We start from the raw sequence: 53,751 nt of genomic DNA, 5'->3' as shown, positions 1-53,751 counted from the left end.
GGGGGGGGGGGGGGGGGGGGGGGGGGGGGGTCTGGCGGGCGGCCCCGGCCGGGGCCCCCCCCCCCCCCCCCCCGGGACGGGGCTTGTCGCTTTCCCAGCAGCGGGTTTACCCGCTCATCCTCGCCCGTTCATGCCCCATGCGCGAAAAGCCCCGCCGGACACATCGTCCGGTGGGGCTCGTCACTTCGGCACTTACACCATCACACCATCACACCCGTCACACCATCACGCCCGTCACATCGTTCCCATGGGCGCGAACTGGGCGAGGACCAGGTAGCTGATCGCCGCCATCAGCGCGGCGGCGGGAATCGTCAGCACCCACGCCCAGACGATGCGGCCGGCGATCCCCCAGCGCACCGCGGACAGGCGGTTGGTGGCACCCACGCCCACGATGGCGCCGGTGATGGTGTGCGTGGTGCTGACCGGGATGCCGAAGTTGGTGGCCAGCAGAATGCTCATGGCCCCGCCCGTCTCGGCGCTAAAGCCGCCCACCGGCTTGAGCCGGGTGATGCGCGTGCCCATGGTGTGCACGATGCGCCATCCCCCGAACAGCGTGCCGATGGACAGCGCCGAGTACGCGCACAGCTCGATCCAGAACGGAATGTGGTCCGTGGTGGGCACGTACAGCAGGTGCAGCCAACCCGTTTCCTGCGCGAACAGCGTGTTCACCGACACCAGCAGGCTTACGATGATGCCCATCGTCTTCTGGGCGTCGTTGGCGCCGTGCGAAAGCGAGAACAGTGCCGAGCTGGCCAGCTGCGCCACGCGAAAGAACCGGTCGGCCGGCCCCCGCGGCACGCGGTGGAAAAGCCATAGCACCAGCGTCATGAGCATGAAGCCCAGGAACATGCCGATGAGCGGCGAGAGCACGATGAAGGTGAGCGTCTGCACCCACTTGGTGCCCCACTCGATGGCGCCCGTCCCCGCCGCCGCCACCGCCGAGCCCGCGTAGCCACCGATCAGCGCGTGCGACGAGCTGCTGGGCAGCCCGTAGTACCAGGTGATCAGGTTCCAGATGATGGCGCCCAGCAGCCCGCCCAGGATCACGGTGGGGGTGACGATCTTCAGGTCGATCATCCCCGAGCCGATGGCCTTGGCCACCGCCGTGCCCACCAGGAACAGCGCCATGAAGTTGAAGAACGCGGCCCAGATCACCGCCGGCAGCGGCTTGAGCACGCGCGTGCCCACCACCGTGGCGATGGCGTTGGCCGAGTCGTGGAAGCCGTTGATGAAATCGAACGCGAAGGCGACCAGGACGATGATGACGACGTAGGTGATCACGGCCCGGTCACCCGTTCTTCAGGGCAATGCTTTCCAGCACGTTCGACACGTCGTCGCACAGGTCGATGGCATCCTCGAGCTTGTCGAACAGCTCCTTCCACTTGATCACCTCCAGCGGGTCCGGCGTCCCGGAGAACAGCGCCCCCACCGCCTGCGCGTAGATGGCGTCGCCCTCTTCCTCCAGCGCCTTGAGAGCCCGCGTATGCTCCAGCATGAGCTTGGGCTTCTTGAGCTGGTTTACCGCCTTTTCGATCTGGTTGGCGGCCCGCTTGAGCACGTCGGCCAGCTGCGCCGCGTGCGAGCCGGCGGTGGTGATGTGGAACATCTGCACCCGCCGCACGGTGCCGTCCAGCAGGTCGATCACGTCGTCCAGCCGCGAGGTGAGCAGGTGGATGTCCTCGCGGTCCAGCGGGGTGACGAAGCTGCGGTCGATGCGGGTGATCACGTTGTGCGTGATGCCGTCGGCCTGGTGCTCCAGGTCCTTCACCTTGGTCGCGATCTCGTCGAGCCGCGACGGATCGGCAAAGAGCTGCGCCACCAGGTCCGCGCTTTCGCACAGGATGCGGGCGACGTCGTTGAACATGGGGAAGAACTTCTCGTCACGCGGAATCAGGCCCACGTCGTCCTCCAAACATCTCGGTTAGGTAACGGAACGGGCACGGTGCGTCCGCGTTCCGTGTGCCCCGGGCGGCCCGCCGAACCCGCGTTGACGCGGCTTGCGGACGGTGTCCGACACCGTGGCCGCGGGATGTTACAATCGTTACGTCCACGTTACAAGGTTCGCGGTGGCAACTGTTACGGACGCGTTACACGCGCCCGGTAGGTTCGACGCGTTCCAGGCTTGTCCAACCTGTCCTGAAGCGTGAGACCGAGAGCTGATGAAACGAGCGTTTTCCGGTGGCATTTCCGCGCTGGCGGCGGCCCTGTTCCTGGCTGCCTGTGGCGGCGACAACGGCGGGGCCACCCCCGGCGAGATGGCCAAGCAGGCAAGCAACGGCGGCGGTGGCGACGGCCTTACCCTTACCGGCGCCGGGGCCACCTTTCCGTATCCCATCTACAGCAAGTGGTTCAGCGAGTACGGCAAGGCCAACCCGCTGCGCGTGAACTACCAGTCCATCGGCAGCGGCGGCGGCATTCGCCAGGTGACGGAGGGCACGGTTGACTTTGGCGCCAGCGACGCGCCCATGAACGACGAGGAGCTGGCCAAGGCGCCGGGGATGCTGCACATCCCCACCGTGCTGGGTTCCGTGGCCGTGACCTACAACGTTCCCGGCGTCACCCAGCCGCTGCGGCTGGACGGCGCGGCCCTGGCCGGCCTGTTCATGGGCCGCATCAGCAAGTGGAACGACCCGGCGATCGCCGCGCTCAACCCGGGCGTGAGCCTGCCGGACCAGGACGTGATCCCGGTCTACCGCACGGACGGCAGCGGCACGACGTACGTCTTTACCGACTACCTGGGCGCGGTGAGCCCGGAGTGGAAGCAGGGCGTGGGCGTGGGCAAGTCGGTGCGCTGGCCCGAGGGACTGGGCGCCAAGGGGAACGAGGGCGTTACGGGTGCCATCAAGCAGACGCCGGGATCCATTGGCTACGTGGAGCTTGCCTACGCCACGCAGAACCAGCTGCCGGCGGCGGCGCTGCGCAACGCGGGCGGTCAGTTCGTGCAGCCCACGGTGGAGAGCACGGCGGCGGCGGCGGAGAACCTGGGCGCGGCCATCACGCAGCACCCCGACTTTCGCCTGTCGCTGGTGAACCAGGCCGGCGCGGCCGCCTACCCCATCACCTCGTGGACGTACCTGCTGGTGCCGCCGCACGTGCAGGACTGCGCCAAGGCCAACGCCTTTGCCGGCCTGGTGCGCTGGACCCTGGCCGACGGCGACGCCTTTGCCCGCGACCTTCACTACGCGCCGCTGCCCGACGCCATTCAGCAGCAGGTGCTGGCGCAGCTGGGGAAGCTGACCTGCGGGCCGGACCGGCAGGCGGTGGGGCAGGGGTGAACGGGTGAACGGGTGAACGGGTGAACGGGTGAACGGGTGAACGGGGGGCGCGACCCTCGGGGGCCCTCTCCCCCGCCAGGCCTTTCGCTCGTTCCTCGCGACGGCTGGCGACCCCTCCCCCAACTTCGGGGAGGGGGGGCGACGGGGCGAGGACTTGCCGCAGCGGGATCGAAGTCTCCCCTCTCCGTGAGGAACGAACGGGGAGGGGCCGGGGGAGGGGCACCCCGCGGACGCAGTTCGATGCGTTCGAGGCACCGTGGCCCCGCGGCAACACCCACCTCCCCCGGCAGTTTCGGGGGAGGTGGGCGAGGTTTACGAGCCCGGAGGGGGCGCCCCGCGGACGCAGTGCGGGATCGTTCGAAGCACTCCGGGCCTGCGGCTGAAAGCTTTTCGAAGCGCTGGAAACTGACACTATCCATGGGAACGGATGCAACCCGTACCTGAGCAGGCGGGCACCCTGGCAACGGGGCCCCGCCCATTTCTGTCCCGGCTGCTGCCGGTGTACGCACAGGGCAACGTGGCGGACCGCACGTACGCGCTGGTGCTGGGCGCGTTCGGACTCTCCATCCCCGTGCTCTTCGCGTTCATCGTGCTGCGCGTGGGCGCGGCGGCCATGCCGGCGGTGCGCGAGTTTGGCGGCGGCTTTATCAGCAGCAGCGAGTGGGACCCGGTGGCGGGGCAGTACGGCGCGCTGCCGTTCATCTTCGGCACGCTGGCCAGCTCGCTGCTGGCGCTGCTGATCGCGGTGCCGCTGGCCATCGGCCTGGCCATCTTCCTTACCGAGCTGGCGCCGCGCTGGCTGGCGGCGCCCATCTCCTTCGGCACGGAGTTGCTGGCGGCCATCCCCAGCGTGGTGTACGGGCTGTGGGGGATCTTCGTCCTGGTTCCCTTTCTGCGCACCTGGGTGCAGACGCCGCTGGCGGATTCCATCGGCGACAAGGTGGGGCTTTTCCGCGGGCCGGCGTACGGCAGCAGCATCCTGGCCGGCGGGGTGATCCTGGCCATCATGATCGTCCCCTTCATCTCCGCGGTGAGCCGCGAAGTGCTGGCCGCCGTCCCCGTGACGCAGCGGGAGGGCGCGCTTGCCCTTGGCGCGACGCGGTGGGAGATGACGTGGCAGGTGGTGCTTCCCTACGCCTTTCCGGGAATCATCGGCGCCACGATCCTGGGGCTGGGGCGGGCGCTGGGGGAGACGATGGCGATCACCATGGTGATCGGGAACCGCGCCGAGGTGGCGACCTCGCTCTTTGCGCCCGGCGCCACGATGGCCAGCGTGCTGGCCAACGAGTTCAACGAGGCGTCGGCCGACCTGCACCTGGCGGCGCTGATGGAGATCGGGCTGCTGCTGTTCGGCATCACCATCCTGGTGAACACCGTCGCGCGCCTGCTGGTGTGGCGCGTGGGGCTGCGGGCGGGACGATGAGCGAGCACTCCATGGGCTCGCGCACCCAGGCCACGTCGTTGGGCGCGCTGAGCTTTCGCGACCGGCGCCGGCGCGTGGTGAGCCACGTGATGATCTACGGCACCGGCGTGGCGGCGGCGCTGACGGTGCTGCCGCTGCTGCTGATCTTTTTCCACCTGCTGCGCGCGGGGCTGGGCTCGCTGAACCCCGACTTCTTTACCAACGTTCCCGCGCCCGTGGGCGAAACGGGGGGCGGGGTGGGGAACGGCGTGCTGGGCACCTTTATCCTGGTGGCGCTGGCCGGGGCGATGGGGCTGCCGGTGGCCATCGGCGCGGGGATCTACCTGGCCGAGGCGGAGGGCGGCAAGCTGGCGACGGCCATCCGCTTTATCACCGACGTGATGAACGGCATCCCCTCCATCGTCATCGGCATCTTTGTCTGGGCGTGGATCGTGGTGTCCATCGGCTTCAGCGCGTTCGCGGGCGGGGTGGCGCTGGCCATCATGCTCATCCCCATGGTGACGCGAACCACGGAAGAGATGGTGCGCCTGGTGCCGCGCGAGCTGAAGGAAGGTGCGCTGGCGCTGGGCTTTACCCGCTGGCGGACGACGCTGGGCGTCGTCCTTCCCGCGGCGCGCAGCGGCATTCTGACCGGCGTCCTCGTCGCCCTGGCGCGCATCGCGGGGGAGACGGCGCCGCTGCTGTTCACGGCGTTCGGCAACCCGTTCTGGTCCAGCGACCTGGGCAAGCCGATCGCCGCGCTTCCCGTGCAGATCTTCAACTACGCGATCAGCCCGTACGAGGAGCAGCACCGGCAGGCGTGGGCCGCGTCGCTGCTGCTGATCGCGCTGGTGCTGGCCGTGAACCTGACCGCCCGCTTCCTCATCCGCAGTCCCTACAGGAACCGGTGATGCAGACCTATTCCCAGGCGCCGCAGCCCGGCGCTCCCGTGAACCCGCAGGGTGCCCCGATGCCGCAGCAGACCCCGGCGACACCGGCTCCGGCGGCGCAGTCCGCACCGGCCGCGCCCGCCCCGCCGCAGATCGCCATCCAGGCCGACGACTTTTCGTTCTGGTACGGGACGACGCGCGCGCTCAACGACATCACCCTGCAGATCCCCGAAAAGCGGGTAACGGCGTTCATCGGGCCGTCGGGGTGCGGAAAAAGCACCTTTCTGCGGTCCATCAACCGCATGAACGACCTGATCCCCGGCACCCGCCACGACGGCGACATCCGCCTCCGCGGAGACTCCGTCTACCGCGCCGGGCTGGACGTGGTGCAGCTTCGCAAGCGGGTGGGGATGGTGTTCCAGAAGAGCAACCCCTTCCCCAAGAGCATCTACGAGAACGTGGCGTACGGCGCGCGCGTGAACGGCCTGGCCCGCGGGCGGCGCGACCTGGACGACCTGGTAGAGCGGTCGCTGCGGCAGGCGGCGCTGTGGGACGAGGTGAGCGACCGGCTGGACCGCAGCGCGCTGGGGCTTTCGGGCGGGCAGCAGCAGCGGCTGTGCATCGCGCGCGCGCTGGCGGTGCAGCCTGAGGTGCTGCTGATGGACGAGCCCGCCAGCGCGCTGGACCCCATCGCCACGCAGAAGATCGAGGAGCTGATCTACGAGCTGAAGGACGAGTACACCATCGTGATCGTGACGCACAACATGCAGCAGGCGGCGCGCGTAAGCGACCACACCGCCTTCTTTTACCTGGGGCAGCTGGTGGAGATGGGACGCACCGACGAGATCTTTACCAACCCGCGCGAGGAGCGCACGGAAAGCTACATCACCGGGAGGTTTGGATGACGCCCGCCGCCGGAATGCGCCACTTTCACGAGGAGCTGGCGCGGCTCAAGACGCAGCTGCTGGAGATGTCGGGGCTGGCCGAGGAGCTGGTGGACCAGGCCATGCGCGCGCTGCGCGGCCGCGACGCCGAGATGGCCAGGGAGGTGGTGCGCCGCGACAACGACCTGGACGCCATGGAGATCGTCGTCGACGACATGTGCATCCACCTGCTGGCGCTGCAGCAGCCCATGGCGCGCGACCTTCGCCTGATCACCATGGCGATGAAGATCAGCAACGACCTGGAGCGGGTGGGCGACCACGCGGTGAACATCGCCGAGGCGGTGAGCCACCTGGCCGAGGCACCGGTGTACCTGGAGTTTCCGGAGATCGAGGAGATGGGGCGGCTGGCGACGGAGATGCTGTCGGACGCGCTGGACACCTTCGTTCGCGCGGACGCGGACGCGGCGCGCGAGGTGTGCCGCCGCGACGACCGCGTCGACAGCCTGCACGAGTCGCTGTTCCGCATCCTGCTGACGCACATGATGGAGGACCCGCGGCGCATCGGCGCGTCGATGTCGCTTTTCCTGGTGAGCCGCAACCTGGAGCGCATCGCCGACCTGGCGACCAACATCGCCGAGGACGTGGTGTTCCTGGTGGAGGGCCGCAACATCAAGCACGGCGCCCGCGACCTGGCCGAGGAGGCCCGCGCCAGCTGACACCGCGGGCGGAAACCCCGCGGTCGTATCGTAGAGGGCGGCTCCCGCGTGCGGGGAGCCGCCCTCCGTGCTTTCCCCCTGCCGCCGGCGTCATGCGCAACGCTCGCGGCAAGGTACCGTATGCTTAGACCAAATCCGGTAAAACACCTCACCTCAAGTGGGCTACAGGAAACAGAGGTCAGGGTACAGAGGAACAGAGAACAGCCAGAGGAACAGAGGAGGAATGCGGATCACCTCTGTTCCTCTGGCGGTTCCCGGTTCCTCTGTACCTTCCGATGTTGTTTTTCCGGATTCGGTACTATCACTATACCGGATCCTCCCGATGCACTCCCAACGGCATTCTCATGCAGAGGAAGCGGAGGAAGCAGAGAAGGCGGGGATTCCCGGTCATCTCTCCGCTTCCTTCGCCCACAGGTCTTGAGCGTTGACCGCTCCGGCTTCGTCTGCTTTGTAAGTCGCTCTGAAAGTGTGCATCGAAAAAGTGTAACCGATGCATTGCGCTGTTGCTCCGCGGCTTGGCCGAGCGGGGAACGGGGGCCGGCTTTGGTGCGTCGTTATCGTCTGCCGCAGCAACGTGATAGCGTGATGCCGACGTTGGCCTGGGCCGGTGGGCATTGGCTTGCACTTAAGCGGCGCGACGCCGCCTCCGCTCATATGGCCGGAGACCGACCGGCGCCGCTTTATCCGGATGGCAAACCTTCGCGGAAGCGAGCCCCCATGCAAGCAGCGCAGTTCTACCTGGTGTGCACCCTCAGCCCGGGCCTGGTGATCCAGGCCGGCGCGTCCGACGGGCTGCCGCCCACCCTTCAGCCGCAGGACTTCAGCAATCCGCTGCAGCTGTGGGTGATGCAGGCGCAGGTTTCGGGAGGATCCCAGGGGGTGGCGCTGGTGAACCCGGCCACGGGAAACTCGGCAACGTACCAGGGGCCGTTCGAAAGCCTGATCATGCAGCCGTACTCGCCCGGCTCGGGCGACTCCGACGCGTTCCTCCTTTTCCTGGGCGACGCCGCGGGGGATCTGCGCATCGCGCTGGCCAAGAACGCGACCTTCTCGTGGAACGACTACGGCGGCAACTTTCAGGTTGGCGACCCGATCTACCTGTGGAACGACGCCCTGGGCAACTCCGTCTGGACACTGCAGCTGGCGGGGGTGTCCAGTGACAAGGTGGCCATCCCCTCCATCGTGGGTGAGGCGGCCGCGGTGAGCTGAGGCCGGGCCAGCGAACGCACGCGGCGCCGCGGGGACCGGTGATCCTCGCGGCGCCGCTCGTTCTGATCGACTGCATCGCAGCGTTCGCGGAGATGCACTGTTCTCCCCGCGAACGCTCGTTTTGATGGCGGGCCGCCGTCCCGCCGCGCGCGACGTCCGTTCGGTGGACGGTGCAGGCCCGGCGGCTGTCGTGGCGGCGCGGCCTTTTCCGGCGTTGCGCGGAACGGGGGCGCGGGCCTAACTTGACGGTCTTTCCCGGCCCGCGCGGCCGGCTTACGCCGCAGCAAAACCAACGCACGCAACCAATGAAGATCGCAGTCGTGGGCACGGGCTACGTGGGCCTGGTAGCCGGGGCCTGCCTGGCGGAAACCGGCAACGACGTCATCTGCGCCGACATCGACCAGGGCAAGATCAGCCGCCTGCACGCGGGCGAGATCCCCATCTACGAGCCGGGGCTGGAGCCCATGGTGGAGCGCAACCTGCGCGAGGGCCGGCTTACGTTTACCACCGACGTGGCCGCCGCGGCCGCCGAGGCCGAGGTCATCTTCATCGCCGTGGGCACGCCCCCGGGCGAGGACGGCTCCGCGGACCTCAAGCACGTGCTGGCCGTGGCCGAAACCATCGGCAAGAGCATGCCGGACGACGGGCCGGAGAAGATCGTCATCACCAAGAGCACGGTGCCCGTGGGCACGGCGGCCAAGGTGAAGGACGCCATCCGCCGCCACACGTCGCGCGCCTTTCACGTGTGCTCCAACCCGGAGTTTCTCAAGGAAGGCGCGGCGCTGCAGGACTTCATGAAGCCCGACCGCGTGGTGGTGGGCGTGGAGAGCGAGCACGCGCGCCAGCGGCTGGGGGAGCTGTACGCCCCGTTCGTGCGCACGGGCAACCCCATTCTGTTCATGGACATCTCCAGCGCCGAGATCACCAAGTACGCGGCCAACGCCATGCTGGCCACCCGCATCAGCTTCATGAACACCATCGCGCAGCTGTGCGAGGCGGTGGGGGCCGACGTGGGGCTGGTGCGCCAGGGGATCGGCACGGACGAGCGGATCGGGCCCGGGTTCCTGTTCGCGGGGATCGGCTACGGCGGCAGCTGCTTTCCCAAGGACGTCAAGGCGCTGGTGCACACGCTGCAGGCCACGGGCGTGGACGCGGCGATCCTGGAAGGCGTGGAGAAGGTGAACGCCGACCAGAAGAAGGTGCTGCTGCGCCGTGCGGTGGAGCGCTTTGGCGACGACCTGTCGGGGCGCACCTTTGCCGTCTGGGGCCTTTCCTTCAAGCCCGAAACCGACGACATGCGCGAGGCGCCGTCGCTGGAGGTGGTGCGCGGGCTGGTGAAGCGCGGCGCCAGGGTGCGCGCGCACGACCCCGAGGCCCGCGACGAGGCGGCGCACTACTTTGCCGACCTGCTGGCGGAGGGGGCGCTGCAGCTGTGCGAGCACAACTACGACTGCCTGGAGGGCTCGGACGCGCTGCTCATCCTGACCGAGTGGCTGGCGTACCGCAACCCGGACTTCGACCGCATCCGCGAGTCGCTGGCGGAGCCGGTGATCCTGGACGGGCGCAACCTGTGGGATCCGGCTCGCATGGCCGGGCTGGGCTTCGAGTACACGTCCATCGGCCGCACCCCCGCCGCCGCCCCGGCCGAAGCGGGCGCCGCGGCGGACTGAGGGGGGCGGGCCCTCTCCCCCGCCAGGCCTTTTGCTCGTTCCTCGCAACGGCTGGCGACCCCTCCCCCAACTTCGGGGGAGGGGTTGCTGTGTCGGAAGGTGTGGTGCGTTGCGGACAGGGCGGCGGGCTACCAGCCTGGGCTGGTGGCGGCGCCGCGCTTCGGACGGGCCCTCTCCCCCGCCAGTCCTTTTGCTCGTTCCTCGCAACGGCTGGCGACCGCTCCCCCAACTTCGGGGGAGGGGTTGTTGTGTCGGAAGGTGTGGTGCGATGCGGACGGGGCGGCGGGTTACCAGCCTGGGCTGGTGGCGGGCGGCGCGCTTCGGACGGGCCCTCTCCCCCGCCAGGCCTTTTGCTCGTTCCTCGCGACGGGTGGCGACCCCTCCCCCAACTTCGGGGGAGGGGTTGTTGTGGCGGGCAGGTGGGGTGCGATGCGGACCGGGGCGGCGGGTTACCAGCCTGGGCTGGTGGCGGGCGGCGCGCTTCGGACGGACCCTCTCCCCCGCCAGGCTTTTTGCTCGTTCCTCGCAACGGCTGGCGACCCCTCCCCCAACTTCGGGGGAGGGGTGATGAGAGGGCGGCACGTTTTCCCGGACCTTTGGGTGCGGTCCGGCGGCAGCGGCTTCACGGCGCAGGAAAAACCAGGGACGCAAGGGAACTCGAGCCGTTCCCTTGCGTCTCTTCGTTCACATACCGCCCTCGGCGTGATCCGCGATTCGCCTGTTACAGCGGAGGTGGGCGGAGCGCGGTGCTACGTTGCGGGGGGCGGAGGGCGGGGGTAAGTTGGGCGGATTGATCCGGGGGGCAAATCCCCCGGCGCGCCGGCCTGTTCGCGCTCCAACGCCGCTTTACCCCAACGCCAGACGAATGCGTGTCCTGATCACCGGCGCCGCCGGATTTCTTGGTTCCCACCTGTGCGACCGCTTTCTCGCCGAGGGGCACCAGGTGGTGGGGATGGACAACTTCATCACCGGCCATCCGGACAACATCGCCCACCTGATCGGGCACGAGGGCTTTCGCTTCGTCCAGCACGACGTTACCGACTACATGTACGTCGAGGGGCCGCTGGACGGCGTGCTGCACTTTGCCAGCCCCGCCAGCCCCGTGGACTACCTGGAGCAGCCGATCCCCACCCTCAAGGTGGGCTCGCTGGGGACGCACAAGGCGCTGGGGCTGGCCAAGGCCAAGGGAGCGCGCCTGCTGCTGGCCAGCACCTCGGAGGTGTACGGCGACCCGCAGGTGCATCCGCAGCCGGAAACGTACTGGGGCCACGTGAACCCGGTGGGCCCCCGCGGCGTGTACGACGAGGCCAAGCGCTTTGCCGAGGCCATCACCATGGCGTACCACCGCTTTCACGGGGTGGAAACGCGCATCGTGCGCATCTTCAACACCTACGGGCCGCGAATGCGTCCGGGCGACGGGCGGGTGGTGAGCAACTTCATTGTGCAGGCGCTGCGTGGGGAGCCGATCTCCATCTACGGCGACGGCAGCCAGACCCGCAGCTTCTGCTACGTAAGCGACCTGGTGGACGGCATCTATCGCCTGTTCAACTCCGACCGCGTGGACCCCACCAACATCGGCAACCCGGTGGAGTTCACGGTGCGCGAGCTGGCGGAGCTGGTGCTGCGGATGACAGGGAGCCAGTCGGAGATCGCGGCACTGCCGCTGCCGCAGGACGATCCCAAGGTGCGCCAGCCGGACATCACCGTCGCCCGCTCGGTGCTGGGATGGGAGCCCCAGGTGCCGCTGGAGGAGGGGCTGCGCCGGACCATCCCGTACTTTGAGCAGATGCTGCGCGACCCGCGGCAGTCGGCCCGCACGCTGTGAGGCGCGCGTGAACGTGATGGTGACGGGCGGCGCCGGCTTCATTGGCGGGCACCTGTGCCGACGGCTGCTGGAGCGCGGCGACGCGGTGTGGGCGGTGGACAACTTTGACCCCTTTTACGATCCCGCGCTCAAGCGCGAGACGGTGCGCGAGCTGTCCGCGTTTCCGCAGTTCCGGCTGGTGGAGGCGGACGCCTGCGACCCCGGCGCCACGCAGGCGGCGCTGGCCGCGGCGGGCTGCGAGCGCCTGGACGCCATCGTGCACCTGGCGGCGCGGGCGGGGGTGCGGCCTTCCATCCAGGAGCCGCTGAGGTACGCGCGGGTGAACGTGGAGGGGACGGCCGCGGTGCTGGAGCTTTCGCGGGCGATGCGCAACGTGCCGGTGGTGTTCGGCTCAAGCAGCAGCGTGTACGGCAACTCGGCCCCGGTCCCGTTTCGCGAGGACGACCCGGTGGCGGAGCCGATCTCGCCGTACGCGGCTACCAAGCGCGCGGGCGAGCTGTTCTGCCACGCGCACCACGCGCTCTACGGCACCAGCATCGTCTGCCTGCGCTTCTTCACCGTCTACGGACCTCGGCAGCGGCCCGACCTGGCGATCCACAAGTTCGCCCGGCTGATGGCGGAGGGGCGGCCGATCCCCTTTTTTGGCGACGGTTCCGCGCAGCGCGACTACACCTACGTGGACGACATCGTCCAGGGGGTGGAGGGGGCGATCGACTACGCGCACCGCACGCCGGCCGCGTTCGAGATCGTGAACCTGGGGGAAAGCGACACCACGGCGCTGTCGCGGCTGGTGGAGCTGCTGGGCGCGGCGATGGGGGTGGAGCCGGTGCTGGACCGCCAGCCGGCGCAGCCGGGGGACGTGGACCGCACCTGCGCGGACGTGAGCAAGGCGCGCCGGCTGCTGGGGTACGCCCCCCGCACGCGGGTGGAGGAGGGCATTCCGCGCTTCGTGGAGTGGTTCCGGTCCGCCAGCCGCTGACGCACGTGCGCCTCCCCCCGCCGTCCCGCGGCCCCCGGACGAACGGTCCGGGCGCGCACCCGCGCCGCACGCACGCGACGCGGGGCATGCGTGCCTGCGCGCGCTCCCCGCATCATGCCCGTGCGCGGCAAGGGCTCGCGCGGGGCCGGACCTTCGCGGGCCCGCGGACGTCCGGCCCGATTCACCACCGCGCCAGGAGCCGCGACATCCGGATGGAAATCGACACGGTGGCGCGGGCGGCGTGGGGGTGAGCGTGCGTCGCGCCCGCCAGCCCGAGGGTCTGCAGCCCCCGCCCTCCGCACCCGTGCCGGCCGGGGCCGCGGCGGACCCGGCGCGCGTGGAGGTGGCGTTCGTGGGGAGTGTGGTCCCCACGGAGCTGGCGTGGACCACGCGCGCCTTTTCCCCCGCGGGGAACCGCTTTCAGCTGGGGCTGCTGGAGTTTCTTTCCCGCGGCGCGGGGATGGACGTGCACCCTTTCATTACCCTGCCCCAGGCCGCCTGGCCGCGCGACCCGTCCGTGCTGGTGCGCGGAGGCCGCGTGCCGCTGGAGGGGGTCGCGGCGCAGGCGCGGCTGGTGCCGTACCTGAACCTGCGCGGCCCCAAGGAAGCCACGGTCGCGGCCTCGCTGTTCGCGCACCTGGGCCGCTGGGCGCGGGGCTGGTCGGCCACGGCGCCGCGGGCGCTGCTGGTCTACAATGTCTTTTCTCCCCTGGCGCTGCCGGTGCTGGCCGTCGCGCGGGCGTGGGGGGTGCCGGCCGTGGCCATCGTCGCCGACCTGCCGTTCGGCTACCGGCTGCGCGGGGTGCGGGGGATGCTGGAGCGGCTGGACGTGCGCGCGCAGCTGGCGGTGCTCCGCCGCTTTGACGGGCTGGTGGTGCTTACCCCGCACGTGGCGCGGGAGTACGCGCCCGGCGTGCCCTGGATCCGGATGGAAGGCGGCATTCACCCGGCGGACGCGGGCGAGCCGCTGGCGTCCGGGGCCGGCACGCACGGGGAGCGCGCGGTGATGTACTCCGGGATGCTGAACGAGATGAACGGCATTCCCCTGCTGCTGGACGCGTTTGCGCGGCTGCGGGGGCCGGAGTGGCGGCTGTGGATTTACGGCGGCGGCCCGCTGGAGCGCACGGTGCGGGCGGCGGCGGCGCGCGACGAGCGCATTCTCTTTCGTCCCTGGGAGCAGGTGCCGGCGGAGGAGATGCGGCTGCGGCAGCGCGACGCGGCGGTGCTGGTGAACCCCCGCCCGTCGTCGCACCGGGCCAACCGCTACAGCTTTCCCAGCAAGCTGCTGGATTACCTGGTGAGCGGCACCCCCGTGGCCAGTACCGCGCCGCCGGGAATCCCCGCCGAGTACCATCCGCACCTGGAGCTGGCGCTGGACGAAACGCCCGACGGACTGGCGGACGCCATCCGCCGCGCGGCGGGGCACACGGACGCGGAGCGGATGGCGCGCGGCGTCCGCGCGCGGGAGTTCGTGCTGGGGGACAAGACGTGGGACCGGCAGGCGGTGCGCATCGGCGAGTTCGTGCGCTCCGTGGCCCGGCCGCGGCGGGCGGGGTAGCCGCGGGTCTGGCACCCGGTTCGCGGGCGTGCCGTTCGCCTCGACCGTGGAGGTTGCGGATGGTTTTCGGGATCGCGCATCAGGTGGTGCGATCGACACGCCCGGGTCCGCTTCCGCAGACCATCCACCGATCCGCATCCCTCTTCAAAAAAATGCGGATGGCCCCCTGCCGCATTCCATCTCCTTCGCGTTCCCGACACCCCACGCCGGCTCGTGCCTCGTCGACCGCCGCCCTGCCTCCCCTCGGGATGGATGAGCCTGATGGTGAGCTCTGGGAAGCGGCACGAGAAAACTCTGTTGACTCTGTTAACTCTGTGTGAGGCCCATTCTTTTCCGTTCCGGACCTCCGAACGCAGAGGCATCGGCACGAGAAAACTCCGTTGACTCCGTTGACTCCGTGTGAGGCCCATTCTTTTCCAGAATCCAGCATGAGCCATGGCCCGCGCGAGCACGGAAGCGCCGCGGAGCCCCTGGCGGCGCGGCTGCGTTTTCGCGTGGCGCCGGACTATCCCGGCTTCGACCGCACCCGGATGCTGTCGCTGGCGGTGGGCAACACCGGCAAGGTGTACGCGTTCGCGGAGGAGGACTGCCGCGAATGGTACCGCCGCTTTGTGGACGAAGTGCTTGCCGCCGTGGCCGAGCGCCGCTACCTCCCCGTCTACCGCATGGCCGACGGGGAGTATTCGTTTGTCCTGGGCCCCGCCGAAGAGCAGCTGCCCCTGCGCCGGCTGCGTCCGCGGCAGCTGGCCAGGCGCGTGCTGAACCGGGTGCTGGGGCGGCGCGGCGGCCATCGCAGCGGGTCGCACGGGTACGGGTGGGAGGTCTACACCCCCCGCGAGCGGCGCGCGCTGCTGGATGCCTACGCGGCGGACCTGCGCCTTGTGGCTGATCGCGGGTACCTGGCGCTGGCGATGGGGGACAGCGGGCTTTCCGACCCCTGGATGCCCGGGATCCTGGACTGGCTTGACGCGCGCGGCGTTCGCCTGCATGCGGGCAACTACCAGCACATGTACGCCGTGTACGCGCTGATGAACGGGCCCGACCGCGAGCGCCTGCTGCGCGGCCGGCGGGTGCTGGTGGTGAACCATGCCGACGCGGCGCGGCAGGCGGCGATCGGCGATGCGCTGGCTACGGCCGGGGCTGTGGGCGCGCGGTTCATCTCCATCTCCCGCGAGAAGGCGATGCTGGAGCGGCTGGACCCGCGTGCGCTGCGCGATCCCGTGGACCTGGTGCTGGTAGGCGCCGGCGTGGGCGCGGCCAACGTGCTGCGGCAGCTGGAGCCGCTGGGCGTGCCCGCGCTGGACGTGGGGTTCGCCCTGGACATCATGGCCCAGCCCGAGCTTCGCTGGCGCCGGCCGTTCTGCGTGCCGGACGACGAGTTCGACCCCGCGCGGGTGGAGTTCCTGTCCCCCGAAAAGCTGGCGCTGCTTGGGGCGCGGCGTCGCCGAGGTGATGATGCTCATCCCCGGGATCAGTCATCCTGAGGAAGGCGCCGCGCTGCATTCTGCTTGTACGAAGGACTCTAGCGGCGACCGATGGACCTTGCCGGCAGAGTCGAGGGGCTGGATGTTCGGCGTTGAGCGTGCCCCTCGCAAGCGGAGGGAAGGTCCTTCGGTCGCGCGCATGTCTTTGTGTGATTCCGGATTACACGCGGTGCGCTCCCCCAGGATGACATCACTCGCTTTTGTTGTCCGAGGTTGGGCACGCCCCTGGAGGCGCGGAGACACGGAAGAGCGCGGGTCAACGCTTCGCTCCGCGTCTTCGTGAGCCCTTCGTTTGCACGGCTCGTACGGCGGTTCTAGCTTTCGGGGCCATGCGCGGCGCGGAAATCCACGTCTCCCGCATCCCACGCCCCTCATCCACCACGTGAACCTCCCTCCCGGGCCGCACGCTCGCTCTCTTCACCGGATCGCTCCGCGCGCTTCGGTAAATCGTCGTATCCATCAACCCCCTATGAAGGCGCGTGGCTGAGACGCTGCGGGTGGCGCGGACGCCCAGCCGCCGCCGTGGGGCGATGGTGATGCTGGCGGGCGGGTACCTGGCGCTGGGGCTTACGGTGGTGCAGGGGCTGCTGCTGGTGCCGCTGTACCTGCGCTACCTGGGACCGGGGATGTACGGCGCGTGGCTGGCCTCCGGCGACGTGCTGGGATGGCTGTCGCTGCTGCACATGGGGATCACGAGCGTGGTGACGCAGCGCATGGCGGCCGCCCACGCACGCGGCGAGCGCGGCGCGCTGGGCGAGTACTACGCAACCGGCGTCGCCGTGCAGGCGGTGCTGATGGCGGTGCTGGTAGGGTTGGGGTTCGCCGTCGCCCCGTTGATCCCCGGCTGGCTGGGCATTCACGGCGACCCGGCGCGGACGCTGTCGCGGTGTTTTGCCGTCGCGGCGGCGGCCACGGGCGCCGGATACATGGCGGCGGTGGCGGGGAGCCTGCCGCTCGCGGTGCAGCGGATGACGTTCAACGCGGCGGCCACCCTGGGATCCGCCGTCGCGGGGCTGGTCACCACCCTCTGGCTGCTCCTTTCCGGCGCCGGGCTGTGGGCGCTGGTGTGGGGACTGGTGGCTCGCAACGGCCTGCTGCTGCTGGCGGTGTCGGTGGACGCGTGGAGGGTGCTGCGGCGCGAGGGAACGCGCATGCGGGTGCGCGTGCCGGTGCTGCGCGAGCTGGGGGGGCTGGGCCGCTCGACGCTGCTGTCGATGCTGGGGAGCACCGCGGTGGCGCGCTGCGACGCGCTGCTGGTGGCGGTGGTCTTTCGCCCGGAGGCCGCCACGGTGTACGTGCTGACGCGGCGCGCGGCGGAGATCCTTTCCATGTTCCTGGCGCGGGTGGGCGGGGCGGTGTACCCCGGCTTTGCGCACCTGGTGGGGAGCGGCAACCTGCCGCGGGCGCGCCAGGTGCTGGGCCAGGTGGACCGCGGCTACCTGGCGGTGGGAACGCTGGCGCTGGCGCTGTACATGGCCCTCAACCGCACCTTCATGGACATGTGGGTGGGGCCGGCGCAGTACGGCGGCCATCTTGTCACGGTGCTGCTGGGGCTGAACGTGCTGCTGGTGGGCCGCGCCAGCCTGGCGACGTACCTGCTGGGGAGCGCGGGAGAGATTCGCCGCGGCGCGTACCTGATCTTTGCCGAGGCGCTGGTGCGGATCGCGGCCACGCTGGCGCTGCTGCTGGCCTTTGGCATTCCCGGGGTGCCGGTCGCGGGGATCGCCACCACGGCGGTGTCGGCGCACCTGGCGCTGCGGTGGCTGCACCGCCGGCTGGGCGCGGAGGGCGGGACGCAGGGCTGGCGGGTGGATACCGGATGGGCGGCGTACGTCCTCCTCCTTGCCGGCGGCGCGCTGGCGGGGGCGGAGCGCTGGGGACGCACCTGGCCGCAGTTCGTGGCGTGGGCGACGCTGCTGGGCGTGTGCGGCGTGGGGGTGCTGGTGGCGCTGGACCCGGCGGTGCGCGCCTTCGCCCGCGGCCGCTGGGGCGCGATCCGCGCGGTGCGCCAGGCGCGGGAGAGCGCCCCGTGAGCGGCGGCGTCGCGGCGGCGGCCAGCGGGATGCGGGTGCTGCTGGCCGTCTTTCAGTGGAACCGCGCCGGCGGGCTGGAGGCGGTGACGTGGGAGGTTGCGCGCAGCCTGCGGGCGATGGGCGCCGCGGTGGATGTGTGGAGCGTGCGCCAGGACGGCGAGGTGGAGGTGGGTGGCATCGCCGCGCGGGGGCTGGCGCCGCCGCGTGGACGGCTGGCGCGCTCGCTGGACGGGCGGGTGCTGTGGCGGCGACGGCTGGCGGCGGAGGTGCGGCGGCAGGCCGGCCGCTTCGACCTGATCATCGCCGGGCATCCCTGGCTCCTCCCGTCCATCCTCGCCGGGGTGGAGGGCCGCGCGCCGCGTCCGCGCTGCTGGGCGTGGGCGTACGGGGTCGACGTCTGGGGGCAGCCGGGCCAGCGACTGGCGCCGCACCTGGCCCGCGCGGACCGGGTGATCGCCATCAGCCGCTTTACCCGCGACCAGGTGGCGCCCTTTGTCGCGCCGGAGCGGCTGGCGCTGGTGCCGCCGTCGGTGGACGTCGGCCTCTACACCCCCGGCCCCGCGCCCGCCGGCGCCGACCTGCTGATCGTGGGCCGGCTGGTTCCGGGGGAGGGATACAAGGGGCACGAGATCCTGTTTCGGGCCCTCCATCCGCTGGGCGAGCGCCTGGGCCGGCCGGCGACGCTGCGGGTGGTGGGCGATGGCGCCGCGCGCGGGGAGCTGGAGGCCCGGGCGGCGGCGCTGGGCGTGGCGGACCGGGTGGAGTTCGCGGGGCGGTTGCCCGAAGCGCAGCTGGTGGAGGCGTACCGGGGATGCGGGGTGTTCGCCATGCCCAGCCGGGTGGAGCGGCGGCCGCGCGGGCTGTGGACGGGCGAGGGGTTCGGGATCGTCTACGTGGAGGCGCAGGCGTGTGGCCGCCCGGTGATCGTCAGCCGCGACGGCGGCGCCCCCGATGCGGTGCGCCCCGGCGAAACGGGCCTGCTGGTGGATCCGCGCGACCCCCTCGCCGTCGCCGCCGCGGCCGCGGAGCTGCTGTCGGATCCGGGCAGGGCGGGGGCGATGGGCCGCGCCGGGCGGGCGTGGGTGGAAGCGAACTTCTCCCTCGACCGCTTCCGCGAGCACCTTGCCGATCTGGTAAGCGGCGGCTGATCACGCAATCCGGAGAACCATCTGTCACGCCGGAGATTCAGACATCCCACTCCTTCCTCTGTATCTCCGGCTTTCTCTGTTCCTCTGTACCCCATCCTCTGTTCCATCCCTTCCGTACACCTGAGGGCCGGGCCCCCGGGCAACGTCCGGGAACACCACGTGACGGAAAGAACCTTCCGCTCCGGATAAAGATTCTTCGGTCGGCGCCAGACCTTCCGCCGAGAGGAGAGCGTTGCGCGGCGCCTCCCTCAGAATGACAGCTTGGTCTGGTTTGGTATAAAGAAAAGACGCGGATGAGGTCATCATCCGCGTCTCGTTCCTCCACCGCGTGAACGGCCGTCGATCAGTCCGCGCGGCGGCCCAGGCGCGGGGCGGTGGCGGTAAAGCCCAGGCGCAGCTGGTGGTTGCGCGCGCGGATGCCCTCCTTGCGCTCGCGGAAGTTGAGGGCGTCGTTCTGAAAGAAGATGTTCCAGCGGTGCTCCAGCGCGTACTCGGCGTCCATCCGGATGCCGCCCACCGCCCACGCCGCGCGCGCCCCGCCAAACAGGCTTACGTCGTACGCCAGGTACCTGTTGAATCCGCCGGGCTGGTCGTAGTAGGCGTCCTGCGCCCAGCGCACGCGCTGCAGAAAGAGCCCCGCCCGCCCGCGCCCCCGCAGCCAGTCCGCCGCCACCCACTGGCCGGATCCGCCGGGGCCCACCGGCGACCCCAGCACCTGCCCCTCGTGGGTGTATCCCTGCGGCACCTGGCTGCTGGCGTACCAGCTGCCGTTCTCCCGCCAGGCGTACGTGGGGCTTTCCTCCAGGTAGGTGTGCTCCGCCTGCAGCCGGAAGTCGCCCGCCCCGGCCGGGCGCAGCCACTGCAGGCCCAGCGTGAAGCCCTGGCTGTGCTCCGGCAGCTCCAGCAGGTCGCGGACGTTGATCGGCAGGCGGGTGCGCGCCCACTCGGCGTACACCTCCATCCCCGCCTCCGGCATCACCAGGCGGCCGAAGAAGGAAGTGATCTGCTCGGACGGATCGGAATAGATGGCGCCGATCTGGTCCCAGCGCGTGAACACCAGCGCCCCGCCCGCCAGCGCGTCCGCCGCCCCGTCCGCCGGCGCGTAGACGCTGCGCGCCACCCCCAGCGACAGCGCGCGCGAGGGCGATACCACCACCGCCGCGCCGCTGAACGTCCGCCATCCCCGCTCGCCGCCGTGTTCCGGCGCGTAGAAGCGCGAGTCGCGCAGCGCCCCGGCCACCCAGCGCGCCTCCACGCCGCCAAGCGGCGTGCGCAGCGGGCGCGCCGTGCGCACGAACAGGTGCCCGAACCCCGCGGCCTGGTTGCTCAGCACCAGCGCGCCGCGGATCCCCGGCCCCCACCACTGGTTCTCCGTCGCAGCGCCGAACGCCACCGCGCCGGCATCCACCGTGAGCGACGACTGCCCGGCGCGAATGCCGGAGAGCGCGTCGCCGCCCATGCGGAAGGGAAGGTCGATGGAGTGCTCGTCGAGCTGCCAGTCCGGGTAGTAGGTCCCCGTCTGGCGCCACTCCGGCGGCAGCAGCGTGTCGAAGGCGGCGTTGGAGGCGTAGACCAGCTCCGGCGCCGCGATCAGCCGCACCGGCCCCATCCGCACGTCTACCCCCGCCATCACCAGCGCCCCCGTCCCCTTGCCCGCCCACAGCGCGCCGTCCAGGAACGAGGAGGGAAGCCGGGAGTTCCACGCCAGCCGCACCTCCGGCGCCAGCACCGAGACCGACAGCCCGCGCCCGGCGGATTCCGTCGACGACGTCCGGCCCAACGACGACGGGCTGCGGAGAAGGAAGCCCGCCGTCGCCGCCTCGCCGCGCAGCTGGGCCGTGCGCGCCGCCTCTTCCTCCGCGCCGCCGATCGTCGGGAGCGCACGGACGCGCGCCGGTGCGTCCGCATGGGCCGTACCGACCGCATCGACCGCGGACGGAGCGGGATCGCCGCCGTCCGCCACGATGCCGGCGGCCTGGGCGCACAGGCGGACGGGCGCGGCAAGAAGCGCCAGCGCGAGCAGCGCCGGCAGGGGACTGCGCAGGGACATGCGGGGCGGGGTGGATGGCGCGACAGGTCGTGGACTGGACACCGTTTGCAGCACATGATAACATCACGGGGCAGCATCGTCCAATGTTCGCCCCGCGTTGTCCCGCACGCAGTGACCCCGATTTCAGAACCGATGCGAATGCGCTTCCGGCCGGTGCCGGCGGCCGCCTGCTGTGCGCTTGCCGCCGTGCTGGCGGTGCCCGTTCTGGCGCAGACCGGCGCCCCCGACCTGCGCGGCGAGGCGGTGGTGGTGGGGAGCGACGCGGAGCACTACCTGCGCGTGCTGCAGGTGGCGGGCGAGGTGCCCCTGTATCCCTGGACCATCCGCGGCTTTTCCCCCGCCGAGGTGGACCGGCTGCTCCCTGCTGAATCCGCCGTCCATCCCTGGCGCGACCGCCTTTCCGCCGCGGACTCGGCGCCGGCCACGTTCCGCGTCCAGGGCGTGCGCCCGCAGGCGGGGCTCGTCTTCAACTCCGCCTTTCCCGAGGGCACCAACGACGGCCCGCTGTGGGCGGGGCGCGGGCTGACGGCGTCCGTCAGCGCGGGCGTGCAGCTGCGCGTGGGCTCCGCCGTTTCGCTGCGCATCGAGCCCATGCTGTTCTGGTCGCAGAACCGGGACTTTCCCCTGCTGACGGACGGGCGGCCGGACTCGCTGCGCTTCATCGACCCCTACTTTCCCAACCAGGTCGACCGCCCCCAGCGCTTTGGCGACGGGTCGTTCGCGCACCTGGATCCGGGGCAGAGCACGCTGCGGGTGGACGCCGCGGGGATCGCGGCGGGCGTTTCCACCGCCAACCAGCAGTGGGGGACCGCCATCGACCAGCCGCTGCTGCTGGGCCCCAACGCCGCGGGCTTTCCGCACGCCTTTCTGGGCACCAGCCGCCCCGTGAACGTAGGCCTGGGCCGCCTGCACGGGCGCGTGGTGTGGGGAAGCCTGGGGCAGTCGGCGTACTCGGACGTGCGCGGCCACGGCAGCCGGCGGCTGATGACCGGCTTTGCCGCCGTGTTCACGCCGGCGCGGATGCGGGGGCTGGAGCTGGGGTTCGGCCGCTTCTTTCACGAAGCGTGGCCGGAGGGCGGGCTGGAGGGAAAGCACCTGCTGCGGCCCGTGGAAACGTTCTTCCGCGAGAGCCTGGAAGGGCGCAACGAGACGGAGAACCAGCTGGCCGCCGCCTTCTTTCGCTGGACGCTCCCTCGCAGCCGCTTCGAGTTCTACGGCGAGTTTCTGCGCGAGGATCACAACTACGACATCGAAGACTTCATCATGGAGCCCGACCGCTCCGCCGGCTACCTGCTGGGCGGGCGGAAGGTGTGGAGCCGCGACGGGGCGCTGCGGACGCTGCGCGTGGAGTGGGTGAACAGCGCGCGGTCGCACCTGAACCAGGGGTCCGGCCAGGCGCTCCCCTACCACCACTTCGCCACCCGCCAGGGGCACACCGTGGGCGGCCAGCTGCTGGGCTCGCCCTCCGCGTACGGCGGCGGGGGGAGCGTGGTGGCGTTCGAGTCGTTCACCCCGCGCGGCCGGTGGAGCGTGGACTGGTCGCGGATGCGCATCTCCCGCCCGCGCCTGACGGTGGGGCCCGGCTCGGACGTGGTGCACTCGCTGGGCGGCGAGGCGGTGTGGTTTCGCGGGCGGATGGACCTGGTGGCCGGGATGCGCGGCAGCCTGGAATTGAACCGCCACTTTACGGACGACGTCTTCAACCTGAACGCCTCCCTGGGCGTGCGCGTGGGGCTGTGATGAAGGGACGGGGGATGACGACGATCCGGGCGCGGTGCGCCTTCTTCCATCGGGGTGAGGAGAAGGGGCGCCGATGATCGACTTTCACAACCACCTGATCCCCGGCGTGGACGACGGGGCGGCGGACGCGGAGCAGGCGGCGGCCGGGCTGGCCACCTTCCGCGAGCAGGGGGTGGATACGGTCGTCGCCACGCCGCACGTTAACGGCTCGCTGACCGGCAACCCCGCCGCGCTGGCGGACCGGCTGGCGGAGATCGACGCCGGCTGGGCGGCGCTGGAGGCGGTGGCGAAGGACAGCGGCGTGGCCGTCCATCGCGGCGCGGAGATCATGCTCGACGTTCCCGCGCTGGACCTGTCCGATCCCCGGCTGCGGCTGGCGGGGACCCGGTCGGTGCTGGTGGAGTTTCCGTTCATGAGCGTGCCGCCCAACGCCATGCAGGCGCTGTTCGAGCTGCAGATGGCGGGGTGGACGCCGGTGCTGGCGCACCCGGAGCGGTACGCCAACGCCGCCCGCGACCTGACGGACGCGGTGGAGTGGCGGCGGATGGGGGCGGCGCTGCAGGTAAACGCCGGATCGCTGCTGGGACGCTACGGAAAACCGGCGTCGGTGCTGGCCTGGGGGCTGGTGGAGCATGGGCTGGCCTCGTATCTTTCCAGCGATTACCACGCCCGGGGAAGGTGCCCCGTCGCCGAGTGCCGCGCCGAGCTGGAGCGGCGCGGCGGCGAGCACCAGGCCCGGCTGCTGATGGAAGAAAACCCGCGGCGCATGCTGGAAGGGGTGCCGCCCCTTCCCGTGCCGCCCCTCAGGGCGCCGCGGCCGTTCTGGAAACGAATCCTGCGCCGGGACGCGTGAGCGCCCCCGCCGCCGGCGCTCCCACTGCATCCATGTCCGACACCCACGCATCGCCGTTCAGCGCCCCCCGCATCGTGCCCAAGCCGTGGGGACGGGAGCTGTGGTACGCGCACGAGGACCGCTACGCCGGCAAGATCATCGAGGTCAACGCCGGCTTTGCGCTCTCGCTGCAGAAGCACGAGCGCAAGCAGGAGACGATGTACCTGCAGAGCGGGCGCCTGGTGTACCACCTGAACGGCACCGACTACGAGATGGCGCCGGGCGACTGCATCACCATCAACCCGGGCGACGTGCACCGCGTGGAAGCGCTGGAGGACGCGGTGATCCTGGAGGTGAGCACGCCCGAGCTGGACGACGTGATCCGGCTGGAAGACCGCTACGGCCGCGCCGGCTCCTGATCCCGCGCAGCCCCGTTTGCCCATGACAACCGCCTGCCAGCGCCCCCACGCCGGAGGCGGTTCGTGCGTCCACCCGCGCCGCCGCGGTGTGCCCGCGGCGGCCTTGCGCCCGTGAGCGGCGGCGCTTCGCCCGTGGCGCTGTCGGCGCAGGCGCTGCGGCTGCGCGCCTGGGCGCTGGGAATGCTGGGCGGCGCCCCCGCCGGCGACGCGCCCGCGGTGGACGCGGACGCGTGGCGGGTGTTTCTGCGCGTGGAGGCGTGCGCCGTGCCCCTGCGCAACGCGCTGCGCGCCGCGGGCGTTCGCGCCGGCGCGGGCGAGGCGGAGCTGGACCAGGCCGCGACCACGGAAAGCCAGCGGGTGCTTTCCGCCCGCTCGCAGGTGTCCGTCATCGACCGGCTGGCGGCCGGCGAAGGGTGGCGGATCGCCGTACTCAAGGGCGGGGTGGCGCTGCAGGCCCCCTCGCCGCTGGACGTGGGCGACCTGGACCTGCTGGTGGACCCCGCCCACGCGCCCGCGCTGCTGGCCGCGCTGCAGGCCGCCGGCTACGCCGCGTACGGCGAAGACCACGCCGAGCCCGGCCCGCGCGACCACCACTACGCGCCCCGGTGGCTGCCCCGCACCGTCCCGGTGGAGGTGCACTTCCGCATCGGCGAGATGGACCCGGGGGTGGATCTGCTGGGCGCGGCCGTTCCGCTGGACGGTACCCGCGCGCTGCTGCGCCTGGCCCCCGCCGACCACCTTCGCCACCTGCTGCTACATACCGTGGCACACCACCCGCACCGCCGCGGCCGCCTGCGCGACCTGCTGCTGATCGCCGGCGCCGTCCGCGCGCTGGGCGAGCCGGCGACGGAGGCCGCGGCGGCCGAGCTGGCGGCGCACCCCTTTGCCGCGCAGCTGGGCGAAACGCTGGCCGCGGCGCGGGAGCTTGCCTCGGGCCGCGCGCCGGCGGACCGGTGGCGGCGCGCCAGCGGGGCGGCGTACGTGGCCGCCGCCAGCAGCTGGGTGGGGCGGCTGGGGCGGGGAAGCCAGGCCGAGTTGAGCACCTGCATCTACGCCGCCATCGGCTGCGCGGAAGACCGCCGCCGGCTGTGGCGGCGCCTGTGGGTCAGGGCGTCCAGCCCCAGCGGCGTTCCCGCGCTGGCCTGGCTGGAGTCGCGCTCCGCCGCCGCCGGTGGCGCGGTGCGCGCTACGGTCCGCGTGGCGCGCTACGCCGCCGCGGCCGCCGCCGCGCTTCCCGTGATTCGCGCGGCGCGAGAGGCGGAGCGCCGGGCCGAGTGATCGCCGCCCCGCGAAGAGATAAGCCTCACACGGAGTCAACGGAGTTAACGGAGTTGGCTCGTGCCGGTCCCTCGGGGCGGGCGCCGTTCGAAAGAAGATGGGGCCTCACACAGAGTCAGCAGAGTTAGCAGAGTTGTACGTGGCGGTTCCTCGGATTCCGGTCCCAGGGCGGATGAGGGTGGGTGGAGGGGATGACGCTGGGGACGGCGAGGCGCGGGTGGTGTGGGGTGTCGGGAACGGGAAGTAGATGGAATGCGGCAGGGGGCCATCCGCGTTTTTTGGAGGAGGATGCGGATCGGTGGATGGTGTCCGGAGCGCGGGAGTGCAGGCGGATTGCACCACCTGATGCGCGATCTGGAGAACCGTCCCCCCGCGCCACGGCCGGGGTGAACGGCGACGCCGCGAAAGGTGTCCGCAACCGCCGCACCCTTTCGGCGTTGCGGGGCAAGGGATTAGGTTGACCGGCTCTGCCTTCGGCGCCCACGGGGCCGGCTACTCGCCTGGAGTACCACAAAGAGCATGGAACTGGACACGACGAGCGCTCCGCGTTTTCAGGCGGAGCTCCGGACCGCGCGCGACGCCGCCCGGGCCGGAGGGCGTGCCGCCATGCGCTTTTACGGCACCGCGCTGGCGGTGGAAAAGGAGGGCGGCTCACCGGTGACCGAGGCGGACCACGCCGCCAACCGCGTGATCGTCGACGCGCTGCGGGCGGCGTTTCCGGACGACGCCATCCTGTCGGAAGAGTCGGCGGACTCGGCCGCGCGGCTGGCGGCGGAGCGGGTGTGGATCGTGGATCCGCTGGACGGGACCAAGGAGTTCCTGGCCCAGAACGGCGAGTTCGCCATCATGATCGGCCTGGCGGTCGGCGGGCGGGCGGTACTGGGCGTCGTCTATCAGCCCGCGGACGACGTGCTGTTTGCCGCCGCGCCGGGCGAGGGCGCGACCCTCCAGCGCGGCGGCGGGGAAACCGTGCCGCTGCGCTGCGGCGCGCCGGGCGCGGACGGGCTGCGGCTGGTGGGAAGCCGCTCGCACCCCGACAAGCTGCTGGTGCGCATGCAGGAGGCGCTGGGGATCACCGACGTGCGCCCCTCCGGCTCCGTGGGGGTAAAGTGCGGCCTGATTGCCCAGGGCGAGCGCGACCTGTACGTGCACCCGGTGCCCTACCTCAAGGAGTGGGACACCTGCGCGCCGGAAGCCATCCTGCGCGAAGCGGGCGGCGAGGTGACGGACTGCCTGGGTGAGCCGCTGCGCTACAACAAGCCCGACCCGCGCCAGCCGCACGGCATCGTGGCGTGCGGGCCGGGGCTGCTGGACACCGTGCTGAACACCATCCGCCCCGTGTACCAGGCGGCCACGGCGTGACGCGGGCCGGGCGATGAGCTGGGAGGCGTGGCTGACGCTGGTGGTCGTGGCCGGGACCGTGGTCCTGCTGGTGCGCGACACGGTGCAGCCCGCCATCGCCGTCCTGGGCGCCGACATCCTGCTGATGATCACCGGGGTGATCGACACCGACGCGGCGTTCTCGGGGTTCAGCAACCCGGCGCCGATCACCGTGGCCGCGCTGTTCGTGGTCGCCGCGGCGGTGGAAAAGACGGGGGCGCTGCAGCCGCTGGTCAAGGCCGCGCTGCGCAACGGCGACGGCGGGCGGGGCGAGCTGGCGCGGCTGCTGGTGCCCACCGCCGCCGCGTCGGCGTTCCTGAACAACACGCCCATCGTCGCCATGCTGGCCCCCCAGGTGGCCGACTGGGCCGAGAAGCGCGGCAAGGCGGCGTCGATGTACCTGATGCCGATCTCGTTCGCCACCGTGCTGGGCGGCGTGGTGACCCTCATCGGCACCTCCACCAACCTGGTGGTGGCGGGGCTGATGGCCGAGGCGGGGATGGCGCCGCTGGGGATGTTCGAGCTGACCAGGGCCGGGCTGCCGGTGGCCGTCTTCGGGCTGATCGTGCTGATCGTCCTGGCGCCGAAGCTGCTCCCCGACCGCCGCCCTCCGCGCGCCGCGCTGCAGGACGACCTGCGCGAGTTCGTGATGCACTGCAAGGTGGTCCCCGGCGGGCCGCTGGACGGGCAGACGGTGGAAAGCGGCGGGCTGCGGCACCTGCAGGGGGTATTCCTGGTCGAGGTGGAGCGCGGCGGCGAAAGCCTGCCGGCGCCTTCGCCCGCCACCCTGCTGCGCGGCGGCGACCGGCTGGCGTTCGCGGGGCGCGTGGACACCGTCCGCGACCTGCAGAACATGCGCGGGCTGGTGACCGCCGAGCACAACCACAGCCAGGGGTACGACAGCGCCGAGCACACCTTTTTCGAGGCGGTGGTGAGCGGCGCGTCGCCGCTGGTGGGCAAGACGCTGCGCGAGGCCGAGTTCCGCGAGCGCTACCAGGCCGCCGTGCTGGCCATTCACCGCGCCGGGCAGCGGGTGAACGCCAAGCTGGGAACGGTGCCGCTCAAGGAGGGCGACACCCTGCTCCTGCTTTCGGACCGCGGCTTTACGCGGCGCTGGCGCGACCGCAGCGACTTTCTGCTGGTGGCCCGGCTGGGCGGCGCGCCGCCGCCCTCGTCGCGGCAGGCGCTGTTCGTGGGGCTGATCACCTTTGGCCTGGTGGTCGTGGCGGGGCTGGGGCTCGTCCCCATTCTGCACGCTTCGCTGGTGGCGGCCACGGCGCTGGTGGTGTCGGGGGTGCTGACCCCGTCGCAGGCGCGCTCGGCGGTGGACCTGGACGTGCTGGTGGTGATCGCCGCCTCGTTCGGGCTGGGGGCGGCCATCCAGGGGTCCGGGCTGGCCGCGCTGCTGGGGCAGGGGGTGGTGGGCGGCACGGCGGGGCTGGGGCCGGTGGCGGTGCTGGCGGCCGTCACCATCGCCACCATGATGCTGACCGAGCTGATCACCAACAACGCCGCGGCGGTGCTGCTGTTTCCCGTGGCCATGGCCATCGCTTCGCAGCTGGAGCTGAACCCCCGGACGTTCGCGGTGGCGGTGACCATCGCCGCCTCCACCAGCTTCGTGACGCCGATCGGCTACCAGACCAACACCATGGTGTACGGCATGGGCGGCTACCGCTTTGGCGACTTCGTGCGCCTGGGGCTGCCGGTGACCCTGGTCTCGCTGGCCGCCATCGTGATCTTCGTTCCTCTTTTCTGGCCCCTGTAGATGGAAAGCGTTCTCGCTCCACCCGACGCGGTGCAGGCCCCGCCGTCGACCTCGTACCGCAAGAGCCACCTGGACCAGCTGGAGTCCGAGGCGGTGTTCATCATGCGCGAGGTGGCCGCCCAGTTCGAGCGCCCGGCGCTCCTGTTTTCCGGAGGCAAGGACAGCATCGTGATGGTGCACCTGGCCCGCAAGGCGTTCTGGCCCGGCAAGTTTCCGTTTCCGCTGCTGCACATCGACACCGGGCACAACTTTCAGGAAGCGCTGGACTACCGGGACGAGATGGCGGAGCGGCTGGGGTGCGAGCTGCTGGTGCGCCGCGTCCAGGACTCCATCGACCAGGGGCGCGTGCAGGAGGAGACGGGCCCCCACGCCAGCCGCAACGCGCTGCAGACGGTGACGCTGCTGGACGCCCTGGCCGAGCTCAAGACCGACGCGGCGTTCGGCGGCGGGCGGCGCGACGAGGAAAAGGCGCGCGCCAAGGAGCGCTTCTTCAGCCACCGCGACCGCTTTGGGCAGTGGGACCCCAAGAACCAGCGGCCGGAGCTGTGGAACCTGTTCAACGGGCGCAAGGGCCCGGGCGAGCACTTCCGCGTCTTTCCCCTGTCCAACTGGACGGAGATGGACGTGTGGCAGTACATCGCCCGCGAGAACATCCCGCTTCCCACGCTCTACTTTTCGCACCAGCGCGAGGTGTTCTTTCGCGACGGGCAGTGGCTGGCGCGCTCGCCCTGGATGGAGCTGCTGCCGGGTGAGTCGTACGAGGAGCGGACCATCCGCTTCCGCACCGTGGGCGACGCCACCTGCACGGGCGCCGTTGAAAGCACGGCGGCGACGGTGGAGGAGATCATCGTGGAGATCGCGGCGGCCCGCGTGACGGAGCGCGGCGGCCGCGCCGACGACCGCCGTTCCGAGGCCGCCATGGAAGACCGCAAGCGCCAGGGGTACTTCTGATGAGCGTCGTCGAGGAACGGGACGCCGAGAGCGCCAGCTACGAGACGGCCGCCCGGCAGTACCGCGAGATGGACCTGCTGCGCTTCAGCACCGCGGGAAGCGTGGACGACGGCAAGAGCACGCTCATTGGGCGGCTGCTGTACGACACCAAGTCCATCTTCGCCGACCAGCTGGAGGCCATCGAGGGGGCCAGCCGCCGCCGGGGCGAGGAAGGGATCAACCTGGCGCTGCTGACGGACGGGCTGCGGGCCGAGCGCGAGCAGAACATCACCATCGACGTGGCGTACCGCTACTTTGCCACGCCGCGGCGCAAGTTCATCATCGCCGACACCCCGGGGCACGTGCAGTACACGCGCAACATGGTGACCGGCGCCAGCACCGCCGAGCTGGCCATCGTGCTGGTGGACGCGCGCAAGGGGGTGCTCACCCAGAGCCGCCGGCACGGCTTCATCTCGTCGCTGCTGCGCATTCCCCACGTGGTGGTGGCGGTGAACAAGATGGACCTGGTGGACTACCGCCAGGACGTGTACGACGCCATCGTGGCCGAGTACACGGATTTCGCGGAGAAGCTGGGGATCCACGACCTCACCTTCATCCCCATGTCGGCGCTGAACGGCGACAACGTGGTGTCGCGGAGCGAGCGGCTGGACTGGTACAAGGGGTCCACGCTGCTGCACCACCTGGAAAGCGTGAACGTGGGCGCCGACCGCAACCTGGTCGACTTCCGCTTTCCCGTGCAGTACGTCGTTCGCCCCCACCAGGACTTCCGCGGCTTCGCGGGGCGGGTGGCGTCGGGGACGGTGTCGCCGGGCGAAGAGGTGGTGGTGCTGCCCTCCGGGGTGGTGACGCAGGTGCGCTCGGTCGAGGCGTTCGAGGGGCCGCTGCCGCAGGCGGTGGAGGGCGATTCCGTCGTCGTTACGCTGGCGGACGAGGTGGACGTGTCGCGCGGCGACATGATCGTCCGGCGCAACAACCTGCCGACGGTGGGCAGCCGGCTGGACGCCATGATCTGCTGGATGGGCGAGCAGCCGCTGGACCCCTCCACGCCGTACGTCATCCAGCACACCACTCGCAGCAGCCGCGCGTTCGTCAGCCGCGTCGTCTATCGCATCGACGTCGACACGCTGCACCGCGAGGAAGCGGCGCAGCTGGCGCTGAACGACATCGGCCGGGTTGAGGTGACCACCTCCGTTCCCCTGTTCTTCGACGCGTACCAGGGGAACCGGGCCACGGGAAGCTTCATCCTGGTGGACCCGTACACCAACGTGACGGTGGCGGCGGGGATGATCCGCGGCCCCGTGCAGACGGCGGAGGAGCTGTTCCCCGCGCCGCCCGAGGCGCAGGCGGCGGCGGTGTCGCCGGACGTGGTGTGGGAGGGGTGGAACGTGTCGCGCGAAGAGCGCGAGGCGCGCAACGGCCACGGCGCGGCGGTGCTCTGGTTCACCGGCCTGTCCGGCGCGGGAAAGACGACGATCGCCCGCGAGGTGGAGCGCCGCCTGTTCGAGCAGGGGGTGCAGACCATGCTGCTGGACGGCGACACCCTGCGCCACGGATTGAACGGCGACCTGGGCTTCAGCCCCGCCGACCGGGCGGAGAACATCCGCCGCGTGGGCGAGGTGGCGCGCCTGTTCTTTGCCCAGGGCGCGGTGGTGCTGTGCACCTTTGTGTCCCCCTACCGTGAGGACCGCGCGCGGGTGCGGGCGCTGATCCCCGACGGCCGCTTTCTGGAGCTGTTCATCGACGCGCCGCTGGAGGAACTGAAGCGCCGCGACCCCAAGGGATTGTACGCCCGGGCGGACAAGGGCGAGGTGGCCAACCTGACCGGCGTGTCCGCGCCGTACGAGGCGCCGGAGTCGCCGGAGATGGTGCTGCACACGGACCAGGCTTCCGTCGACCAGGCGGTGGAGGAGATTCTGGTGCGGCTGCGGGCGGAGGGGATCCTGCGCTGATGGACCGGCCCAACCTCTTTATCCTGGGCGCGGCCAAGTGCGGCACCAGCTCGCTGCACGAGTACCTGTCGCAGCACCCGGACGTGTGCATGTCCAACCCCAAGGAGCCCCGCTTTTTCGAGGCGGAGTACGAGCGGGGGGCGGACGCGTACTGGCGCGGGTGCTGGGCGCACTACGCCGGCGAGCGGGTGGCGGGAGAGGCGCGGCCGGCCAACCTCTTTCTTCCGTACGTCCCGGAGCGCGTGCACGCGCTGGCGCCGGACGCGCGGCTGGTGGTGGTGCTGCGCGAGCCCGGCTCCCGCGCGTTTTCGCACTGGTGGCAGCGGGTGCAGCAGGGGCTGGAGACGCTGCCGTTCCTGGACGCGCTCAAGGACAACCTGCGCCGCATCGAATCGGGGATCGGCTTCGAGGGGCCCGAGGGCGAGCGGCGCTGGCGCGAGGCGCTGCTCCCGGACTCGGGGACGGTGCGCGTCACCACCTACCTGGACACCGGGTACTACGCCGAGCAGCTGCGCCGCTACCTGGCGCTGTTTCCGGCGGAGCAGGTCAAGGTGCTGCTGACGGACGACCTGGAGCGCGGCACGGACGACGTGCTGCGCGACGTGCACCAGTTTCTGGGGGTGGAGCCGCGGCCGCTGGAGAACGCGGAGCCCAAGCTGGTGGCGCCGCGCCGGGGCGGGGCAAAGGTGCTGCGGGCGCTGCGGGCGCTGCGCATCGGCCGCGCGCTGCCGAACGCATTGAAGGACCCGGCGCGGCGCGCCGTGGGCCGGCTGGGAAAGCGGGCCAGGCCCGAGCCGCACGAGGTGCGGTGGGTGCGCGAGCACTTTGCCGCGCGCAACGCCGACCTGGCTTCGCTCATCGGGCGCGACCTTTCCAGGTGGGAGCCGCGGTGACGGGCGGCTGCCCACCTTGTACCCGTTGGCGGGCGCGGATAGCTTTGCGGCCCCGTGCCGGGCTGCGTCCGAACCCGGCTGCAGACCTTGCGCGGACGGGGAACACCGAGGGGCAGTACGCCGGCGTCCGGCGCGCCCGCCACGCCAGGGGGTAGCGGATGCTTCGCAAGCTGTACGAGCTGCTGTCGGCCAGGGAGCGAAAGCGCTTCGGCTGGCTGCTGGTCGCCATCGTGCTGATGGGGTTCTTCGAAACCCTGGGCGTGGCGTCCATCCTTCCCTTCATGCAGCTGGTCTCCAACCCCGCGGCTATCCAGGAGCACCAGGTGCTGCGCCGGGCGTACGGGTGGTCGGGGGCCGACACCTCCAACCAGTTCCTGATCCTGGTGGGCGCGGGGGTGCTGGTGCTGCTCACGGTGAGCAACGCGGTGCGCGGGTTCACCCAGTGGCTGCAGTTTCGCACCGTGTGGGTGAGCGCCCACGGGCTGTCGGTGCGGCTGCTGGAGCGCTACGTCACGCAGCCATACGACTTTTTTCTGCGCAGCAGCAGCACCGACCTGGGCAAGGAGGTGCTGATGGAGATGGGGGAGCTGGTAAAGTCGGTGCTGGTGCCGCTCACCGACCTGGCCGCGCGCCTGTTCGTCTCCCTGTCGCTGCTGGTGCTGCTTCTGGCCGTGGACCCCAAGCTGGCGCTTTCCGTGGCCGGCGTGCTGGGTACGGCGTACGGGCTGATCTACCTGGTCTTTCGCCGGGCGCTGTACCGGCTGGGTCAGGACCGCTACACGGCCGGCCGGCAGCGCTTCAAGTCGGCTACCGAGGCGCTGCAGGGGATCAAGGCGGTCAAGATCGGCGGGCGGGAGCGGTACTTTCTGGACAAGTTCACGGTGGCCTCGGAGCGGTACACGTCCATCCAGCCCACCTTCCAGGCCATCTCGCGCACGCCGCGCTACTTCGTGGAGACGCTGGCGTTCGGCGGCATCCTGGTGATTGTGCTGTACCTGCTCACCACGCAGCGCACGCTCACCAACGTGGTGCCCCTGCTCAGCCTGTACGCGCTGGCGGGGTACCGCCTGCTGCCGGCCATGCAGGAGATCTTCTCGGCCGTGAGCCAGGTGCGCTACCACGCGGCGGTGGTGGAAACCATCCACGAGCAGTTCATGCGGCAGACGGTGCGCGTGGAGCTGCCGGCCGCGAGCGCGCAGCCGCTGCCGCTGCGCCAGGCGATCACGCTGCAGGACCTGCGCTTTCAGTACGCGGGGACGGACCGCCCCACGCTGGACGGCATCGACCTGGTCATCCCCCGCAACGGCAGCGTGGCCTTCGTGGGGCCGACGGGATCGGGCAAGAGCACGCTGATCGACATCCTGGTGGGGCTGCTGCAGCCGCACGAGGGGTGCGTGCGGGTGGACGGGGTGCCGGTGACGGCGGAGAACGTGCGCCAGTGGCAGGCGTCCATCGGCTACGTGCCGCAGGAGGCCATGCTGTTTGACGACACGGTGCTGCGCAACATCGTCTTCGGGGTGGAGGAGGCGGCGGTGGACCGGGCGCGGGTAGAGCAGGCCGCCCGCGTGGCCCGCATCCACGACTTTATCATGAACGAGCTGCCGCAGGGGTACGAAACCACGGTGGGCGAGCGGGGGATCCGGCTGAGCGGCGGGCAGCGCCAGCGGATCGGGCTGGCGCGGGCGCTGTACCGCCAGCCCAGCGTGCTGATCCTGGACGAGGCGACCAGCGCGCTGGACGGCGTGACGGAGGAGGAGGTGATGGAGGCGATCGCGGGGATGCGCGACCAGGTGACCATGATCATGGTTGCGCACCGGCTCACCACCGTGGCCGACTGCGACCAGATCTACCTGCTGGACGGCGGCCGCGTCACCGACCAGGGCACCTACGGCGAGCTGATCGCCTCGAATCACCTGTTCCGGGGAATGGCCAAGGCGGTCCAGTGACCGTTCCGGCACCGGCGAAGCACTTCACGGCAGACACGAAGGATCGATTCGACGATGAGCGGTATTGACTGGTCGGAGAGCACGGTGCTGGTGACCGGGGGCACGGGATCGTTCGGCAAGCGGTTCACCGAGACCGTGCTGCGCGACCTGCGCCCCCGCAAGCTGATCATCTTCAGCCGCGACGAGCTGAAGCAGCACGAGATGGCGCAGCACTTTCCGCAGCGGGAGCACCCCAACCTGCGGTACTTCATCGGCGACGTGCGCGACAAGGAGCGGCTGTACCGCGCCTTTGACGGCGTGGACGTGGTGGTGCACGCGGCGGCGCTCAAGCAGGTGCCGGCGGCGGAGTACAACCCCATGGAGGCCATCAAGACCAACGTGCTGGGCGCCGCCAACATCATCGACGCGGCGATCGACCGGGGCGTAAAGAAGGTGGTGGCGCTCAGCACCGACAAGGCGGCGGCGCCCATCAACCTGTACGGCGCCACCAAGCTGTGCAGCGACAAGCTGTTCGTGGCCGGCAACAGCTACGCGGGCGGGCACGATACCCGCTTCTCCGTCGTCCGCTACGGCAACGTGGTGGGCAGCCGCGGCAGTGTGATCCCCTTCTTTCTGGATCGCCGCCACCTGGGCGTGCTGCCCATCACGGACGAGCGGATGACGCGCTTCTGGATCACGCTGGACCAGGGCGTACAGTTTGTGCTCGATTCGCTGCATCGCATGCGCGGCGGCGAGATCTTTGTCCCCAAGCTGCCCAGCATGCGGGTGACGGACCTGGCGCGCGCCATCGCCCCCGACTGCCGGCTGGAGATCGTGGGCATTCGGCCGGGCGAAAAGCTGCACGAGGTGATGGTGCCCGAGGACGACGCCCGCTCCACGCTGGAGTACGACGACCACTACCGCATCCTTCCCTCGTTCCACGACTGGGACGCGGACGACTACTACCGCAGCAACGGCGGCGAGTGGTGCGCGGACGGCTTTTCGTACAGCAGCGACGTGAACGAGCACTGGCTGGCCACGGACGAGCTGCGGAAGATGGCCGGGCTGGAGGCGCTGGAGGATGCGGACGCGGGCGTGGTGGACGGGGTGGTGGTGGAGTGAGGGTGTGAGGGTGTGAGGGTGTGAGGGTGTGAGGGTGTGAGGGTGTGAGGGTGTGAGGGTGTGAGGGGCCGCGGCGGCGGAGAGATGCGCCGCGGATGGTGGACGGTGGCGGGGCGGGCGGACCGGGATGGTGGAGGTCGGGAAGCGCCCGCCGCGATGCGGCAGGGAAGTGGAAATGCCGCAGCGGTTGATGAGGTTTGATGCGGGTCGTTGGAATCATCCAGGCGCGGATGGGAAGCACGCGCCTGCCCGGCAAGGTGCTCCGCCCGCTGGCGGGGGAGCCCATGCTGGCCCGGTGCGTGGGACGTCTGCTGCACGCGCGCACGCTCAGCCAGGTGGTGGTGGCGACCACCACCGAGCCGGAGGACGACGCGATCGTGGACGCGTGCCGGGCGCGGGGGTGGGCCTGGTTTCGCGGCGACTGCGAGGACGTGCTGGACCGCTACTACCGCGCCGCCAGCCGCTTTCACGCCGACGTGGTGGTGCGCGTGACCTCCGACTGCCCGCTCATCGCGCCGCGGGTGGTGGACCGGGTGGTCGGCGCGCTGGGGGACGCGGACCTGGCGTCGAACGTCATCCCCCGCCACAGCTGGACGCGGAGGCGGTGCGGATGGACGCGCTGGAGCGCGCCTGGCGAGAGGACCGCGACCCCGCCACCCGCGAGCACGTGACGCTGTACATCAAACGCCACCCGGAGCGCTTCAGGCTGGTGGGGGTCACCAACGACGAGGACCTGTCGGAGATGCGCTGGACCGTGGACACCCCTGACGACTACGCCTTTGCCACCCGCGTGTACGAGCACTTTGGCCACGATGGCTTTTCGTGGCGCGAGGTGCTGGCGCTGGTGCGTTCGCGGCCCGAGATCGCGGCGCTGAACGGCCACGTGACGCAAAAGCCGCTTCCGGCATGGACGTGAACGACGGGGTCGTCGTCACGGGCGCCAGCGGGCTGCTGGGGGCCACGGTGACGCTGCTGGCGCGCGAGCGCGGCATGCGCGTGACCGCGCTGTACGGAACCCACCCCTTTCACGCGGAGGGGGTGGACGCGCGGCGGCTGGAGCTGGCGGACGAGGGCGCGGTGGCTGGGCTGCTGGACGAGGTGCGCCCCCGCTGGGTGGTGCACTGCGCGGCGGCGACGGGGGTGGACTGGTGCGAGACGCACCCGGACGAGGCGCTGCGCATCAACGCCGACGCCTCGGGTGCGCTGGCGCGCGCGGCGGCCGGGGCGGGGGCGCAGGTGGCGTACGTATCCACCGACTCGGTGTTCGACGGCGAGCGCGGCGGATACACGGAGGACGACGCGCCGGCGCCGCTGAACGCCTACGCACACAGCAAGCTGATGGGCGAGGTCCGGGTGCGCGAGGCGCTTCCGGGCGCGCTGCTGCTGCGCACCAACCTGTACGGGTGGAACGCGCAGCCCAAGCAGAGCCTGGCGGAGTGGGTGCTGGCCCGGCTGGAGGCGGGCGCCCCCTTTCCCGGCTTTACGGACCTGGTGTTCGCCCCGCTGCTGACCAACGACCTGGCGGCGATCATCCTGGAGATGCTGGAGCGGGGGATGGCCGGCACCTGGCACCTGGCCGCCGCCGACGCCTACAGCAAGTACGACTTTGCCCGGGCGGTGGCGGAGGTGTTTGGCCACGATCCGGCGCTGGTGACCCCCACCCGCTCGGACGACGGCGGCCTGCGCGCGCGGCGCCCCCGCAACACGTCGCTGGACGCCGGACGCGCGGCCGCGGCGCTGGGGCGGCCCATGCCGTCGGTGCGCGAAGGGCTGGAGCGTTTTCGCGCGTTGCGCGAGGGCGGGTACGTGAACCTTCTCAAGGCCTGCACGGGACAGTGACCATGCAACCCACGCTCGACCTGGGCAACCGCGCGATCGGCGCCGACCAGCCCACCTACTTTATCGCCGACATCTCGGCCAACCACGACGGCAGCCTGGACCGCGCGAAGCTGCTCATCCGGCTGGCGGCGGAGGCGGGGGCGGACGCGGCCAAGTTCCAGAACTTTCGCGCGGCGCAGATTGTCAGCGACCGCGGGTTCCGGACGCTGGGCGGGCAGATGTCGCACCAGGCCAAGTGGAAAAAGCCGGTCTCGGAGGTTTACCAGGACGCCAGTGTGCCCTGGGACTGGACGGAGGCGCTGGCGCGCGAGTGCGAGACGGCGGGGATCGACTACTTCTCCACGCCGTACGACCTGGAGGCGGTGGACCACCTGGACCCCTTCTGCCGCATCTTCAAGATCGGCTCGGGCGACATCACCTGGCCGGAGATGCTGGTGAAGGTGGCGGAGAAGGGCAAGCCGGTGCTGCTGGCGGCGGGGGCCAGCGACCTGGGCGACGTGCAGCGGGCGCTCGACATCATCCGCCCCATCAACCCCGCGGTGGGGCTGATGCAGTGCAACACCAACTACACGGGCAGCCTGGAGAACTTCAGGCACATCCACCTGAACGTGCTGCGGTCGTTCGCGCAGACGTTTCCGTGGACGGTGCTGGGCCTCTCGGACCATACACCGGGGCACGCGACGGTGCTGGGCGCCGTCTCGCTCGGCGCGCGGGTGATCGAGAAGCACTTTACGGATGACACCACGCGCGAAGGGCCGGACCACCCGTTCAGCATGACGCCGCAGACGTGGCGTGAGATGGTGGACCGCACGCGCGAGCTGGAGCTGGCGCTGGGGTCGACGGAAAAGCGTGTGGCGGACAACGAGCGCGACACGGTGGTGGTCCAGCGCCGCTGCATCCGCGCGGGGACGGATCTGGAGCCGGGAACGGTGCTCACGCGCGAGATGCTGGACGTGCTGCGCCCGGCGCCGCGCGACGGCATCTTTCCGTACGAGCTGGACCGCGTGGTGGGGATGCGGGTGCGGGTGCCGCTGCAGGCCGGCGACCACCTGCGCTGGGGCCAGCTGGAGGCGGCGGACTGAGCCGGCTGCGCAGGTGCCGCTGAACCTCGCGCGAGATCAGTCATCCTGAGAGGGTGTTGAGAAACCCGTTTCTTCGTACGGCAGCGCACAGTTATCCTGAGGGAGCGCCACACGTAACCTTCAGGACCACAAGAGCTTATGCGCGACCGAAGGACCTTGCCGGCAGAACCGCGGGGCTGGATTCCGGCGTGGAGCAGGTCTCGCGCGGGCAGAGAGAGGGTCCTTCGGTCGCGCGCAATCGGTTGTGTGAGTTCTGGTTGCACGTGGTGCGCTCCCTCAGGATGACACAGCTTTGCTTCGCGCTTCGAGCGTGGGCAACGCGTCCCTGAAGGCTGCGGAAACGGCAGACGGATGGAAGTGCGGCAGGGAGCCATCCGCGTTTTTTCGGGGGACACATAATCCGCCATCCACCCGTGCGGATCGGCTAGGTCCGGGGGCGCGCTGGTCATCGGTGCGAGGACTGGGCTGGGCACCTCCCCACCCTCGGTTGCGGCAAAAGACGCGCATCAGGTGGAGGTGTCCGCTGGCCCGGCGCGCATGGGACGTGGCGTGCCATCGTCCGGATCTGGCCGAAGCGCGATGCAGACAGGAGTGCGGGACACCTGATGCGCGATCCCTGAAGCCTTCCGCTCGCGTCGAACGACGAGGGTTGGTTTCGCGACCCGGCCGACGGAGGCCAGGGTAGGCTGCTTCGGTGGGCGCGCGATGCTGGCGGACGGATGCGGCGCGCGGATGGCGGATAAGGTGTTTTTGAAAAAACGCGGATACACAACGCGAGGGCTGCTGGCGACGACATGGACGCGGTTTCGTGAGGCTGACGGTGGCCGGCTGGCGGAGAATCGGACGGGGAGCGAGGAACGTGCTGGGATGCGGATCCTGTACCTGACGCAGGGGGTCACCGGCCACGACCGCCGGATGACGGCCCTGCTGGCCGGCGCGGGGCACCGGGTGCACTACCTGGCGCTGGACGACGTGTCCCAGGCGCCGCTGCCGGACGGGGTGCGCTGGGAGGCGTGGGCGGCGCGCCCGTCTGTGGACGCGCGGGCGCCGGAGGGCGCCCGCGCGCTGGTCCCCGCGCTGCGCGAGGTGCTGGACCGCGTGCGCCCCGACGCCGTGCACGCCGGCCCGGTGCAGACCGCCGGATACGCGGCCGCGCTGGCGGACGCGCGGCCGCGGCTGGTGATGTCGTGGGGCAGCGACGTGCTGGTGGACGCGGACCGCGGCCCCGCGTGGGCGGAGGCGACGCGGACGGCGCTGGCGGATGCGGACGGCTTCGTCTTTGACTGCCGGACGGTGCTGCAGCGGGCGCGCGACTTCGCGCAGATCGCCGATGAGCGCGTCGCCCTCTTTCCCTGGGGGACGGACCTCACCCGGTTTTCGCCCGGCGCCTCGCCGCTGCGCGCGGAGTTGAGCGGCGGGCGGGGCGACGCGTTCGTCGTCCTCTGCACGCGCTCGTGGGAGCCGATCTACGGGATGGACACGCTGGTGAAAGGGTTCGCGCGCGCGTGGCGGCGGGAGCCGCGGCTGCGGCTGGTGCTTCCCGGCGGCGGATCGCTGGCCGCGGAGCTGGACGGGTGGATCCGTGACGCGGGGGTGGAGGATGCCGTCCTGCGCCCCGGACCCGTGGACCACGCCGCGCTGCCCGACTGGTTCCGCGCGGCGGACCTGTACGCCAGCTGCGCCCACAGCGACGGCAGCTCCATCAGCCTTCTGGAGGCGATGGCGACCGGCCTGCCCGTACTGGTGACGGACATCCCCCCGAACCGCGAGTGGGTGACCGTGGCGGAGAACGGCTGGCTGGCAGGCGTCGGAGATGCGGACGGGGTGGCGGACGCGCTCCTCGCCGCGGTGCGGACGTCGGGGGCGGAGCGCGCGGAGATCGGCGCCCGCAACCGGCGCGTCGTGGAGGAGCGGGCGGACTGGCCCCGCGTCGCGCGGCCGCTGCTGGCGCTGTACGAGGGGCTGGCGGCGGATGCGCCGTCGCTCGCCGCGTCGGCGGAGGGGTGAGCGTGGACGTCCGCGTCGTCATCCAGGCCCGCACCTCGTCGTCGCGGCTTCCGGGCAAGGCGCTGCTCCCGGTGGGCGGCCTTCCCTCCGCCGTGCTGGCCGCCCGCCGCGCCGCCCGCGATGGAGCGGAGGTCGTCGTGGCGACGTCGGAGGATGCGAGCGACGACGCGCTGGCGGCCACGTTGCGCGGGGCCGGCGTCCGGGTGGTGCGCGGCCCGCTGGACGACGTGCAGGCCCGCTTCGTCCTGGCGGCGCGGGGGCTGGACGATTCCGCCGCCGTGGTGCGGCTGACGGCGGACAACACTTTCCCGGACGGCGCCTTTGTCCGCGCGCTGGTGGACGCGTTCCGCGCGCGCGGCGAGCCGTACCTGGGGACGAACTCGCCGCTGGACGACCTGCCGTACGGGCTGAGCGCGGAAGTCTTCACCGCCGGTGCGCTGCGCGAGGCGGTGGCCTCCGCGCCGGACGCCATGGACCGCGAGCACGTGACGCCGTCGCTGCGGCGCCGCTGGGGCGGGACGCCGTTCCGGCCCGCCAACGCGCCGGCGGGGCTGGGGCGGCTGCGCTGCACCATCGACACCTTCGACGACTACCAGCGGGTGCTGCGGGTCTTCGCCGACGTCGAGAATCCCGTCATCGTGCCGTGGCTGGAGCTGTGCGCGCGGCTGGAGGCGCTGCCCGACGCGCCCCGCGCCCGCGTTCCGTTCCGCCTGGTGGAGGGCGGTATCCACTCCGAGCTGGTGCTGGGAACGGCGCAGCTGGGGATGGATTATGGGCGCACCAACACCGCGGGGCAGCCGGAGGCGGCGGATTGCGTGCGCATCGTCCGCTCGGCCATCGAGCACGGCGTCACGCACCTGGACACGGCCCGCGCGTACGGCGACAGCGAATCGCGGCTGGGCGCGGCGCTGGAAGGCGGATGGGGCGCCCGGGTGCACACCGTGACCAAGCTGGCGCCGCTGGCGGAACTGCCGCGGGACGCGGATGAGGCGCGGGTGGGAGAGGCGGTGGACGCCAGCGTCTTTCGCTCCTGCCGCGAGCTGCGGATGACGTCCATCCCCACGCTGCTGCTGCACCGCGCCGAGCGCCGCACCAGCCACGGTGGCGCCGTCTGGGCGCGGCTGCGGGCCCTGCGCGACAAGGGCGTCATCGGCCGACTGGGCGTGAGCGTGCAGACGACCGACGAAGCCATCGAAGCGCTGGCGGATCCGGAGGTGAAGCACGTGCAGCTTCCCTTCAACCTGCTGGACCATCGCTGGCGGCGCGCCGGGATCGACCGCCTGCTGCTGGACCGGCCCGACGTGGTGGTGCACGCGCGCAGCGTCCTGCTGCAGGGGCTGCTGGCCGCCGATTCGGCGGACACGTGGCCGCGGGTGGCGGGGTACGAGCCGGCCGCCATCGTCTCCGCCGTCCGCGCGCTGGCGGAAGAGCTGGGGCGCGAGGGGCCGCTGGACCTGTGCTTTGCATACGTGCGCGCGCAGCCGTGGATCCACGGCGCGCTGGTGGGCGTGGCCACCCACGCCGAGCTGATGGAAAACGTGGCGCTCTTCGGCCGGCCGCCGCTGCGGCCGGAAGCGTGCGCCCGGGTGGAATCCGCGTTCGGCGACCTGCCGGAAGCCCTGTTGAACCCTGCATTGTGGCCCCGTGACTGACCCGGCACAGACCGACCCGTCTTCCCCCCTCGACCGCGTGCGCCAGGCGCCGGGAGAGCGCCTGTTCCGGCTGGACGGGCGCGTGGCCTTTGTTTCCGGCGCGGCCGGGTACCTGGGGCGCGCCATGGTGTCGGCGCTGGCCGAGGCCGGCGCCCACGTGGTGCTGAACGGGCGCCGCGAAGAAACGCTGGCGCCCGTGCGCGACGCGCTGGTGGAGCGGGGGCTGGCCGCCAGCATCGTTGCCTTCGACGTGCGCGACACGGAGGCGGTGGAGCGCGGCTTCGCGGAAGTGGCCGAGCGGCACGGGCGGCTGGACGTGCTGGTGAACAACGCCTACGCCGGGCCCACGGGAACGGTGGATTCCTCCACGCCCGGCGACTTTGAAAAGGCGTACGACGTGGCGGTGACGGGCTCGTTCCGCTGCTTTCAGGCCGCGCGGCCGCTGCTGCGCGCGGCGGCGGCGCAGGCCGGGCACGCCTCCGTGGTCAACATCGCCTCCATGTACGGCTGGGTGAGTCCGGACCCGCGCATCTACGGCGACAGCGGGATGAACAGCCCGCCCTTCTACGGCGCGGCCAAGGGCGGCCTGCTGCAGCTTACGCGCTACCTGGCCGCGCACGCCGCGTCGGAATCCATCCGCGTGAACGCCGTGAGCCCCGGCCCCTTCCCCCCCGAGCGGGTGCGGACGGCGGACGAGGACTTTCACGCCAAGCTGCGCAACAAGGTGCCGCTGGGCCGCGTGGGCGAGGCGGATGAGCTCAAGGGCGCGCTCCTGTTCCTGGCCTCGGACGCGTCGACGTTCGTGACCGGGATCAACCTTCCCGTGGACGGCGGATGGACGGCGTGGTGATGGCCGAGCCCCACGCTCCGCCGCACACGCCGGCCGCGCCGCGCGCGGCCGCGGGGACGCTGCTGCAGCTGACGCGGATGCGTCCGCGCGGGGCCCGCCCGCCCGTCCTGCTGGGCGGCTGGTGCCGGGACGAGGCGGATCCGGCGGACGGCGCCCGCGTGCTGGATGCGTACTTCGACGCGGGGCTGCAGGAGCCGCGCGCGGAGGTGGCGCGCGCCTACGCCGCCGGGCTGCGGCAGCTGGCGGTGTGGCTGAACGGCGTTACCCGGCTGGACCGCGCCCCGGAGGAGTGGGAGTTCGTCGTCTACCGCTTTCTCACCTACCTGGTGTCGGAGGCGTACTTTCGGCACCTGTACCTGGCGCGGGCGCTGCGGGCGGAGCCGGGCCTCGTTCCCGTGGCGCTGGACCCCGCGGATTACCTCGCGCCGCCGGGAGAGGCGGAGCTGGCGTCGTGGTACGAGTCGTCGGACTACTTCAACCTTCAGCTGTTTTCCCAGGCCGCCCGCGTGCTGGCGCCCGGCGCGCCGGTGCAGCGGCGGAGCGCGTTCGACGCCGTGGCGGGCGATCCCGCGCTGGCGGGAAGCCGGGGACCGGTGATGGAGGTGCGGACGGCGCTGCGGCAGTGGATCCGCCGTCCCCGTCCGGCCGTGGGCCCCGGCGCCGTGGTGCTCTTTCCCGCGCACTTTCCCCCCGCGGCGCTGGCCGCGCTGGGGGAGGGGAGCGGCTACCGGTTGGCGCCCGCCTCCTTTCCGCGCTCCTGGCGCCGCCCCGCGCCGTACGACCCGGCACTCCGGGCCGGGCTGCGGGTGACGGAGCCGGGCGAGGGTTTCGTCCGCGGCTTTCTGGACGCGCTGCGCTTCAACACGCCGTGCGACTTCCTGGAGGAGCTGCCCCGCCACCGGGCGCTGGCCGACCGCGTGGCGCGGCGGGGGCGCCCGGACCTGGTCGCGGGCGGCTTCTTTCGCGGCGTGCCGGAGCGGCTGTGGATCCAGTCCTGCCGCCAGGGGCCGGCTCCCACGCGGCTGGCCATCGTGCAGCACGGCGGCAACTACGGCGAGTCGGCGGATACGCTCGTCGCGTGGACCGAGGTGGAGCGGCGGGTGTCGGACACCTTCGTTTCCTGGGGATGGGGGGATGGCGAGGCGAAGGTCACGCCGATGCCCGCGCCGCGGCTGATGTCTGGTCCCCGCGACGGCGCCGGCGACGCGCTGCTGATCGTCTCCGGGATGGTGCGCGAGTACCCGGCGGCTGACCGCTTTCGCGGCGCGCCGCCGCCCGCGCTGGGGCAGGAGCGCTTTCTGGCCGCGCTGCCGGCGGAACTGCTGCCCCGCGTCCGCTTTCGTGCCCATCCCCGCGACGGGGGGACGGTGGAGCAGCAGGCGCCGTGGCGGCACCGCTTTCCGCGGGTGTCGCTGGACCGCGGCGAGCGCGGCGTGCACCAGGAGATCGCGGACGCGCGGCTGGTGGTGGTGAACTATCCCTTCTCCACCACCTTTCCCGAGTGCGTGGCGGCGGACCGCCCGGTGCTGGTGATCTCGGACGGCCGCGCGCCGGCCGCGCATCCCCGCGCTCGCGAGGCGTACGCCCGCCTGCACGAGGCGGGCGTCGTCTTCCACGACGCGGAGGAAGCGGCGCGCGCCGCGGCGGAGGCGTACCAGGACGTGCAGGCGTGGTGGAACGAGCCCGCCCGCCGCGCCGCCGTGCTGGCGTACCGGCGTGATTTCGCCCGCACCGCGGACGACGCGGTGGAGCAGTGGCGCGGTTTTCTGCGCACCCAGGTATCCACGGCGTCCGGCGGATCCGCCGGACGAAAGAAAGGGCGCTGATGGAATCCACCGTTCGCGTCCACCCCGTGGCGGACCCCGCCGTCCGCGCCTCGCGCCTGCTGGCCCCGCACGAGGACGGGCAGGTGAACCCGTATGCGCTCCCCGTGCGCGGGTGGGCCGTGGCGCGGGAGCCGGCGGTCGCGCTGGAGGTGGCGCACGGGTCCGCGGTGGTGCAGTCGCTGCCGCTGGCGCAGCGCAGCATGGAGGCCGCCACCCAGGCCGGCGCCGCGCTGGCCCCGCCCGCCCGCGCGCTGCTGCAGGGCCGCGTCTTTGCCGCGCGCGGGCTGTCGCGCCTGGGGTGGGAGGTGGAGCGCTCCGCCGGCGCGGTGCGCCGCATCCTGCGCCCGGACGTGCTGTACAGCGGCTTCAGCGGCTCCATTCCCCTGCTGGGGCTGCCGGCCCGCTGCACGCTGCGCCTGTCGCTGCGCCTGGCCGGCGGCGAGGCGGCGGCGCTGGCGGACGTGTCCATCGACCGTCCCCCCGTCCGCGTCACCCAGCCCGCGCGCTACCAGCCGCTGATGGTGACCAGCGTGGGCCGCAGCGGCAGCACCTGGTTTCAGCACCTGCTGTCGCAGCACCCCGCCGTCGCCGCCTTTCGCGCCCACAGCTACGAGGCCACCCCCGCGCGCGAGCTGCTTCTGCTCGCCGCGAACTCCGCCGCTTCGGGGCCGTACACCGAGGCCTTCTTCGCGCGCAAGGGCTTCCGCTCGCTGCTCACCGGCCCCAGCGCGGGGGACGCGATGCCGAGGATGATGGCGGCGGTGGGCGAAGGGGTTCGCGAGCAGGCGGAGGCCGCCGTGCGGGCCATCGACCGCTTCTACGACCTGGCGGACCGGATGGACGGCCGCCCCGCCGCGGGGGATGAAGGGACGCGGTACTTCACGGAAAAGAACCTGCGCCCCGAGTGGCTGTTCTGGGAGGTGTATCCCCGCGCGAAGGAGATCTTCCTGGTCCGTGACTTCCGCGACGTCATCACCTCCTCCCTCGCCGCCAACGCCAAGTGGGGCAAGCGCTTCTTCGGGCGCGGGCAGGCGGCGGACGACCGCGACTACGTGTTCGTGCGCGCGGCCATGGCGCGGCCGTGGATCCTGGAGCCGTGGCGCCAGCGGAGCGACCGCGCGCACCTGGTTCGCTACGAGGAGTTGATCCTGAACCCCGAGCCGGTGCTGCGCGGGGTGCTGGAGTACCTGGAGCTGGATCCTTCCGACGCCGCCATCGCGCAGATGCTGCGCCTGGCCGGGGCCACGCAGGCGGGCGACGCGCGCAGCGAGCACATGACGTCGTCCAGCGCCGCCGCCTCCATCGGCCGCTGGAAGAAGGACCTGCCGCCCCCGCTGGTGGCCGCGTGCGACGAGGCCTTCGCCGAGTTCTTCGACGCGTTCTATCCCGCCGGTACCGCCGGCACCTGACGATTCAGGGAAACCACCATGCTGAAGCGCGTTGCGCGGCGGGCCGGGCTGATGGCCGACCGCCTCACCGGCAAGCAGTTCGTCCACTTTCTCCACGTCAGCAAGGGGGGCGGGTCCGCCGTCAAGGACGCGCTGGAGGGGCGGCTGCGCACGCGCACGTCCCGCATCTTCCTCCACCCCCACAAGACCACGCTCAGCGACGTGCCGGTGGGGGAGAAGGTGTTCACCTTTCTGCGGGACCCCGTGACGCGCTTCGTCAGCGGCTTTCACAGCCGGCTGCGGCAGGGGCGGCCCAAGTACAACACGCCGTGGACCCCGGACGAGGAGCGGGCGTTCGCGCGCTTTCCCACGCCCAACGCGCTGGCCCTGGCCCTCTCGGCGGACGACGCGGAGACGCGTGTGGCCGCCGAGCAGGCCATGCGGACCATTGGCCACGTGCGGCAGTCGTACGCCAGCTGGCTGGGGGACGAGGCGCAGATGACGGCGCGGCTGGACGACATCCTTTTCATCGGCCGGCAGGAGACGCTGAACGCGGACTTCGAGCGGCTGCGGACGCTCCTCGGCCTGCCCGCGGACGTGGCGCTGGCGCAGGTGCACCGCACGCCGGACGAGTTCGACCGGCACCTGGATCCGGAGGCGCGGGAGAACCTGCGCGCCTGGTACGCGGACGATTACCGGATGCTGGAACTGTGCGCCCGCCACGCGGACCGCATCAACTACCGCGTCCCCGCGGAGAAAGCCGGCGCATGAGGGCAGTGTTTTGCACGGTGAATTTCGACCGGCGGCGGGCGGGCGCGGCGGGGGTGCGCGGGTGAAGATTGCGTTCATCTCCCTGGCGGCGTTCCCCTCCCGCTCGGCGGAGAGCATTCACGTAGCCAAGATGTGCGAGGCGTTCGCGGAGCACGGGCACCAGGTTACACTGGTGGCCCCGCGCCGCACGCCGGAGCCCGTGGGCCCGGAGCTGCTGGCCTCGCACTACGGCGTGCGCACGCCGTTTCGCGTGGTCAAGCTGCCGCGCCCCGCCATCCGTGGCGCGGCGCGGCTGTTCGGCGCGCAGGCGGCGGCGTGGTGCCGGCGCGCGGGGGTGGATCTGGTGTACAGCCGCGACCTGAACGGCGCCTTTTTCGCCGCCACTATCGGGATGCGGGTGATGTTCGAGGTGCACAACGCCGTGGACCGCGTGCGGGGCGTAAGCCGGTGGATGCTGTCGCGGCTGCTGCACCATCCCCGCCTGGTGCGCCTGGTGGTGATCTCCGACTCCCTGCAGCGCTATTTCCAGCAGCATCACGACCTCCCCGCCGAGCGGATATTAGTCGCGCGCGAGGCGGCGGACGCGGTGGATTCCGCGGACGCGGCGCCGGTGCAGCTGGGGCCCGGCGCGCTGCACGTGGGCTACGTGGGGCACCTGTATCCGGGCAAGGGGATGGAGGTGGTGGTGGAACTGGCGGCGGCGTGCCCCTGGGCCGTCTTTCACGTCGTGGGCGGCGAGGAGAAGGACATCCGCTGGTGGAAGGAGCAGCGGCCGGGATTGGACAACCTCCTTTTCCACGGCTTCGTCCCCCACGCGGTCACGGCGGGGTACCGTCAGGCGTGCGACGTCCTCCTTGCCCCCTATCAATCCCGCGTCTCCGACAGCCGCGGCGGCGACATCGGCCAGTGGATGTCGCCCATGAAGGTGTTCGAGTACATGGCCTCGGGCAAGGCGATCCTGGCCTCCAACATCGCCGTGGTGGAAGAGGTGGTGGTGGATGGCGAGACCGCCCTGCTCCGCGGCCCGGAGGATTTCGCCGGATGGACCGCCGCGCTGGAACGGCTGCGCGACGACCCGGATCTTCGCGCAAGGCTGGGCGAGCGGGCGCAAGCCGTCTTTCTGCGCGAGTACACCTGGCCCAAGCGCGCGGCGAAGGTGCTGCGCGCCGCGGGCGCCACGGTGGCGGAATGACGGCGGATCCCATGACGCACTCCGCGGCGGACGCCGTGCCGACGGTGCTCTTCGTCGTGTTTCAGACGGAGAACCGGGCCAACGGCGGGGTGGAGAGCATCACGCAGGTGATCGAGAACCTGCACGGCGTTGCCCCCGTGGTGCTTACCCAGGCGGACACCCCCGCGGCGGAGCGCTGGCGCCGCGCCGGGGCCGCCGTGCACGTGCGGCCCATGGGCGGCGGCGGGCGGGCGGCGCGCGCGGCGGGGCTGGTGCGGGCGAACCTGATGGTGCGGCGGCTGGTGAAGGAGACCGGCGCCACGGTGGTGCACTGCAACGACATCCGCGCCCTGCAGCACGCGGCTCCCGGCGCGCGCGCGGCGGGCGCGTCCGTCGTCTTCAACATCCGCGACGTAAAGCCGCCGGCCGAGACGTACGGCGCGCAGTGGCGGCTGGCGCAGCTGGCGGACCGCATCCTGGTGCTGTCTAAGGAGATGCAGGCGGCGCTGCGGGCGCGGCTCCCCGGCGCGCTTCCGGGGACGCGCGCGTCGACGCCGGTGGAGTTCATCTACAGCATCGTGGACCCCGCGGTCATGCGCCCGCTGCCGGCGGAAGAACGCGCGGCGCTGCGGCGGCGGCTGGGGATGGCGGAGGACGAGGTGGCCGTGGGATACGTGGCCACGGTGAACGCCAAGAAGGGGCAGCTGGAGTTCCTGGAAGGCGCCGGCGAGGCGCTGCGCACGCGCCTGCCCAACGCGCGGCTGCACCTGGTGGGCGACTTTCGGCCGGAGCGCGACGCGTACGCGCGGCGCTGCCAGGAGGCCGTCGGGCGGCTGGGGCTGGAGGGACAGGTGGCGTTTCACGGATACCGTTCGGGGGTGGCAGAATGGTACCAGGCGTGCGATATTGTGCTGCTGGCGTCCCGCCGTGAAGGGCTGGCGCGCTGCATGATCGAGAGCCTGGCTTGCGGCACCCCCGTGGTGTCGTTCGACGTCTGCTCCGCCCGGGAGATTCTGGACGGGCACGACTGCGGCCGGGTGGCGCGCCAGGGCGATTACGCCGGCCTGGCCGCCTCGCTCGCCGAGCTGGCCACCGACGCCGCGCTGCGGGCCCGCCTGGGTGAGAACGGGGCGGGCGCGGCGCGTCGCCTTTTCAGTCCCGCGCCGGTGGCCGCCGCCTACGTACGCCTGTACCGCGCGCTTTCGGGCGGCGCGGCCGTGTGAGCATCCCGCAAGCCAACGTGTACGACCCGTTCGCGGCCGCGGCCGCCGCCCCCCAGGAGCGCAACCCGTTCGTCCCCATCGCCTGGCCGTGGCGGGTGGCGATTCTGGTGTTCGTGCTGGTGTACCGGGTGCTGCTTCCCGGCGCGCAGCAGCTCCTGTGGCCGGGATCGGCGCCGCTGGGCGCCGAGCGCATGGCGCTGGACGTTCTGTACGAGGTGGTGCTCTTTGCGCCGGTCATTTTCTACCGGCGCGAGTGGGGGTGGCTGCACCCGCTGCTCTTTCCCTCTCTGTTCGCGCTGGCCAAGGCCGTGCTGACCGCTCCCGGCCAGTTGCTGGCCCCCCTGGCCCTGTTCTATCCCCCGCCCGACACGCCGCTCTTTCACATCGCCCTGGAGCAGTGGGCGCAGGGAGACATCGCGCGCGCCATGATCAAGGCCAAGCTGATCATGGTGCTGGGGCTGCTTTCGTACTACTTCGGCTTTTTCCTGGCCCCGCGCCCCCGGGTTCCGCGCGTGGAGCACTTTCCCGCGCGGGCGGCCGCGCCCAAGGCGCTGCTGGTGGTGGGCTTGTCGCTCATGCTGTTCGTCGTCTTCATGCAGATGCGGGGCGGCGTGGGCGCGCACCTGGCCAGCTTCGGGCTGGGGCGCTTTCGCGCGGTGGGCGGGCTGGGCCACTTCACCGTGCTCATCCTGATGGGCACCACCGCGGCCCTGGTGTGGTTCGCGGTGGACGAGACCACCACGCGCAAGCCGCTGTTCTGGGCCACGGCGGGGGCGGTGATCCCCATCAGCTTCCTCCTTTCCGGCTCGCGGTCGTCCGTCATCAGCACCGCCGTGCTCTTCATCATCGTGTGGATGATCCGCACGCAGAAGGTGCCCGCGGCGCGGGGACTGGTCATGGGCGTGGCGGCCATCTTCCTGGTGGGCGCGCTGGGGGCGCTGCGGGAAAGCACGTACACGGGCACCGTGGACTGGACGGTGCTTACGGACGTGAACGTGGCGGAGATGGTGGCGGCGGGGCAGGAGGAGATGCAGAACCGCGGCGAGAGCGGCGCGTTCGTTCCGCTGGTGGCCAAGGTGCCGGCGCGGGTGGACTTTCTGTACGGGCAGTCGTACCTGGCGGCCATCTTCTTCTTCATCCCCCGGGCCATCTGGGAAGGAAAACCGCGCGGGGTGGGGCCCATGACCAACGCCTACATCTACCACGACGAGGCGATGCGCCCGGGCGAGATCATCACCGGCTCGGGCATTCCCCCCGGCGCCCTGGGCGAGGCGTACTGGAACTTCTACTACCCGGGCGTGGTGCTCATCTACATGCTGCACGGGATGTTCAACTGGTGGCTGGCCGCGCTGCTGCGCCGCAACGCCGCCGTCCCCGCGGTGTGGGTGGTGTACGCGCTCACGCTGCTGATGACGCCCACCTCCACCACCATCGTGGGGTGGCTGCAGAGCATCATCCCGGGCATCGCCATCATGTACTGGATGGGGGTGCTGCGCAGGCGGCCACGGGCGGTGCTTAGGCATGCGGCTGCCTGACCTGGTGATCGCCGGGGCGCCCAAGTGCGGCACCAGCTCGCTGTTTCGCTGGCTGGCCGCGCACCCGGCCGTGCGCGGATCGTCCGTCAAGGAAACCTACTTTCTGCTGGACCGCGGCCACCCGCTGCAGGACCCCGCCCGCAACGTGCACGACCACGGGCTGGCGGCGTACGCCTCGTTCTTTCCCGACGCGGCGGGGGACGATCCGTCCGCGCTGCTGCTGGAAGGCACCACGCACTACCTCTACCAGCAGACGGCGCCGCACGTACTGGGCGGGATGGACCGCCCGCCGCACGTCATCTTCCTCCTGCGCGAGCCGGCGGAGCGCGTGTACTCGTCGTACCGCTACACGCGCAACAACCTGGGCGTGCTTCGCCCCGGGGCCACCTTCCGCGACTTTCTGGGCCTGGGCGAGGGCGGCGACGCGAGCGCGCTCACGGACCCGCGCTGGGGCGGCAAGGTGGACATCTGGCGCAACGACGTGGGCTACAGCCGCTACGCCGAGCACCTGGCCCGCTGGGCCGAGGTGTTTCCCCGCGAGCGGATGCACGTGTTTCTGGCCGAGAACCTGTGGCGCGACCCGCGGGCGCTGCTGCGCGGCCTGGCGCAGCGGGTGGGGATCGACCCCGCGTTCTACGACGATTTTGCGTTCGCCCGGCACAACGAGTCGTACGCCGTCCGCAGCCCGGCGCTGCACCGCCTGGCCCGCCGGGCGGGGGCGGTGCTGCCGCGCGGGGGGCTGCGTGCGCTGCTGCGAAAGGGGTACATGGGGGTGCTGGCCAGCGGGCGCGCGGAGCGCACGGACGACGACGCGGCCGCGCTGCGGGAGCTGCGCGCCTCGTACGCGCCGCACAACGCGCGGCTGGCGCGCGAGTGGGGGCTGGACCTGGGCGCCTGGGAGGCGCGTCCGGCGCGCGACGCCGTGGTAAAGTCCGCGTGAGGGGCGACGGACGGGTGCACGTGCTGTTCTTTACCTCGGCGCTAGGCGGGGGCGGGGCGGAAAAGCACCTGGTGCGCGTGGCCAACGCGCTGGACCGCGGCCGCTTTCGCGTGTCCGTGGCCGTGGCGCGCGGCGGCGGCTCGTACGAGGGCGAGCTGGCGGCGGACGTGGCCTACCACCCGCTCCCCGGCGGGCGGATGCGCAACGCGATGCTTCCGCTGCGGCGGCTGCTGCGGACGGAGCGCCCGGACGTGCTCTGCTCGTTCATGGACCACGCCAACTGCATCGCCCTCCTGGCCTCGCGCGGGCTCGCGGACGGGCCGGCCGTGGTCGCGGGGGTGCAGAACCCGCCGTCCACGTCGCTGAACCGCGTCCTCGGGCCCATCCGCGGCGCCATCAAGGCCGGCATGCGCGCCCTGTATCCCCGCGCCGACGCGGTGGTGGCGCTCTCGCGCGGCGTGGGGGACGAGCTGGAGCGGATGATCCCCGGCGTCGCCGGCCGCCTGGCCGTGATCCCCAACGCGGGGATGGACGATGCCCCCGCCGCGCCGTCCGGCGTCACGAATCGGTCGATGGAGACGGACGGGCCGGTGCTGGTCGCGTGTGGACGCCTGGTGCCGCAGAAGGACTATCCGGTACTGCTGCGGGCGCTGGCCCGGGTGCGGGAGCAGCTTCCCGCGCGGCTGCGCATCCTGGGTGAGGGTCCCCTCCGCGCGGAGCTGCAGGCGCTGGCGGCGTCGCTGGGCGTGGCGGATGCCGTGTCGTGGGAAGGCTTTCAGCCGGATCCCACCCGCTACATGGCCGCCGCGGACGTCTTCGTGCTCTCCTCCGCGTACGAAGGGTTCGGCAACGTGATCGTCGAAGCCATGGCGGCGGGGGCGCCGGTGGTGGCCACGGACTGCCCGTACGGGCCGGGCGAGATTCTGGAGGGCGGCCGCCACGGCGTGCTGGTTCCCCCGGGCGATCCCGGCGCCTTTGCCGATGCGCTGCTGCGCGTCCTCCGCGACCCCGCCCTTCGCGAGCGGCTGCGGGCGGCCGGGCTTGCACGGGTCGCGGCGTACGCCCCCGCGGCGATCGCCGGCGAGTACGGGCGATTGTTCCAGGACGTGCTGGCCGCTCGCGCGGCCGCCCCGGTCCGCGGAGCTGGCGCGCGGGGCGCGGAAAAAACCGCCTTCAACGGACGGACCGAGTGAATCCCAACCAGTGCCCCGTCTGCCAGGGCACCCAGCTGCGGCGTCTCTTTTCACGTGGATCGTGGACGTACCGCGCGTGCGCCGACTGCGGGCACCGCTTTGCCGCGCTTCCCGAGCGCGAGGCGGACGCGCTGGACGAGCTGTACCAGGACGAGTACGCCGGCTTTCGCGAGGACGCCGTCTTTCAGGCGGCGATCCGCGAGCGGCTGCGGACGGAGTTCGCCCCCCGCGTCCCCGCCGGCGGCCGCATCCTGGACGTGGGGTGCGGCAACGGCGAGTTCATGGCAGCCGCGAAGGAAGCCGGCTACCAGGTCGTGGGCACCGACATCTCCGTCCCCGCGGTGGAGCTGTGCCGCTCGCGCGGGCTGGACGCGGTGGCGGGCGACTTTCTCACCCTGCCGTTCGAAGGGACGTTCGACGCGGTCACCATGTGGGACGTCATCGAGCACCTTACGGACCCGGTGGCCTTCGTGGCGCGCGCGCGGTCGCTGCTGCGCCCCGGCGGCTACCTGGTGGTCAAGACGCCGGGCGTCACGGACCGCATGCTGACGATGGTCAAGGTGGTGCCGTCCATGGCCAGCTCCATCCTGCACGAGGACCACATCCAGTTCTTTACCGCCGCCTCGTTCTCCCGCCTGGCGCAGCGCGCCGGCTTTGACGGCGTGGAGGCGCTGCGGCTGGGCGACATGCGCGGCAAGCGCCCCGTCCGCTCCTTTCGCCGCAGGCTCAGCCGCTCGGCGCGCCAGGCGGTGAACGGGCTGGGCGGGCACTTCAACCACTACGTGTGGATGCGCGCCCCGGGCGCCGCCGCCGCGCCCCGGCCGGCGTGAGCGGCACGGTGCGGGGGACGGGGTCCGCGCGGGCGGACGGCGCCGTCGCGCCGGCGCCGCGGGCGCG

Annotated in this window: 43 protein-coding genes; 40 read left to right on the top strand and 3 right to left on the bottom strand. The window is 71.5% G+C overall.

The window, feature by feature from the left end; translation table 11 throughout:
* Positions 1 to 234 precede the first annotated feature (234 nt).
* Complete coding sequence (locus ACOJUJ_RS10070; RefSeq protein ID WP_420126735.1) at positions 235 to 1,281, bottom strand: inorganic phosphate transporter; 1,047 nt, start codon at positions 1,279 to 1,281, stop codon at positions 235 to 237.
* A 7-nt stretch (positions 1,282 to 1,288) separates the two neighbouring features.
* Complete coding sequence (locus ACOJUJ_RS10065) at positions 1,289 to 1,900, bottom strand: DUF47 domain-containing protein (RefSeq protein ID WP_420126734.1); 612 nt, start codon at positions 1,898 to 1,900, stop codon at positions 1,289 to 1,291.
* 259 nt (positions 1,901 to 2,159) lie between these two features.
* On the opposite strand from ACOJUJ_RS10065, the gene pstS reads away from it, so the two are divergent.
* The 13 genes from pstS to ACOJUJ_RS10000 all read left to right on the top strand — a co-directional run bounded on the left by pstS (position 2,160) and on the right by ACOJUJ_RS10000 (position 19,073).
* Positions 2,160 to 3,275 (top strand): phosphate ABC transporter substrate-binding protein PstS, encoded by a 1,116-nt coding sequence (pstS, locus tag ACOJUJ_RS10060; protein WP_420126733.1) that lies wholly within the window; start codon positions 2,160 to 2,162, stop codon positions 3,273 to 3,275.
* Positions 3,276 to 3,702: 427 nt separating this feature from the next.
* Positions 3,703 to 4,698: a phosphate ABC transporter permease subunit PstC gene (pstC, locus tag ACOJUJ_RS10055; protein WP_420126732.1), complete on the top strand. Its 996-nt coding sequence runs from the start codon at positions 3,703 to 3,705 to the stop codon at positions 4,696 to 4,698.
* Complete coding sequence (pstA, locus tag ACOJUJ_RS10050; RefSeq protein ID WP_420126731.1) at positions 4,695 to 5,588, top strand: phosphate ABC transporter permease PstA; 894 nt, start codon at positions 4,695 to 4,697, stop codon at positions 5,586 to 5,588. Before pstC ends, pstA begins: the two co-directional genes overlap by 4 nt.
* A 59-nt stretch (positions 5,589 to 5,647) precedes the next feature.
* A complete protein-coding gene (gene pstB / locus ACOJUJ_RS10045) occupies positions 5,648 to 6,472 on the top strand; it encodes a phosphate ABC transporter ATP-binding protein PstB (RefSeq protein WP_420126737.1) in 825 nt (274 codons plus the stop codon).
* The gene (phoU, locus tag ACOJUJ_RS10040; protein WP_420126730.1) at positions 6,469 to 7,167 is read left to right on the top strand and encodes a phosphate signaling complex protein PhoU; all 699 of its coding nucleotides are present in this window, start codon (positions 6,469 to 6,471) and stop codon (positions 7,165 to 7,167) included. The genes pstB and phoU overlap by 4 nt, the downstream gene beginning before the upstream one ends.
* Positions 7,168 to 7,884: 717 nt before the next feature.
* Positions 7,885 to 8,376: a hypothetical protein gene (locus tag ACOJUJ_RS10035; protein WP_420126729.1), complete on the top strand. Its 492-nt coding sequence runs from the start codon at positions 7,885 to 7,887 to the stop codon at positions 8,374 to 8,376.
* Positions 8,377 to 8,681: 305 nt separating this feature from the next.
* Positions 8,682 to 10,046 (top strand): UDP-glucose dehydrogenase family protein, encoded by a 1,365-nt coding sequence (locus ACOJUJ_RS10030; protein ID WP_420126728.1) that lies wholly within the window; start codon positions 8,682 to 8,684, stop codon positions 10,044 to 10,046.
* Between the two features lie 865 nt (positions 10,047 to 10,911).
* Positions 10,912 to 11,871 carry a UDP-glucuronic acid decarboxylase family protein gene (locus ACOJUJ_RS10025; protein ID WP_420126727.1) on the top strand — a complete coding sequence of 320 codons (960 nt, stop codon included), beginning with the start codon at positions 10,912 to 10,914 and terminating at the stop codon, positions 11,869 to 11,871.
* A gap of 16 nt (positions 11,872 to 11,887) precedes the next feature.
* Positions 11,888 to 12,850 carry an NAD-dependent epimerase/dehydratase family protein gene (locus ACOJUJ_RS10020; RefSeq protein ID WP_420126736.1) on the top strand — a complete coding sequence of 321 codons (963 nt, stop codon included), beginning with the start codon at positions 11,888 to 11,890 and terminating at the stop codon, positions 12,848 to 12,850.
* Between the two features lie 247 nt (positions 12,851 to 13,097).
* Entirely contained in the window at positions 13,098 to 14,408 is a 1,311-nt protein-coding gene (locus ACOJUJ_RS10015) for a glycosyltransferase (RefSeq protein ID WP_420126726.1), read from the top strand.
* A 428-nt stretch (positions 14,409 to 14,836) separates the two neighbouring features.
* A complete protein-coding gene (locus ACOJUJ_RS10010) occupies positions 14,837 to 15,892 on the top strand; it encodes a hypothetical protein (protein WP_420126725.1) in 1,056 nt (351 codons plus the stop codon).
* A gap of 479 nt (positions 15,893 to 16,371) precedes the next feature.
* Positions 16,372 to 17,925 (top strand): lipopolysaccharide biosynthesis protein, encoded by a 1,554-nt coding sequence (locus ACOJUJ_RS10005; protein WP_420126724.1) that lies wholly within the window; start codon positions 16,372 to 16,374, stop codon positions 17,923 to 17,925.
* Positions 17,922 to 19,073, top strand: a complete 1,152-nt coding sequence (locus ACOJUJ_RS10000) for a glycosyltransferase family 4 protein (protein ID WP_420126723.1) — start codon at positions 17,922 to 17,924, stop codon at positions 19,071 to 19,073. Before ACOJUJ_RS10005 ends, ACOJUJ_RS10000 begins: the two co-directional genes overlap by 4 nt.
* Before the next feature lie 343 nt (positions 19,074 to 19,416).
* On the opposite strand, the gene ACOJUJ_RS09995 is transcribed toward ACOJUJ_RS10000, so the two are convergent.
* Positions 19,417 to 21,123, bottom strand: coding sequence for a capsule assembly Wzi family protein (locus ACOJUJ_RS09995; RefSeq protein WP_420126722.1), 1,707 nt, complete (start codon positions 21,121 to 21,123; stop codon positions 19,417 to 19,419).
* 132 nt (positions 21,124 to 21,255) lie between these two features.
* Here ACOJUJ_RS09995 and ACOJUJ_RS09990 point away from each other — a divergent pair, with 132 nt between their 5' ends.
* The 27 genes from ACOJUJ_RS09990 (at position 21,256) to ACOJUJ_RS09860 (ending at position 53,684) form a co-directional block, all read left to right on the top strand.
* Complete coding sequence (locus ACOJUJ_RS09990; protein WP_420126721.1) at positions 21,256 to 22,863, top strand: capsule assembly Wzi family protein; 1,608 nt, start codon at positions 21,256 to 21,258, stop codon at positions 22,861 to 22,863.
* A gap of 73 nt (positions 22,864 to 22,936) precedes the next feature.
* On the top strand, positions 22,937 to 23,716 hold the full coding sequence (locus ACOJUJ_RS09985) for a tyrosine-protein phosphatase (protein ID WP_420126720.1): 780 nt from the start codon (positions 22,937 to 22,939) through the stop codon (positions 23,714 to 23,716).
* 32 nt (positions 23,717 to 23,748) lie between these two features.
* A complete protein-coding gene (locus ACOJUJ_RS09980) occupies positions 23,749 to 24,114 on the top strand; it encodes a cupin domain-containing protein (protein ID WP_420126719.1) in 366 nt (121 codons plus the stop codon).
* A gap of 63 nt (positions 24,115 to 24,177) precedes the next feature.
* Positions 24,178 to 25,392 carry a nucleotidyltransferase family protein gene (locus ACOJUJ_RS09975; protein WP_420126718.1) on the top strand — a complete coding sequence of 405 codons (1,215 nt, stop codon included), beginning with the start codon at positions 24,178 to 24,180 and terminating at the stop codon, positions 25,390 to 25,392.
* 519 nt (positions 25,393 to 25,911) lie between these two features.
* The gene (locus ACOJUJ_RS09970) at positions 25,912 to 26,754 is read left to right on the top strand and encodes a 3'(2'),5'-bisphosphate nucleotidase CysQ family protein (protein WP_420126717.1); all 843 of its coding nucleotides are present in this window, start codon (positions 25,912 to 25,914) and stop codon (positions 26,752 to 26,754) included.
* 13 nt (positions 26,755 to 26,767) lie between these two features.
* Entirely contained in the window at positions 26,768 to 28,537 is a 1,770-nt protein-coding gene (locus ACOJUJ_RS09965) for an SLC13 family permease (protein ID WP_420126716.1), read from the top strand.
* Positions 28,538 to 29,488 carry a sulfate adenylyltransferase subunit CysD gene (gene cysD, locus ACOJUJ_RS09960; RefSeq protein WP_420126715.1) on the top strand — a complete coding sequence of 317 codons (951 nt, stop codon included), beginning with the start codon at positions 28,538 to 28,540 and terminating at the stop codon, positions 29,486 to 29,488.
* Positions 29,488 to 31,437: a sulfate adenylyltransferase subunit CysN gene (cysN, locus tag ACOJUJ_RS09955; protein WP_420126714.1), complete on the top strand. Its 1,950-nt coding sequence runs from the start codon at positions 29,488 to 29,490 to the stop codon at positions 31,435 to 31,437. The genes cysD and cysN overlap by 1 nt, the downstream gene beginning before the upstream one ends.
* Positions 31,437 to 32,330 carry a sulfotransferase domain-containing protein gene (locus ACOJUJ_RS09950; RefSeq protein ID WP_420126713.1) on the top strand — a complete coding sequence of 298 codons (894 nt, stop codon included), beginning with the start codon at positions 31,437 to 31,439 and terminating at the stop codon, positions 32,328 to 32,330. The genes cysN and ACOJUJ_RS09950 overlap by 1 nt, the downstream gene beginning before the upstream one ends.
* 158 nt (positions 32,331 to 32,488) lie before the next feature.
* Positions 32,489 to 34,276: an ABC transporter ATP-binding protein gene (locus ACOJUJ_RS09945; RefSeq protein ID WP_420126712.1), complete on the top strand. Its 1,788-nt coding sequence runs from the start codon at positions 32,489 to 32,491 to the stop codon at positions 34,274 to 34,276.
* 54 nt (positions 34,277 to 34,330) lie between these two features.
* Positions 34,331 to 35,377, top strand: coding sequence for a UDP-N-acetylglucosamine 4,6-dehydratase (inverting) (pseB, locus tag ACOJUJ_RS09940; RefSeq protein ID WP_420126711.1), 1,047 nt, complete (start codon positions 34,331 to 34,333; stop codon positions 35,375 to 35,377).
* Positions 35,378 to 35,577: 200 nt separating this feature from the next.
* On the top strand, positions 35,578 to 36,048 hold the full coding sequence (locus tag ACOJUJ_RS09935; protein ID WP_420126710.1) for a cytidylyltransferase domain-containing protein: 471 nt from the start codon (positions 35,578 to 35,580) through the stop codon (positions 36,046 to 36,048).
* The gene (locus tag ACOJUJ_RS09930; protein WP_420126709.1) at positions 35,988 to 36,293 is read left to right on the top strand and encodes a hypothetical protein; all 306 of its coding nucleotides are present in this window, start codon (positions 35,988 to 35,990) and stop codon (positions 36,291 to 36,293) included. Before ACOJUJ_RS09935 ends, ACOJUJ_RS09930 begins: the two co-directional genes overlap by 61 nt.
* The gene (locus ACOJUJ_RS09925) at positions 36,284 to 37,216 is read left to right on the top strand and encodes an SDR family oxidoreductase (RefSeq protein WP_420126708.1); all 933 of its coding nucleotides are present in this window, start codon (positions 36,284 to 36,286) and stop codon (positions 37,214 to 37,216) included. Before ACOJUJ_RS09930 ends, ACOJUJ_RS09925 begins: the two co-directional genes overlap by 10 nt.
* Positions 37,217 to 37,218: 2 nt before the next feature.
* On the top strand, positions 37,219 to 38,298 hold the full coding sequence (locus ACOJUJ_RS09920) for an N-acetylneuraminate synthase family protein (protein ID WP_420126707.1): 1,080 nt from the start codon (positions 37,219 to 37,221) through the stop codon (positions 38,296 to 38,298).
* Between the two features lie 867 nt (positions 38,299 to 39,165).
* A complete protein-coding gene (locus ACOJUJ_RS09915; protein WP_420126706.1) occupies positions 39,166 to 40,305 on the top strand; it encodes a glycosyltransferase family 4 protein in 1,140 nt (379 codons plus the stop codon).
* Complete coding sequence (locus ACOJUJ_RS09910; RefSeq protein ID WP_420126705.1) at positions 40,302 to 41,957, top strand: aldo/keto reductase; 1,656 nt, start codon at positions 40,302 to 40,304, stop codon at positions 41,955 to 41,957. The genes ACOJUJ_RS09915 and ACOJUJ_RS09910 overlap by 4 nt, the downstream gene beginning before the upstream one ends.
* On the top strand, positions 41,950 to 42,807 hold the full coding sequence (locus tag ACOJUJ_RS09905) for an SDR family NAD(P)-dependent oxidoreductase (protein ID WP_420126704.1): 858 nt from the start codon (positions 41,950 to 41,952) through the stop codon (positions 42,805 to 42,807). Before ACOJUJ_RS09910 ends, ACOJUJ_RS09905 begins: the two co-directional genes overlap by 8 nt.
* Entirely contained in the window at positions 42,792 to 44,633 is a 1,842-nt protein-coding gene (locus ACOJUJ_RS09900) for a hypothetical protein (protein WP_420126703.1), read from the top strand. Before ACOJUJ_RS09905 ends, ACOJUJ_RS09900 begins: the two co-directional genes overlap by 16 nt.
* On the top strand, positions 44,633 to 46,042 hold the full coding sequence (locus ACOJUJ_RS09895; protein WP_420126702.1) for a sulfotransferase family protein: 1,410 nt from the start codon (positions 44,633 to 44,635) through the stop codon (positions 46,040 to 46,042). Before ACOJUJ_RS09900 ends, ACOJUJ_RS09895 begins: the two co-directional genes overlap by 1 nt.
* A gap of 18 nt (positions 46,043 to 46,060) precedes the next feature.
* A complete protein-coding gene (locus tag ACOJUJ_RS09890) occupies positions 46,061 to 46,792 on the top strand; it encodes a sulfotransferase family 2 domain-containing protein (protein WP_420126701.1) in 732 nt (243 codons plus the stop codon).
* A gap of 61 nt (positions 46,793 to 46,853) precedes the next feature.
* Positions 46,854 to 47,984 carry a glycosyltransferase family 4 protein gene (locus ACOJUJ_RS09885; protein WP_420126700.1) on the top strand — a complete coding sequence of 377 codons (1,131 nt, stop codon included), beginning with the start codon at positions 46,854 to 46,856 and terminating at the stop codon, positions 47,982 to 47,984.
* Entirely contained in the window at positions 47,981 to 49,186 is a 1,206-nt protein-coding gene (locus tag ACOJUJ_RS09880; RefSeq protein WP_420126699.1) for a glycosyltransferase family 4 protein, read from the top strand. The genes ACOJUJ_RS09885 and ACOJUJ_RS09880 overlap by 4 nt, the downstream gene beginning before the upstream one ends.
* Positions 49,183 to 50,721 carry an O-antigen polymerase gene (locus ACOJUJ_RS09875; protein WP_420126698.1) on the top strand — a complete coding sequence of 513 codons (1,539 nt, stop codon included), beginning with the start codon at positions 49,183 to 49,185 and terminating at the stop codon, positions 50,719 to 50,721. Before ACOJUJ_RS09880 ends, ACOJUJ_RS09875 begins: the two co-directional genes overlap by 4 nt.
* Positions 50,708 to 51,661 (top strand): sulfotransferase domain-containing protein, encoded by a 954-nt coding sequence (locus tag ACOJUJ_RS09870; protein ID WP_420126697.1) that lies wholly within the window; start codon positions 50,708 to 50,710, stop codon positions 51,659 to 51,661. Before ACOJUJ_RS09875 ends, ACOJUJ_RS09870 begins: the two co-directional genes overlap by 14 nt.
* Positions 51,658 to 52,854, top strand: a complete 1,197-nt coding sequence (locus ACOJUJ_RS09865; RefSeq protein ID WP_420126696.1) for a glycosyltransferase — start codon at positions 51,658 to 51,660, stop codon at positions 52,852 to 52,854. The genes ACOJUJ_RS09870 and ACOJUJ_RS09865 overlap by 4 nt, the downstream gene beginning before the upstream one ends.
* The gene (locus tag ACOJUJ_RS09860; RefSeq protein WP_420126695.1) at positions 52,851 to 53,684 is read left to right on the top strand and encodes a class I SAM-dependent methyltransferase; all 834 of its coding nucleotides are present in this window, start codon (positions 52,851 to 52,853) and stop codon (positions 53,682 to 53,684) included. The genes ACOJUJ_RS09865 and ACOJUJ_RS09860 overlap by 4 nt, the downstream gene beginning before the upstream one ends.
* The last annotated feature ends 67 nt before the right edge of the window (positions 53,685 to 53,751 follow it).

This window comes from Longimicrobium sp., assembly GCF_048594345.1.
GTDB lineage: Bacteria > Gemmatimonadota > Gemmatimonadetes > Longimicrobiales > Longimicrobiaceae > Longimicrobium.
The sequence above is the reverse complement of the archived record's forward strand: the minus strand, read 5'-3'. Positions and strand labels throughout refer to the sequence as shown.

Coding starts and splice junctions, on each gene's coding strand:
- pstS (WP_420126733.1), top strand. CDS start 2,160: ATGAAACGAGCGTTTTCCGGTGGCATTTCCGCGCTGGCGGCGGCCCTG.
- pstC (WP_420126732.1), top strand. CDS start 3,703: ATGCAACCCGTACCTGAGCAGGCGGGCACCCTGGCAACGGGGCCCCGC.
- pstA (WP_420126731.1), top strand. CDS start 4,695: ATGAGCGAGCACTCCATGGGCTCGCGCACCCAGGCCACGTCGTTGGGC.
- pstB (WP_420126737.1), top strand. CDS start 5,648: ATGCCGCAGCAGACCCCGGCGACACCGGCTCCGGCGGCGCAGTCCGCA.
- phoU (WP_420126730.1), top strand. CDS start 6,469: ATGACGCCCGCCGCCGGAATGCGCCACTTTCACGAGGAGCTGGCGCGG.
- ACOJUJ_RS10035 (WP_420126729.1), top strand. CDS start 7,885: ATGCAAGCAGCGCAGTTCTACCTGGTGTGCACCCTCAGCCCGGGCCTG.
- ACOJUJ_RS10030 (WP_420126728.1), top strand. CDS start 8,682: ATGAAGATCGCAGTCGTGGGCACGGGCTACGTGGGCCTGGTAGCCGGG.
- ACOJUJ_RS10025 (WP_420126727.1), top strand. CDS start 10,912: ATGCGTGTCCTGATCACCGGCGCCGCCGGATTTCTTGGTTCCCACCTG.
- ACOJUJ_RS10020 (WP_420126736.1), top strand. CDS start 11,888: ATGGTGACGGGCGGCGCCGGCTTCATTGGCGGGCACCTGTGCCGACGG.
- ACOJUJ_RS10010 (WP_420126725.1), top strand. CDS start 14,837: ATGAGCCATGGCCCGCGCGAGCACGGAAGCGCCGCGGAGCCCCTGGCG.
- ACOJUJ_RS09995 (WP_420126722.1), bottom strand. CDS start 21,123: ATGTCCCTGCGCAGTCCCCTGCCGGCGCTGCTCGCGCTGGCGCTTCTT.
- ACOJUJ_RS09990 (WP_420126721.1), top strand. CDS start 21,256: ATGCGAATGCGCTTCCGGCCGGTGCCGGCGGCCGCCTGCTGTGCGCTT.
- ACOJUJ_RS09985 (WP_420126720.1), top strand. CDS start 22,937: ATGATCGACTTTCACAACCACCTGATCCCCGGCGTGGACGACGGGGCG.
- ACOJUJ_RS09980 (WP_420126719.1), top strand. CDS start 23,749: ATGTCCGACACCCACGCATCGCCGTTCAGCGCCCCCCGCATCGTGCCC.
- ACOJUJ_RS09970 (WP_420126717.1), top strand. CDS start 25,912: ATGGAACTGGACACGACGAGCGCTCCGCGTTTTCAGGCGGAGCTCCGG.
- ACOJUJ_RS09965 (WP_420126716.1), top strand. CDS start 26,768: ATGAGCTGGGAGGCGTGGCTGACGCTGGTGGTCGTGGCCGGGACCGTG.
- cysD (WP_420126715.1), top strand. CDS start 28,538: ATGGAAAGCGTTCTCGCTCCACCCGACGCGGTGCAGGCCCCGCCGTCG.
- cysN (WP_420126714.1), top strand. CDS start 29,488: ATGAGCGTCGTCGAGGAACGGGACGCCGAGAGCGCCAGCTACGAGACG.
- ACOJUJ_RS09950 (WP_420126713.1), top strand. CDS start 31,437: ATGGACCGGCCCAACCTCTTTATCCTGGGCGCGGCCAAGTGCGGCACC.
- ACOJUJ_RS09945 (WP_420126712.1), top strand. CDS start 32,489: ATGCTTCGCAAGCTGTACGAGCTGCTGTCGGCCAGGGAGCGAAAGCGC.
- pseB (WP_420126711.1), top strand. CDS start 34,331: ATGAGCGGTATTGACTGGTCGGAGAGCACGGTGCTGGTGACCGGGGGC.
- ACOJUJ_RS09935 (WP_420126710.1), top strand. CDS start 35,578: ATGCGGGTCGTTGGAATCATCCAGGCGCGGATGGGAAGCACGCGCCTG.
- ACOJUJ_RS09930 (WP_420126709.1), top strand. CDS start 35,988: ATGGACGCGCTGGAGCGCGCCTGGCGAGAGGACCGCGACCCCGCCACC.
- ACOJUJ_RS09925 (WP_420126708.1), top strand. CDS start 36,284: ATGGACGTGAACGACGGGGTCGTCGTCACGGGCGCCAGCGGGCTGCTG.
- ACOJUJ_RS09920 (WP_420126707.1), top strand. CDS start 37,219: ATGCAACCCACGCTCGACCTGGGCAACCGCGCGATCGGCGCCGACCAG.
- ACOJUJ_RS09915 (WP_420126706.1), top strand. CDS start 39,166: ATGCGGATCCTGTACCTGACGCAGGGGGTCACCGGCCACGACCGCCGG.
- ACOJUJ_RS09900 (WP_420126703.1), top strand. CDS start 42,792: ATGGACGGCGTGGTGATGGCCGAGCCCCACGCTCCGCCGCACACGCCG.
- ACOJUJ_RS09895 (WP_420126702.1), top strand. CDS start 44,633: ATGGAATCCACCGTTCGCGTCCACCCCGTGGCGGACCCCGCCGTCCGC.
- ACOJUJ_RS09890 (WP_420126701.1), top strand. CDS start 46,061: ATGCTGAAGCGCGTTGCGCGGCGGGCCGGGCTGATGGCCGACCGCCTC.
- ACOJUJ_RS09880 (WP_420126699.1), top strand. CDS start 47,981: ATGACGGCGGATCCCATGACGCACTCCGCGGCGGACGCCGTGCCGACG.
- ACOJUJ_RS09870 (WP_420126697.1), top strand. CDS start 50,708: ATGCGGCTGCCTGACCTGGTGATCGCCGGGGCGCCCAAGTGCGGCACC.